Here is a 55,757-nt window from a genome sequence, read left to right as displayed (position 1 = left end):
AACGCGAGCCCGAGCAGCGCGGGCAGCAGGCGGCCGAGCCGCGGCCGGGCATCGACATGGGGGGCGTTCCAGGCCGAGCGCAGCGGTGTCGTGATGATGAGCATCATCGTCACGACGAGGCCGAGGTGTGACGGGCTGAAGAAGATGTCGATGCTCGTCTCGATGCCGAGGATGGTGTGCCACATCATGTCGGCGAGTCCGAAGGCGGCGAACGCGGGAATCGCCATCAGCCCGCCGAGGTATCCGGTGGGGACGGCCGCCAGCCCCTGCCGTCCGGCGCGCACGTTGCGCCACACCTGCCAGATGATCCAGCCGGAGACCACCGCGAAGCCGGAATAGAACACCGCGTGCCATGGGGTGAAGAACGTCTCCAGCTCCGCCAGGTTGCTGTGCGCCCAGGCGTCGATCATCAGCCCGGCCCCGAACCAGATGCCGAGCAGCGCCGTCACCAGGTCTGTCCTGGGGGACACCCATCCGCGGGGCTCTGCCGTGTCCGCGGTGAATCGCCGAGTGCCGGCGGCCTCAGATGCCACTTCGCGATTCCCTTCCGTCGATCAGTTCGATGCTGAGCGGGGCCGTTCAGGCGGTTTCGGCATTGAGGGCCTGCGCCACGGGCCGGCGGGCCGCCAGGCGTGCGGGCAGGGCGGTGAGTGCCGCCGTCACCAGGAGGGTCGCGAGTGCGGCGCCGAACAGCCAGGAGGAGGGGGCGTCCACCGCATTACCGGCGGCGAAGAGCGAGAGCAGGCCGATGCCCAGAGGGACGCCGATGACGGCGCCGGGCAGCGCGGGCAGGAGCTGCGCGACGGACAGTCCCGCGGAGATCTGCCCTGGGGTGGCGCCGAGCGTACGTGCGATGGCCATGTTCGCCCGGGCCTCCATGGCAGTGGTCCAGGTGAACGTGAGAGTGTTCAGGACGGCGAGAGCGACCAGCAGGATGGTGACGGCGAGCATCAGCCGGCGGTCGTGCTCGCCCCGTAGGTTGGGCAGGACGGAGGAGCCGTCCAGGCCGTAGCCCCTCTCCGGCTGGGCGTGGAGGGTCAGCAGGGCGACGATCGCGATCATCGTGGTGGCGGTGGAGCACGCTTGCAGCACGGACCGGCCCGGCCGGCGGGCGGTCAGCCGCAGCCCGAGCAGCAGCGGCGTGGGCAGCAGCGCGGACAGCGCGGTGAGCCAGGGCCGGTGACGGGGCTGGTGCACGGTGACGGTCAGCGCCGTGACCGTCGCCGTGCGCATGGCCCGCAGCGTGGGACGCAGCGTGGAAAGCACCGCCACCGCCACGGCGAGGATGGTCGCCGTGACAACGGTGGCGCCGGTCGGCCCGGCCGCGTCGCCGATCCGGCTGGCGGTGGGGCTGGCGATGGCGGGCGCGGTCAAGCGGGCGATCACCAGGCCGAGCGCGTCGCCGGCCAGCGCCAGCGCCAGGTATTCGGTGATCAGAACGGCGGCGATCAGGCCGGGGGTGGCGCCGACGGCCTTGAGCAGCCCGGCCCGGCGCGTCTGCTCGACGGCGCGTCCCGCGGCCAGCGCGGCCACGGCGGTGATGGCCAGGAAGCTGAGCAGCCAGCTGCCGACGACCAGGATCGGCTGGCTGTTCCTGAGGATGACCATGTCCTGCTGGGCGCTGAACTGCCAGGAGCGGAAGGTGGTCCCTGCAGTGGAGCCGCGGTGGGCGTCGCTGAAGGCCTCGGTGGCGGCGGGGTCGCGCAGCTTGAGGTCCACGGCCATGGTCACCGCCAGATCTTGGGACGAAGCCAGTGTCCGGGCATCTGATCGGGTCATCCAGGCCAGGCCGGTGTAGTCGCTGGGGTCGCCGCGCGGGCCGATCTGCGCCGCCCAGGGGTAGACGGAGGTGGCCGCGGTGACGGCGATCCCTACGACGGGGTAGGAGCGGCCGGCGATGGTGACGTGGTCGCCGACGCCGACTCTCAGCGCGGTGGCGAAGCCGCGTTCGAGGACCGTGCCGCCGGAGCGTACCCAGTGACCCGAGGTCACCAGCGGCCGGTTGACCGCGCTGGGCTTCCCGGCGAAGCCGTGCACCACCACCGGGGACGACATGGACCCGCGCGTGGTGAGGTCGGCGTAGACGATGCGATAGGGGCCATGGTGGGCGACTACTTGGGGCTCGTCCGCCAGCGAGGCCAGGGCCGAGGTCACGGCGGGGCCCGTGTCGCCGGACAGTGCCACTACGTCCGGGCCGGCGGTGGCCGCGCGGGTCTGTTCGTACAGCGCGTCGCTCACGCCGCGCAGGGACAGGCCGAGGGCCATTGTGGCGGTGGCCACGGTCACCGCGAGCAGGAGCATCGCGGCCTGGACCTGGTGCCGACGTACGTCGGCCAGGACGAGGCGGGCGACGAGCACGATGGAGCTCATGATGTTCAGCCCTCCAGCCCGATCAGCCCGCCGAGCCCACGCGGGGGAGCGCCGGTCAGCCGGGTGTCGTCGACGAACATCCCGTCGCGCATCGAGACCAGCCGGTCCGCGGTGGCCGCCACGCGCTCGTCATGCGTGACGATCACGAGGGTCTGCCCCGCGGAACGCAGGTCCTCGAAGATTCTCAGCACCTCGAGCGTGGCCGCGGTGTCGAGGTTGCCGGTCGGCTCGTCGGCCAGAACGACCAGCGGGTCGTTGACCAGCGCGCGAGCGACGGCGACCCGCTGACGCTGCCCGCCGGACAGTTGCGACGGCAGGTGCCTGGCGCGGTCGCCGAGCCCGACCCGGTCCAGCAGCAGGCTCGCGCGTCGTCTGGCCTGGCGGCGTGAGTGCCCGGCCAGCAACGCGGGCAGCTCCACGTTCTCGGCCGCCGACAACTCCTCCACCAGGTGGAAGGCCTGGAAGACGAACCCCACCGACCGGCGCCGTAGCCGCGCCAAGGCCCGCTCGCTGAGGCCATCGATGCGCCGCCCGGCCACCCACACCTCTCCATCGGTTGGCCGCTCCAGGCCACCCAGCAGGTGCAGCAGAGTGGACTTCCCGCATCCACTGGGCCCCATCACCGCCAGCGTCTGCCCCTGAGGCACCTCCAAGTCGACCTCGTCCACCGCGCGGACCCGGCTCTGCCCCTGACCATGCGTCTTCACCAGGCCGTAGGCCCGGACCGCGGCACCTGACACGTTCATCCACCCTCGACTTCGTCATCGACCTTGGACCAGGCCCGCTCACAGGCGTCCAGCCAGCGCAGGTCCGCCTGCAACCGGAGCACGACCCCTTCCAGCAGCAGCCCGGCGCCGGACTCCGCCGGCTCGGCCAGCGCCGCCTGCTGCGCCTCACGCAAGCGGCGCAGCAGCTCACGGCGCTGCGCCGCCACCAGCTCCACCGGGTCGGCCAGCCGGGCCGCCGCGGCGGCGGCGAGCTTGAGATGAAACTCCGCCAGGTCCGGCTTCGGCCAGCCCACCTCGTTCAGCCAGGCGGTCACCCGCTGCTGCCCGGCCGGCGTGAGCGCGTAGACCTTGCGTTCCGGCCGCTCAGGCAACCCCTCCGCCCGCTCGCAGACCACGAGCCTCGCTTTCTCCAGCCGGGCCAACGTCACGTAGACCTGACCGGGGTTCAGCGACTCGCCCAGCGGGCCGAGGCTCTGCCGCAGCCGAGCGCGTAGGCCGTATCCGTGCGTCGGCTCTTTGGCGAGCATCGCCAGCACTGCGTCCTGCACTCCATCCCCCTAACGGTTAGCCAATAGATAGCGGTTATCCATAGAGGGTGTCAAAACGCTACACCTGGCGATCTCCTGCTACGCCCGGTCACCGGTTGCGAGAAGGTGGCCCGCATCAGGCCCCGCGCACCCTGCGCTGAGCACCGGCGGCACGACAGCCGTCCGCCCATCACCCGCGACCCCGGACGAGCACGGCCGCCCGGGGCGACCGTCTCCGCTCCGCCCGCGCGCGGTCCAGGCCGGCTTCGGCAAGCACACGGCCTTGACCTGGAGTCGGCTCCAGCTCCTAGGTTGGTGACCCTGAAGATCCGCGTACGGAGATCACGAGGAGCACCCATGCGCTACCGCACCCTCGGCGGCACCGGCATCGAGGTGAGCGTCCACTGCCTGGGCGCCATGATGTTCGGCGCCGTCGGCAATGCCGACCACGACGACTGTGCGCGCATCATCCACACCGCCCTCGACCAGGGCGTCAACTTCGTCGACACCGCCGACATGTACTCCGCGGGCGAGTCGGAGGAGATCGTCGGCAGGGCGCTGAAGGGCCGCCGCGACGACGTCGTCCTCGCCACCAAGGTGCACTTCCCGATGGGGGAGGGCCGCAACCGGGGCGGCAACTCGCGGCGCTGGATCCTGCGGGCGGTGGAGGACAGTCTCAGACGGCTGGACACCGACTGGATCGACCTCTACCAGGTGCACCGGCCCGACCACACCACCGACGTCGAGGAGACGCTGTCGGCGCTGACGGACCTCGTCCGCGAGGGCAAGATCCGCGCGTTCGGCTGCTCCACCTTCCCCGCCGAGGAGATCGTCGAGGCGCACGTCGTGGCCGAGCGCCGTGGACTGCACCGTTTCCGCACCGAGCAGCCGCCGTACTCGCTGCTGGCCCGCGGCGTGGAGTCGTCGGTCCTGCCGGTCTGCGCCAGGTACGGGATGGGGGTGCTGACGTGGAGCCCGCTGGCCTCGGGATTCCTGACGGGCAGGTACCGCAGGGGCCTGCCGATTGACCTGACGTCCGGCCGGGCGGCGCTCACCCCGGCCCGGTTCGACCCGGCGCTGCCCGAGAACGTCACCAAACTGGATGTGGTGGAGCGGCTGGTGGAGGTCGCGGAGGACCTCGGGTGCACACTCCCCGAGCTGGCCGTGGCCTTCGCCGCCGCGCATCCCGCCGTCACCTCGGTGATCGTCGGGCCGCGGACGACGGAGCAACTGGAGGCGCTGCTGAAGGGGGCATCGCTGACGCTGGACGACGCGACACTGGACCGGATCGACGCGATCATCCCGCCGGGCACGAACCTCTACCAGCCCGACGGCGCATGGCGTCCGCCGTCCCTCACCGACCCGTCTCGCCGCCGTCGCCCCCTCGCCGACCGCGCGGCGGCGTAGCGCGCCGGGCGGCCGGCCCCCCACGTCAGGCGGCCCTGAGCACCTTGTCCAGGACAGCGGCGAACTCCGCGGAACGGGCGACGAAGCCGCCGTGGTCCCCCGGGAACACGGCGGGCGGTGTGCCGAGCCGCTCGGCCAGCGCGACCGCGCTGCGGTAGGCGTACTGCCGGTCCGTCGAGGCGTCCCCGACGCCGAGCACCACTTTGGCCGGACCCTGCCGCAGGGCTGCCACGTCGGGCAGGTAGCCGCTGACCGGGCGCAGCACGTGGGCGAGGAAGAAGTCGAGGTTGCCGCCGATCCGCCCCCAGCCCTCCATCATCTCGGGGCTGGGCGGGGCCTGCGGCGGCTCCTGCTCCTCGCCGCTGAGCCCGACGAACTCCTCGAACCGCTTCATGGCCGCCTCGACGCCCTGCTCGCGATAGGTCCGGTAGACCTCCTCGCCGCCCGCGAGGTACGCCTCGGCGTCGGGCAGGACGCGGCCGCACGGCGGCTCGTGCGCCACCAGGACGCGCACCTGGCCGGGGTGGCGGGCCGCCAGGTTGAGGCCGATCACGGCGCCGCCGCTGGAGCCGAACACGTACGCGGGCTCGTCGCCCAGCTCGGCGAGCAGGCGGTGCGCGTCGTCGCCGTGCACGTCGGCGTGCACGTCCTGCGCAGGCCCGTCGAGGACGCTGCGGGAGTTGCCCCGCGGGTCGTACGCCACGACCGTGTAGCGGTCGGTCAGGTGCGGCACGAGGTCGGCGAAGATCGCGGCGTCGGTGGGGCCGCCGGGGATCATCAGCAGCAAGGGGCCGCTGCCCCGCACCTGGTAGTAGAGCGTCGCGCCGGGGACCTTGAGTGTCTTGTTCGCTGCCATGCCACAGACTCTCTCACCGACAAAAATATTTGTCAAGGCTCTCAAGCCGCTCGGCCGAGGGCCGTCGCATGGGCGTGCTGGGCGCATGGGGGCGCCTGAGTGTCCGGAACGGTTGAGGCGCGTCCACGCTTCGACGCGCGGCGAGGTGTCCGGACCCTAGGTTGCGGTGCGGGGCGTCAACGGTCTCCGCCGCGCGGGGCAGCGGTGCGCCCCGCCCGGACCGTGAACGCATCGACTGGAGGCCTGCGATGTCCGACGAGATTCCGACCACCGACGAGCGCGAACCCGCGCTGGTCGTGACATCGATGATCGATCGGGTGCTGGAACTGGCGGCGACCTGGACGGCCTGGGACGGTCGCCCGCTACGCGCCGACGACCGGGTCCACACTCCCCACAAGGCGATCCGCCGGGTCGCCGACCACCTCATCGACCACCTCGCGGAGGTGGAGGCACGGCTGGCCGGGCATGCCACCATCCCCGATCACTGGCACGCGTCGGCGAGCACGACCCCCGCCGACCTGGCGCCCTTCACCGACCAGGACCTGGACGAGGCGCGGAGCCGGCTCACCCGGCTCGGCCGGATCTGGGCCGAACGCCTGGTCACGCTCACCCCGGACCAGCTCGACCGTTCGCCGGGCGAGGGCTGGACGTTCCGGCAGATCGCGTTCCACGTGGCCGGCTCGGTCTACTACGCCGACGCCGTCGGCGACCTGTCCGCGGCGGGATCCGAGCGCTGACCCGCCATCGGGACGGCCGTGGCCGGGGATGCCGAACCCGCGAACGCCTGCTCAGGCGGGCGTCGTCATCGCCGACACCTTCGCGGCCGTCATCGACGCGGTCGAGGGGTTCACCGCCTGGGTGACATCAGGGCAAGGAAGAGCCGCCGTCCGGCTGGCTCGTGCGCGTCTCGGGGGTCAGGTCCGGCCGGCGGGATCTGATGAGGAACCCGGCGGCGGCCGCGGTGAAGAACATCAGGACGCCGTACGTCGCCGCCGGAACGGCCATGCGGGCGTCGTTCAGCAGGGCGGGACTGAGCGCGACGGTGATCGCGAGGGTCGCGTTGTGGATGCCGATCTCCATGCAGGAGGCGACGGCCTGGCGGCGGCCCACTCCCGCCAGGCGGGGCGCCCCGTAGCCGACCGCCAGGCTGATCACGCTGAACAGGGCCGTGATCAGGCCCACCGAGGCGATGTAGTCGCCGAGGTGCTCCAACTCCTGCAGCAGCGCGCCGAGGATGACCACGACGAGGATGACCGCCGAGGCGATCTTCACGGGCCGGCCCATGCGTTCGGCGAACCGCGGGGCCAGCGCCCGCACCGCCATGCCGGCCGCCACCGGGACGAGCACGATGGCGACGACCTGCAGCGTCTTGTCGAACTGGAGCCCCAGCGTGCCCGCGTCCCCGAAGTGGCTGAGCGCCAGGTTGGTGACGAGGGGCAGCGTGAAGACGGCCAGCACCGAGTTGATGGCGGTGAGCGTCACGTTCAGCGCGACGTCGCCGCCGAACAGGTGGCTGTAGAGGTTCGCGGTCGTGCCGCCCGGTGAGGCGGCCAGCAGCATCATGCCGACGGCGAGCGCGGGCGGCAGGCCGAAGGCGAGCACCAGTGCGAGACAGACGACCGGCAGGAGGATGATCTGGCAGGTCAGTGCCACGACGGTGGCTTTGGGATAGGCGAGCACGCGGCGGAAGTCGGCGATCGTCAGGCTCAGGCCGAGGCCCAGCATGATGACCGCCAGGGCGATGGGCAGGAAGACGCTGGCAAGGGCCATGGGGGGGCGAGTCCTCTCCGTGCCGGTCGAGGCGGTGTAGACCCCACGATCACGGATCGCCGGGCGGCTGCGGAAGAGGGAGGAGACGGCGAAGTCATCACGAACCCGAGGCGGCGCGTCCGCGGGTGACCGGCCCGCCGGACCCTGCCCGTCCGCGCGAGTGATCTACGATGTAAAGGCGTTGGGTCGTCAGTGCACCGAGAAGCCGCCGTCCACGAAGAGCATCTGGCCGGTCACGAAGTCGCAGGCGTCACCGGCCAGGAAGACCGCGGCGCCGGTGAAGTCCGCGGGCACGCCGTTGCGGCCGACCATGTGGCGGGCGGCGAGTTGCTCGGTGCGGCCGGGAATCGCCTGGGCGGGTGCGGTCAGAGGCGTCAGCACGAAGCCGGGGATGATCGTGTTGACCCGTACCCCGTGCCGCGACCAGGCCTCGGCCTGCGACCGGGTCAGCCCCGCGATGGCGGCCTTGGCGGCGCCGTAGACGCCGCTGTCGCCGAAGGCGCTGACCGTCTGCTGGGAGCCGACGTTGATGATGCGCCCCCAGCCGCGCTCGGCCATCCGCGGGCCGAAATGCTGCCCGAGCAGATACGGAGCGGTCAGGTTGACCGCGATGGTCTGCTCGTAGTCGTCGGGGGTCAGCTCGGCCATGGGTTTGCGGATGTTGTTGGCGGCGTCGTTGACCAGGATGTCGATGTGGCCGGCCTCGTCGCAGACGCGCCGGACGGCGTCGCGGTCGCCCAGGTCGGCGCTGATCGCCGAGGCGGTGACGTCGTGCCGCCGGAGCGCGGCCACGGCCTCGTCGAGCGCCGCCTGCCGGCGGGCCACGATGACCACCTCGGCGCCGGCCCGGCCGATCGCCTCGGCCATCGCGTAGCCGATGCCGGAGCTGCCGCCGGTCACCAGCGCGCGGCGGCCGTCGAGGGAGAAGAGTTCGTGTAGGTAGTGCGCCACGGCCGATCAAGCTAGCACCTGGCGCCGGGGTATTCCAGGGATGATGGGATGATTTCATCGGCCGAACCCGGCGATTCCCGCGTGCCGGCGGAGCGCGGCGGCTACGCCGGCTGGTCGCGGAGGGTGGGCAGGCCGGCGGCGAGGGCGGCGAGGGCGCGGCGGAGGGTGGGCAGGAACGGCGGGCACAGCGCGGCGAAGAGGTGAGGTTCCTGCTGGTACAGCTCGGTGATGGCGGGCGAGGGGTGGGCTGCCGCGTACAGGCAGCCGGCCAGCCAGGCGGCGAGCTGGGTGAGCTCGACGGCCTCGTCGTCGGTGAGGGCGGGATGCGCGCGGGCGATCGCCTGGCCGAGCCCTCTGACCAGTTCGAGGGCGGTCTCCTTGAAGGCGCGGGCCGCGGTGAGGGAGACGTTGTGCTCAAGGTGCTGGGAGAGCTGTCCGAGCAGGTCGCAGAAGAGGGGGCGGTCGGCCAGGGTCTCGGCCAGCACGGTGACGACGTCGTCGGACGGGGCCGGCCGGCTCAGCCGTTCGACGACGGCGTCGTGCCAGTCGCGGCCGGCCTCGGTGAGGAGTTCGAGATAGATCTCCTCACGGCTGCCGAAGTAGCGCACCACGTTCGACTTGGCCAGTCCGACGGCCGCGGCGACGCCGCCGAGGGTGACATTGCGGACGCCGGAGTCCAGGGCGAGCCGGCGGGCCGCGTCGAGGATCGCCTCGCGTCGTTGCTGTTTGTGCTCCGGCCGTCTGGCCCGCACGAACGTGGGTCGGGTCATAGCCGACCCAGCATACGCCGGGCTTGTAACGGAACAGCAGTCTCTTGTTAAGGGAACAGCGTTCTGTTACTGTCGGCCGGGCATGCCGCACCCCTACGGCGGGGCATGCTGGACGTCGACGGACGCGATCGGAGACACCAGATGGTCGAAGTGCGGATGCGGGTCAACGGCGCCACCGCGACGCTCGACATCGAGCCCCAGGTCAGCCTCCTGGACGCGCTGCGCGAACACCTCGGCCTGACCGGCGCGAAGAAGGGCTGCGCGCAGGGCGCGTGCGGCGCCTGCACGGTGCTCGCCGACGGCGAGCGGATCGTCTCGTGCCTCGCGCTGGCGGTGCAGTACGAGGAACGCGAGATCACCACGGTCGAGGGCCTCGCCGACGGCGAACGGCTGCACCCGCTGCAGGCCGCGTTCATCGCCCACGACGGCCTCCAGTGCGGTTACTGCACCCCAGGGCAGCTCTGCTCGGCGATCGGCATGCTGGCCGAGCACCGCGCCGGAGCGCCGAGCGCGGTGACGGAGCCGCCGGCCGCGCGGGACCGGGCGGCCGGGCTCCCCGAGGCCGAGCTGTCCGAGGCCGAGCTGTCCGAGGCCGAGATCCGCGAGCGGATGAGCGGCAACCTGTGCCGTTGCGGCGCCTACAACGGGATCGTGGCCGCCATCCGCGACGTGGCCGCCATGGGTGAGGAGACAGGCCGGTGAGGCCGTTCGCGTACGTGCGCGCCGGGGACGTCGCCGAGGCGGTGCGCGAGGCTGCGCGGCCCGGTGCGAAGTTCCTCGGCGGCGGGACCAACCTCGTCGACCTGATGCGCGAGGACATCGAGCGGCCGAGCACGCTCGTCGACATCACCCGCCTGCCCCTCGCCGAAGTGACCGAAGCGCCGGACGGCGGCCTGCGGATCGGCGCGCTGGTGCGCAACAGTCACCTGGCGGCGCACCGGCTGGTGCGCACCCGCTACCCGATGCTGTCGCAGGCGATACTCAACGGCGCCTCGGCGCAACTGCGCAACATGGCGACCGTGGGCGGCAACCTGCTCCAGCGCACCCGCTGCCTGTACTTCTACGACGGCGCCGCGGCCTGCAACAAACGGGAACCCGGCAGCGGCTGCGACGCGATCGGCGGGTTCAACCGCCACCACGCCGTGCTGGGCACGAGCGAGAGCTGCATCGCCACCCATCCGTCCGACATGGCGGTGGCGCTGGCCGCCCTGGACGCGGTCGTGGAGGTGACGGGCGCGGGCGGCACACGCCGGATCGCGCTGGCCGACTTCCACCGCCTGCCCGGCGACACGCCGCACCTGGAGACGACGCTGGAGGCGGGCGAACTGGTGACCGCCGTGGAACTGCCCGGACTGCCCGTCGCGGCCCGGTCCCGCTACCGCAAGGTGCGCGACCGGGCGTCCTACGCCTTCGCCCTGGTGTCGGTGGCCGCGGCCCTGGAGGTGCGGGACGGCGCGGTGAGCGCCGTGCGGCTGGCGCTGGGCGGCGTGGCGGCCAAGCCGTGGCGGGCGCACGAGGCCGAGCGGGCGCTGCTCGGCGGGCCGGCGACGGAGGAGGCGTACCGGCGGGCGGCCGACGCGGAGCTGGCGGCGGCGACCGGCCGGCCGGGCAACACGTTCAAGATCGAGCTGGCGCGGCGGACCGTCGTCGCGACGTTGCGGCAGCTCACGGCCGAGGCCGGCGCGAAATGACCGGCCGGCGCACTCACCCGAGCCCGGTACGTACGGCCTTCGAGAGGAGCACGGCATGACCACGGTGACCGAGGCGCCGGCCCCGCCCGGCGGCGCGACGCGGGCCCGCCCCGTGGGCACACCGGTCGACCGGGTGGACGGCCGGGAGAAGACGACGGGCGCCGCCCGCTACTCGGCCGAGTACCCGTACCCGGACCTGGCGCACGCCGCGCTCGTGCCCGCCACCGTCGCGCGGGGCCGGATCACGCGGATCGACACGGCCGAGGCGGCCGCGGTCACCGGGGTGCTGGCGGTGCTGACCCACCTGAACGCGCCGAAACTCAAGCCGGTACGGCGGGTCACCCCGCTCGACCTGAGCAGCGCCGTCTCCGGGACGCCGGTCGACTACCTCGACACCGACGAGGTCCACTGGGACGGCCAGCCGGTGGCGGTGGTCGTCGCCGAGACCCTGGAAGCGGCGCGGCACGCCGCCCGGCTCGTGCGCGTCGGCTACGAGGCGGCGCCGGCCACGGTGGACTTCGCCGCCGAACTGGACAACGCCGAACCTGACAAGGGCAACCCCCTGCAGCCGGGCCGGGCCGTCAAGGGCGACGCGCCGGCGGCGCTCGCCGCGGCGGCCGTCTCGGTGGACCTGCGGTTCCGCACGCCACCGTACAACCACAACGCGCTCGAACCGCACTCCACGACCGCGGTGTGGGACGGCGACCGGCTGACCGTGCACGAGGGCACCCAGAACATCGGCTGGCTGCGCAAACACCTGGCGAACCGGTTCGGGGTGCCGGCCGACGCAGTCCGCGTCGTCTCGACGTACGTCGGCGGCGCGTTCGGCGGCAAGTTCCGCGTCTGGGCGGGCACCCTGCTGGCGGCGCTGTCGGCCCGGGCGGTGGGCCGGCCGGTGCGGCTGATGCTGTCGCGGGAGGAGGTCTACCGGACCGTGGGCGGCCGCACGCCGTCGGTGCAGCGGGTGGCGCTCGGCGCCCGGCCGGACGGCACGCTGACCGCGATCGTGCACACGGCGGTCACCCGGACGGGACGCTCCGGCGGCGACAACGAGCCCGTGACGGGCGTGTCGCGGCATCAGTACGCCTGCGACAACATTCTGGCGGAGCAGAAGCGGGTGAAGCTGGACGTCCTGCCCAACACCACCATGCGCGCGCCGGGGGAGTCGATCGGCACGTTCGCGCTGGAGTCGGCCGTGGACGAGCTGGCCGTCCGGTTGGGCCTGGACCCGATCGAGCTGCGGCTGCGCAACGAGCCGGACGTGGGCCCGATGGACGGCAGGAAGCACTCCCACCGCAGGGTGCGGGAGGCGTACGCGGTCGGCGCCGAACGGTTCGGCTGGGCCGGGCGGGACCCGCGGCCGGGTTCGACGCGGGACGGCCGGTGGCTGGTCGGCATGGGCGTGGCCACGGCCTACCATCCGGCGCTCATGATGGGCGCGCAGGTGACGGTCCGTCTGTCGGCCGGCGGGTCGGTGCTCGTGCGGTGCGGGTTCCACGAGTTCGGCAACGGCGCCTCGACGGCGCAGACCCAGATCGCCGCGCAGGCGCTGGGGGTGCCGGTCGAGGCGGTGACCGTCGAGTACGGGTCCTCCGACCAGCCGGTGGGGCCGCTGGGCGGTGGGTCGATGCAGACGGCGAGCGTGGCCGCCGACCTGCTGGCCGCCTGCGAAAAGGTCAAGCGGGAGGTGCTCGGCCTGGCCGGGCGGTCACCGGACTCACCGTTGCGCGGGTGCGCGCCCGGCGACGTCGTGGCGCGCGACGGCGGGCTGTTCCGGGCGGACCGGCCCGGCGCGGGGGAGACGTACCCGGCGATCCTCGGCCGGGCGGGGCGTGACGAGGTGGCGGCGGCCGTCGGGACGGGATCGCGGCTGGCCGGGGTGGCAGGGCAGGTGCGGTCGTTCGGCCGGGCGCTGCGTGGCCTGCGGGGACCGGGCCGGGCGGCGACCGGGGCGCAGTTCTGCGAGGTGCGCGTCGACTCCGACACGGGCGAGGTGCGCGTCTCACGGTGGACCGGCGTGTTCGACATCGGCACGGTGGTCAACCCCAAGCTGGCCGGCAGCCAGCTACGCGGCGGGATCGTCATGGGCCTGGGCATGGCGCTGGGCGAGGAGACGCTGGTCGACCCGCGCAGCGGCCGGATCATGAACCCGAGCCTGTCGGAGTACCACATCCCGGTCCACGCGGACGTGCCGCGGATCGACGTGCACGTCCTGGACGACCCCGACCCGACGATGCCGCTCGGCGTGGTGGGGGCGGGGGAGGTGGGCATCACCGGCGTCGCCGCCGCGATCGCCAACGCGGTGCGGCACGCGACCGGGCGGCGGCTGACCGAGCTGCCGATCACCCTGGACCGGCTGCTGTGACGAGCCGCCGGCGCCGACCCGGCGCCTGACGAGCCGTCGCGGTCACGTGCGGGGGTCGTCCTTCCGAGGGCCGTCGTCCTCGTGCAGCGCCGACGCCTTGTGCACGGCCTTCTTGCCGGTGCCGGAACTGCGGACGACGTACTGGGGCTCCTCTTCGGACGCCGCGACCGTGCGGCCCGCCTCCCGCGTCCGGCTGGTGATCTTCTCCTCCACCTCGCCGTGGACGGTGTTCCCGTGGCTGCGCCAGGTGACCTCGTCCCCGACGGCCGGCTCTTTCCCGCGCTTGTCACCCATGCGGTCCGCGCTACCCTCACGCGCGCGTCCACTCCGCGCGGCCGGCAAACTCCTTCTTTACGGTCGGATCGGGTTGACCGGCGGCCCGTACGGAACTCTCCTGGGCAGCCGCCGACAGCGAAGGGGAAGCCGTGGCGCGTTGTCTGGTCACCGGGGCGACCGGTTACATCGGAGGCCGGCTGGTTCCCGAGCTGCTCGCGGCCGGCCACGAGGTCCGCTGCATGGCGCGGTCCCCGGGCAGGCTGCGCGACCTGCCGTGGGCGGACCGGGTCCAGGTGGCCGCGGCCGACGCCACCGACCCCGAAGCGTCCCGCGCGGCCCTCGACGGGGTCGAGGTGGCGTACTACCTGGTCCACACCATGGGCGCGGCCGGGCGGTTCGCCGAGCGTGACCGGCTGGCCGCGCGGACGTTCGCCGAGGCGGCGGCGCGGGCCGGGGTGCGGCGCATCGTCTACCTCGGCGGGCTCGTCCCCGACGAGCGGCTCTCCCCGCACCTGCGCTCCCGCGCCGAGGTCGGTGACATCTTCCTGCGCGGGGACGTCCCGGCGGTGGTGCTGCGCGCCGCGGTGATCATCGGGTCGGGTTCGGCGTCGTTCGAGATGCTGCGCCACCTGACCGAGCGGCTGCCCGTCATGACGACGCCGCGCTGGGTACGCAGCCGCACGCAGCCCATCGCCGTACGCGACGTGCTGCGTTACCTCACCGCCTGGGCCGGCGTGCCCGGAACCGTCAACCGGGCGTTCGACATCGGCGGCCCGGACGTGCTGACCTACGCCGGCATGATGCACGGCTACGCGTCCGTCGCCGGCCTGCCCCGCCGGGTGATCATTCCCGTGCCGCTGCTCAGCCCGAGGCTGTCGAGCCTGTGGGTCGGGCTGGTCACGCCGGTTCCGCCGGGCATCGCCCGGCCGCTGGTGGAGTCGCTGCGCAACGAAGCCGTCTGCCGCGAGCACGACATCGCCCGGTACGTCCCCGACCCGCCGGACGGGTTGATCGGCTTCAGCCGGGCCGTCGCCCTGGCCCTGGCGAAGATCAAGGGAGCCGACGTCGCCACCCGCTGGTCGTCGGCCTCGACCCCCGGCGCTCCGAGCGACCCGCTGCCGACCGACCCGGACTGGGCAGGCGGCAGCCTGTACGTCGACGAACGCAGCCGCGAGGTGGCAGCCGGCCCGCAGGCGCTGTGGCAGGTCATCGAGAGCATCGGCGGGCCCAACGGCTGGTATTCCCTGCCCGTCGCCTGGCAGGTCCGGGGGCTGCTGGACCGGCTCGTCGGCGGGGTGGGGCTGCGGCGCGGCCGGCGGGACGCCGGACGGCTGCGGGTGGGCGACTCCATCGACTTCTGGCGCGTGGAGGAGGTGCTGCCCGGCCGGCTGCTGCGGCTGCGGGCCGAGATGCGGCTGCCCGGCCTGGCGTGGCTCGAACTGGGCGTCACCCGTTCCGGTGACCGCACCGTCTACACCCAGCGGGCGATCTTCCACCCGCGCGGTCTGCTCGGCCACCTCTACTGGTGGGTGATGTCACCGTTCCACAACCTGATCTTCGGGCGGATGCCCGTCAACGTGGCCGCCGCCGCCCGCCGCGAGTCCCGTCCGCCCGCTTCGGCGTGAACTTTCCGCCCGCCGGGTGCATCCAACCCGGTAAGGAGCCGTCGGTCATCGTGAGGCCGGTGACTCCGCACGCGAAGAGCCCATCCGCCCCTCCCGGGCGGGTGGGCTCTCGCTCCATCGGCAGAGGTACGCAGCGCGGTCCGTTCCGAGGTGGAGCGCGACCTGCGACATCTGCCGGAACGGGGGAGTGTCATCCCGTTCCGCTACGGTGATCCGCCATCAGAGCCTCCCGAGGGGACCGGCGGCTTCAGCCGCCGGGGGAATCGGGAGCGGGAGGGCCGTCAAGGCCCGAGCGTGCCGTGACCTGTCAGGTCTGCGCATCACGGGTCTCCTTCCGGGTTTTGTCGGTGCCTGTCGGTACCGTGGTCGCGTCGTTACTGAGCGTGGGAGGTGGGTGTGCGCAGGTCGTTCAAGTTCCTGCTGCGTCCCACCAGCAGGCAGGCCGCCGCGCTCGCCGCTTGCCTGGAGGATCACCGGCAGCTGTACAACGCCGCGTTGGAGCATCGGCGGACCGCCTACGCCAGGGCCGGGGTGAGTGTCCGCTATGGCGATCAGTCGGCGGAGTTGAAGCACATCCGCGCCGACGATGGGGAGGGTCAGGGCCGGTGGTCGTTCTCGTCCCAGCAGGCCACGCTGCGACGGCTGGACAGGGCGTTCCGGGCGTTCTTCGACCGGGTCAAGGCCGGGCGTACGCCGGGGTTCCCGCGTTTCAAGGGGCGGGGCTGGTTCGACACGGTGCAGTGGCCGAAGGACGGCGACGGCTGCCGGTGGGACTCCCAACCCGAGCATCCGGCCGCCACGTTCGTGCGTCTTCAGGGCGTCGGCCACGTCCGGGTGCACCGGCACCGGGCCGTGAAGGGCCGGGTGAAGAACGATCGCCGTCAAGCGCGAGGGCTCCCGCTGGTACGTGGTGCTGTCGTGCGACGACGTGCCCGCGCAGCCGCTGCCCGCCACGGGTGCGGTCGCCGGGATCGACCTGGGTGTCGCCTCGCTGGTCACCACCAGCGACGGCGAGCATCTGGCCAACCCGCGTCACCTCGCCGCGACCGCCGATCGTCTCGCGACGGCGCAGCGCGACCTCGCCCGCAAGAAGCGGGGCTCCAAGCGTCGTCGCAAGGCGGTGGCCCGTGTCGCCGCGCTGCACGCCAAGGTGCGGCGGCAGCGCCTCGACCACGCGCACAAGGCCGCGCTCGCCCTGGTCGGCGACTACGACGTGATCGTGCACGAGGACCTGCGGATCACCCACATGACCCGCTCGGCGTCGGGCACGATCGAGGCCCCCGGCCGCAACGTCGCGCAGAAAGCCGGGCTCAACCGAAGCATCCTGGACGCGGGTTGGGGGGTGTTCCTGACGATCCTCGCGCACAAGGCTGAAAGCGCCGGTCGAGAGCTGATCGCAGTCGATCCCCGCAACACCTCCCGCACGTGCTCGCGCTGCGGGCACGTGGCGAAGGAGAACCGTCTCACCCAGCCCGCGTTCGCCTGTACGGCGTGCGGGCACACCGGGCACGCCGACGTGAACGCGGCGATCAACATTCTGAGGGCAGGGCTTGCCCTTCGCCAGGCCACCCAAGCGGCTTAGCGAGAAGCCGCTCCCTTCAGGGAGCGGAGGAGTCACGGATGATCACTTCCCCCCGGCCGAGGACGTCCTGGTCCTCTCCGAGCCCCTGCGCCGAGATCTGCACCCCCGGCGGGGCGGCGCGCTCCCCGCGGAACCGGGCGTCTCCGACCGGGCGCTGGGCGAGGTCGCGCCCGGCGACGCCGGCAACACCGTCGACACCGGCGCCGCGGACGTGGCAGCGAAGCTGACCGAGAAGCACCGCGGCCGCATCGAGGCCGCGCTGTCGGCGGGCAGGAGCGACAAGGCCCTGGTCGGGCACGCGCGGGCGTACCTCAGCGGCGCCGATGACCCCGCCGGGGCGGCGGCGATCGCATCGATCGTCGACCGCGTCGAGAACAGTCATGGGACCCAGCGGACCTTCACCGACGGGTGGATCGCCTCCCGTGGGCTCGCCTTCGCCGCCTGCGCGCTTGCCGAGCTGAGCGGCATCGCCTCCTCGGCGGAAGACCTGCGCCCGCTGAAGTCCCTTCGGCAGGTCGACTCCGTGAGTTTGCGCCGGGTCCGGGGCCTGCTGGCCTTCTGCGCCGAAGAGGAGTACCAGCGGGCGGTGGAACGGCTGGCCGCGCACCGCGGCACCCGCTCCCGGCAGCTCGTGGCCTCCTACCTGGTGCCCACCCGGCACGACTGGGTGGACGAGTGCTGCGTCAACCCGCCGTCCGCCGAGTGGGGCTCGAACGCCTTCTACCGCGAACGGCTGTGGGCGTCGGTGAGCACGCCGCGGCACCTCGAACTGCTCGGCTGGCGGCTGGAGGAGTCCGACTTCGACGCGTTCACGTACGGGATGCGCGCCACAATGGCCGACGGCTTGGGCCCGGCGGCCGCCCCGCTCCTGGTCGACGCCTGGGACCGGCTCAGGATCTACAAGCCGTGGCGGGAGCGGTTCGTGGAGCTGATCTCCCTGATCCCGAGCGACGAGGCGTTCAAGCTGCTGCTGGAGCGGTACGAGCGGGAGTTCGCGGGTGCGTACCTGCTCGCGGCGATGGAGCGCTTCCCCCTGCGACCGGCGCTCGCTGGCCGACCTGGGCTGGGCGCTGTTCCTGCACGGCGACGCCTGGGCGCTGGCCGCGCTGGGCTGGCTCGGCGACGGCCGGACGGCCCGCGACCTGGTCGCCCTGATCCCCGGCTGGGTGGCACGGGGCGCCAGGGCCCGCGCGGTCAAGGCGATCGACGCCATCGCCCGGACAGGCGCCGCGGAGGCGCTGGAGGTGCTGGACGAACTGGCGGAGACGGTCCCGGACCACACGGTCCGGGACGCTGCGGCGAGAGCACGTCCGTAGCCACGCAGGTGCTCCCGCGACGTGGTGGCACGCCCGTACCGCCCGCTGACGTCACCGCGCTCGAACAGGCCCGGCGGGAGTGGGCCGCTACGCCCACTTCTTCGGCATCCAGGCCGGCGGCTACCGCGCGGATGCCGAGCTCGGCTGACGGTGTTTCCCTGGACACCGGCGCACAAGATCATATAGAGAGGAGCAGCACTCCTTCCTCCCCCGATCGGAATGCCGCGTGTCCCCATCATCGAGATCGTCGCTGCCACGCCCCGAAGCCGCACCCGCCCCGGCTTCCGGGCCGCGGACGCACCGCGCTGTCCGCGCGGTGACGGCGGTCGCGGTCGCGACACTCCTCCTCGTCACGACCGCCACGGACCAGGGGCCGGAGAAGGTCACCTCCGCCGCATCGAAGGAATGCGCCCCCTGGAAGACGTCGGTGTACATGAACAAGCAGCCCGCGCCAGGGGAGCGGGAGACCGCGTTCATCTGCGCGAACAGGCACCGCATGGTCTTCAACGGCCACTACGCCCACATCCCCGACGTAAGCCTGCTCAAGATCGGCCGGAACCTGTGCCAGGTCTCGCTGCGTGACGACTCGCGGGAGATGCACACCGTCATGCAGACGCGGGGTTTCGTGGTCAACACGGAGGAGAACACCAAGGCGCTCGGATATCTGTGCCCGGCACTCAATCGGCGCCAGTGGGCGAAGGATGAGGCCCTGCGGCAGCAGGAACGCGACGGCATCACCACCGCCGAGCGCCGCTGCGCCGCTGCCCCGAAGCATCGGCCGCGGACCCGCCCCGTGCTGCGGGACAGCGAGATGTTGTGGGTGGCGGAGCTGGGCATGCTCGTCATCTGGGAGGAAGGATCGCAGGACGACGTCCACCCGTCATCTCTCGCCAAGGCATCCGCCACCAAGGTGGTCGGAGCCACACCCGGTGACCTCACCATTCTCACCGCCGACACCGACAAGCACGTTTGCGTCGCCGTCGAGGCGTACGCCAGACGCCCCCCAGTTGAGGTCGAAGGCTGGGAGAGGGTCGTCGAGGTCGGATATCGGAGCACCACCGGAGAGATGACGTTCACCGGCGAGGACGAGGATGGGAACGTGATCGAGGTCGACGAACTACCCAATCTGGCCATCCGCGGTGCCAGCCGCTACCGGGTGCGGGTCCACATGCGGGGGGCGAAAGCGGCTCTGGCCGACGACGGAGACGCTCGGCAGCAGTTCCTCGTCGTCGTCTATCCCGGGGACTCCAGGCGGACCAGGATCTACAGGTAGCTGCGCGCTCGCCGATGGGCGCGTGGCACGTCGGCAGTTTGCACGCCCTGGTCCTGTCCGAGATCGGCCGGCGCACCGCCGCGGGGGAGCGCCGTCACCTGCCGCCCGGCCTGCCGGAGGCGGTCAGTCCCGGCGCCGGGCGCGCAGCACCGTGTCGTGCAGGGTGACGGGACGGCCGTCGGGATCGGTGGCGGCGCGCGGCCTGCTGGCGCGGGTCTCGACGGTCCACCCGTCCGGTGGCAGGTCGCCCGCCAGCTCGTCGGCGGTGAAGAACAGGTCGGGCTCGAACGGGCGCGGGACGATCTGCTGGTCGTCGGGGTGGTGACCGATGATGAGCAGGCTCCCGCCCGGCGCCACCGAGGCGGCGAGGGCGGCGTACGCGCGCCGGCGCGGCTGCGAGGGGAAGTGCATGAACGCCGCGACGACCAGGTCGTAGCCCGGCCGGTCGGCACCGGCGTCCGGGATCTCGGGAGCGGGGCTCATCAGGTCGGCCCGGCGCCAGGTCACCCGGTCGGCGACCTGCGGCGTGGCGTGGGCCGCGGCGCGCCGCAGGGCCGTGGCCGAGACGTCGAGCGCGGTCACCCGCCAGCCTCGCCCGGCCAGCCAGAGCGCGTCCGCGCCCTCGCCGCAGCCGGCGTCGAGGGCCGTGCCCGGCGGGAGCCCGGCGGTCTCCTCGACCAGGGCGGCGTTGGGCCGGCCGCTCCACACCTGGTCGGCCGAGGTGTAGCGCTCGTCCCAGAACTCGGCGGTGAAGCGCGGGTCGGTCATTCCTGCTCCTCTGTCGTGCGGGCTTCAGCGTGTCGCAGCATCGCCCGCCGCGTCGCAGCAGGGCAACCTTCTTTGCGGGAACGGCAAACGCCTGATCACGCGGTGACCTTGTCCAGGAAGGTACGTAGGTTGGCCCGGGTGCGGGTGACCTTGTCCGCCAGGGTGAGGGTCTCGTCGACGACGCCTCCGCCGGCGGCCTCCCTCCTGCCCCGGGTGTAGAGGGAGCACGCCAGGTCGGCGCACAGGTACTGCCCGACCGAGTTGCCCTGGCGGCCGGCCTCGCCGGTCCGGCGGGCGGTCATCAGCGCGACGCCGCCGCCGGTGTGCGTGGTCAGGCACACCGAGCACATGCTGCGCGAGGTGAAGCCGCGCGCCGCGCCGGAGGTGACCCGGAGTGCGACCCCGAGCAGGGAGTCGTCGCGCTCGGCGATCAGGTAGGCGCGTCCGGGCGCGCCCGGATCTCGCCAGCCGAGGAAGTCGAGGTCTGCCCAGGGCAGGTCGGCGAGGTCCGCCGGGAGGCCGAGCCGTCGGGCCTCGCCCTTGGAGCAGTTGACGAACGATGCGCGGATGTCGCGTTCGGTGACGGGTCTCATGGGCGGCGAGGCTAGCCGTCCTTAAGAGTAGTATGCAAATACTTAAAGCCTGTAAGCAGAGGGGCGGCACATGGCACGGGCTGGACTGACCGCGGAACGGCTGACCCGGGCGGCGGCGGACCTGGCCGACCAGATCGGCTTCGACAACGTGACCGTCTCGGCGCTCGCGCGCACCTTCGGCGTCAAGCCGGCCGCCCTGTACTCCCACGTCAAGGATGCGCGGGACCTGCGGGTCCGGGTGGCGGTGCTGGCCCTCGCGGAGCTCGCCGACCGCGCGGCCGACGCCCTCGCCGGCCGCGCGGGCAAGGACGCGCTGGTCGCCTTCGCCAACGCCTACCGCGACTACGCCAGAGCGCATCCGGGCAGGTACGCCGCGGCCCAGATCGAGCTGGACGACGAGACGGCGGCCGCGAGCGCGGCCAGAAGGCACGCGGAGATGACGCGGGCGATCCTGCGCGGATACGAGCTGCCCGAGCCCGACCAGACGGACGCGGTGCGGATGCTGCACGGCTTGTTCCACGGGTACGTGAGCCTGGAGAAGGCGGGCGGCTTCCGCCGCACCCCACGAGACGTGGACGCCTCGTGGTCCCGGAGCCTGGACGCCCTGGACGCCGTACTCAGGAACTGGCCGCCCGCCTGACCGCCACAACCCTCGGATGTTGACCCGTGATCGTTTCGGTCGAAGAATCGACGGCAGTCCACCGAGAAAGCGGGCACGCATGACGTCAGTCGTCGGCATCTGCATCGGGCGTCCATGGGCGCGTACGGTCCTCACCGACCGCACCAGGGAGCTCATCCGGAGGCGGGCCGAGCTCGTCGAGTTCGACCCGGACCCCGGTCCGCGGCGGGACGTCCGCGTCCTCGTCACCGGATGGGGCGCCCCGGCACTGACCGGGGAGGTGCTCGACCGGCTGCCGTCGCTGGAACTGGTGCTGCACGCCGCCGGCAGCGTACGGGGCATCGTCACCGACGAGGTGTGGGCCCGGGGCGTGCGCGTCTCCACGGCCGTCGCCGCCAACGCCGTGTCCGTCGCCGACTTCACCTGCGCCCAGGTCCATCTGTCACTGAAGAACACCTGGCGGCTGGCCCTGGACGCCCGCGCGACGCGCGCCCCGGTGGCCCGGAGGGGCGTGCGCGGCGTGGACGGGGCCACGCTCGGCCTGGTCGGGCTCGGCCACATCGGGCGGCTGGTCGCGCGGCGGCTGGCCGCGAGCGACCTGCGCGTGCTCGCCTACGACCCGTTCGCCGGCGAACACCCCGGAGTCGAGCTCGGGGACCTCGACTCCGTCATCGCCCGCAGCGACGTCCTGTCGCTGCACGCGCCGCACAACGACACCACCCACCACATGATCTCCGCCGGCCGGCTGGCCCTGATGCCGCAGGGCGGCACGCTGATCAACACCGCGCGCGGCGGGCTCGTCGACCACGACGCGCTGGTGGAGTTCCTGACCGCCAGGGACGACGTCTTCGCCGTGCTCGACGTGACCGAGCCGGAGGAACTGCCGTCCGGGCATCCCCTCTTCACCCTGCCGAACGCGCTGATCACCCCGCACATCGCGGGCAGCCTCGGCACCGACGAGGCCAGGCTCGGCGAGCTCGCGGCCGGCGAGCTGTTCCGCTTCCTCGACGGCCTGCCTCTCCGGCACGAGGTGGGCGAGGACAGCCTCGCGCGCTCGGCCTGACCGCCCGGGACCGCCGGCCTCGACCCCTGACGGCCGGCTCGCCGCTGCGTCACCAGCACATCACGGCGCCGGTCCGCAACGCGTGCCGGCCGATGCCGAACGCCGACGTGACCGGGCCCGCCTCCACCCAGTTGAGCTCGGCCAGCGTCCGCACGAGCCCGTGCAGGCTGCTCGGACGCATGCCGTGCACGCCAAGGCTCCGCCGCTGCCCGCCGGGTGAGCGGGAACCGCCCTGGTGCGGTAGGAAAGTGACGTGACTCCTCCGCTCCTTGAAGGGAGCGGCTTCTCGCTAAGCCGCTTGGGCAGCCTGGCGAAGGGCAAGCCCTGCCCTCAGGATGTTGGTCGCCGCGTTCACGTCGGCGTGCGCGGTGTGCCCGCACGCCGTGCAGGCGAACGCGGCTTGGGTGAGGCGGTTGTCCTTCGCCACGTGCCCGCAGCGGGCGCAGGTGCGGGAGGTGTTGCGGGGATCGACTGCGATCAGCTCTCGACCGGCGCTTTCAGCCTTGTGCGCGAGGATCGTCAGGAACACCCCCCAACCCGCGTCCAGGATGCTTCGGTTGAGCCCGGACTTGGCGGCGACGTTACGGCCGGGGGCGTCGATCGTGCCGGACGCCGAACGGGTCATGTTCGCGATCCGAGCGACCGCACCCGTGGCGGGCAGCGGCTGCGCGGGCACCTCGTCGCACGACAGCACCACGTACCAGCGCGAGCCCTCGCGCTTGACGCTGATCGTCTTCACCCGGCCCTTGACCGGGCGGTGCCGGTGCACCCGGACGTGGCCGACGCCCTGCAGGCGCACGAACGTGGCGGCCGGATACTCGGGCCGGGAGTCCCACCGGCAGCCGTCGCCGTCCTTCGGCCACTGCACCGTGTCGAACCAGCCCCGCCCCTTGAAACGCGGGAACCCGGGCGTGCGCCCGGCCTTGACCCGGTCGAAGAACGCCCGGAACGCCTTGTCCAGGCGGCGCAGCGTGGCCTGCTGGGAGGAGAACGACCACCGACCCTGACCCTCACGATCGTCGGCGCGGACGTGCTTCAGGTCCGCCGACTGGTCGCCGTAGCGGACGCTCACCCCGGCTCTGGCGTAGGCGGTGCGCCGGTGCTCCAACGCGGCGTTGTACAGGATTCGGTGATCCTCCAGGCAAGCTGTCAGGGCGGCGGCCTGCCTGCTGGTGGGGCGCAGCAGGAACTTGAAGGACCTACGCACGAACACCCGCCCTGGGCGCCCGCTCGTCCCGCGTGTCGATGTAACGCCGCACCGTCCCGGCGGACACGGCGCCGACGGCGGCCACGAAACAGGACCGTGACCACAGCGTGGGCAACCGGGGAGCCCGCCCGCCAAGGACCGGGCGGCGGTACTTCGGACACCACACCACGTGGTACCCGAGGTCGTACGCCGCGCCAGGGGAGGGGCGCACCTGACGAGTCACCCGATCAATATGACAGCGTCGCACAACCAGTGCGTGGTGAACGGAGGTATCCGATGCGCGGACCTGACAGGTCAGGGCACACGCGGGCCTTGGCAGCAGTCCCGCTCCCGACTCCCCTGGCGGCTGAAGCCACCGGTCCCCTCGGGAGGTTCTGATGGAGCCCGGCTTACTCACCCGCATCCTCCAGACGGCCGCTTTCGTGGTGCGGCTGGCCCTGCTGGCCCTTCTGCTCGCCGGCATGGTGATCATCAGTGCCGGCCTGTCGCCCGCTTCGCGGACGTTGGAACAGTTCCGCGGCGCCGTGCTGGCCGGGGAGGTCGACCGGGTGGACTACCGGGTCGACGGCTCCGGCGACGTGGTGTCCCTGGCGTGGTCGCAGTCGCCGCTGAGCTGGTACCGGGTTCTGGCCCCGATCGCCGACGCCGCAGAACCTTACACCGCCGCACGCCTCATGGCCGACGTGCGCCGCGCGCCCGTGCCGCCCTCCTTGACCTCGGCGCCTTCGGGGGAGTCCGACAACAACGGCGTCTTCCCCGACTGGCCCTTCGGCGTCCCCGGCGGCTGGTGGATCGCCACGTCGTGGGTGCTCGTCTTCCTCGCCATGCTGTCGTCCACACCCCGCCTCGCCAACCGGTGGGCATGGTTCTGGATGTTCACGGTGGGGCAGCTCGGGGTGTTCCTCTACCTCGTGCTGGAACCGAGACCCCTGTGGCGCGGGCCGGGCGAAGGGCTCACCCGGCCCAGGAGAGTGGACGGGGTCAGCGGCTGCGGCTACGCGTTCCTGCTGGGTTTCGGGTGGATGCTCGCGACGTTCGGGATAGGTCGGCTCGTCGCGGCGGCCCTGGGCTGAGCCACCGTGGCCCGCCGCGGCTCCTCTCATATCAGGGCCCGGAGCCGTAAGACCGGCGGAAGGAAACCGTAAGCGCGCTCTGCGAAGGTGAAGTCATCGCAGGGCGGACACGCCGCCGCAACACCCCGGGAGGAACCTTCATGCGCACGTTCAAGCTCCAGGTCCAGATCAGCGTCGACGGCTACATGGCAGGGCCGGACGGCGAGATGGACTGGGTGGCGGGCTCGTGGACCGACGACCTCAGCACCTACGTCGACGAGCTCACCCGGACGGTCGACTGCATCGTGCTGGGCCGCAGGCTCGCCGAGGGGTTCATCCCGACCTGGGCGGCCGGGCCCGAAGGGGAGGACAAGGAGTCCATCGACTGGATGAACGACACGCCCAAGGTCGTGATCTCCGATTCCCTGGCCGAGTCGCCGTGGGAGAACGCCGTCGTCGCGGGCGGCGACCTCGCCGAGACCGTGCACCGGCTCAAGGCACAGCCGGGCGGCGACATCATCACCTACGGCGGGGCCATGCTCGCGGCGGAACTGATCGGCAAGGGGCTGCTCGACGAACTGCACCTGTTCGTCAACCCGGTCGCGATCGGCTCCGGCCTGCCCGTGTTCGCCGCCGGCGCCCGGCGGCGGCTCCGCCTGGTCAGCGCCCGCCCGTTCGAGTGCGGCATCACCGCCCTGCACTTCGAGCCGGAGCGTTCCTGAACCGCCGGCGACCGGGAAGCGGACCTGACGACCCCTTGCGCAGCGGCCCGCCGGCTCTACGGTGGCCTTGTGGGCGAAGCAGCGAAGGAGCCGCCGCGGCCCGGCCGGCGCGGCGGGGCCGGGATCGCGCTGGCCGTCTCGGTCGCGGGGCTGGCGGTGGTGGCCGTGCTGACGTTCCTGCTCTGGCCGCTGGCGGACCTGATCGCCGCGCATGACGTGGAACATCTCACCGGGCCCGAACGCGGCAAGGAGCTGCGGGTGGCCAGGGACGCGGCACGCGGGCGCGTCATCCAGGTCCTGGCCGGCGTCCTCGCCCTCGGCGGGTTCGTCTACACGGCGCGGACCTTCAACCTGGCCCGCCAGCAGAGCGAGCTCAACCGTCAGACGCTGGAACTGGCCATGCTCCAGGCGCGCGAGCAGACCGAGGCCACCCGGCGGTCGCTGGAACAGAGCGAGAACGCCCAGCTGACCGACCGCTTCATGCGGGCCGTGGACCAGCTCGGCAACGAGGCCGCCGACATCCGCCTGGGCGGCATCCACTCGCTGGAGCGCATCGCCCGCGACTCGCCGCGCGACCACCCCGCCGTCATGGAGGCGCTGGCGGCCTTCGTCCGGCGGACGTCGCAGTCCCGGCCGGGCGCCGCGACGCAGGTCCCGCAGGATCTCCAGGCAGCGATGACGGCGCTGGCCCGCCGGTTGGCCGACGCGGACCAGGGGCGGCTCAGGCTGCACGGCGCCCGGCTCGACCGCCTGGACCTCGTGGGCGCCGACCTGGCGGGAGCCGACCTCTCCGGCGCCGTGCTGGCCGGCGCCGATCTCACGGCGGCCGACCTGGGCGGCGCGACGCTGACCGGCGCGGACCTGCGCGGCGCCCGGCTCGACGGGGCCCGGCTGGGCGGCGCGCGGCTCGACGGCGTCCTGCTGAAGGCGGCGGGCCTGCGCGGCGCCGACCTCATCGGGGCGGAGCTGGGCGGCGCCGACCTGGGTGGGGCGAACCTGCAGCGCGCCCGGCTCACGGGCGTCCGTGCGGTGCGGGCCGGGTTCGCGCGGGCGGACCTCACCGAAGCCGACCTGACGCGGGCGGACCTCACCGAAGCCGACCTGAGCGGTGCGCTGTTACGGGACGGCGGGCTGGCCGGCGCGGTGCTCCGACGGGCGACCCTGTCGGGGGCCCGCGCGGAACGCCTGTCCGCCGCCGGAGCCGACCTGGCCGGCGCCGTCGCCAGCGACACCTGCCTGACACAGGCCGACCTGAGCGGATGCGACCTCACCGACGCCAACCTGTCGGGGGCCGAGCTCCGGCAGGCCCGGCTCGACGGCGTGGACCTGACCGCGGTCAAACTCGCCGGCCTCGACCTCACCGACGCGATGGCGGCCGACGGCGCGCGGGTGCCGTCGGGCTGGCAACGCGCTCCCGACGGCCGTCTCGCCCGCCGGCCGAGCTGACCCGCCCGCGCGGCTCGCGCGGGGCGTCCGGGGGCTCAGGTGACGTGGTCGGTCATCTCGGCGACGAGGTCGCGGTGCAGGGTACGGGCCTCGTCGTCCTCCGCCGCCGTCATGACCGAGCTGAGGATCGCGACGGCCGCCGTGCGCTGGCCGGTGCGCGCCAGCGCCCTGGCCAACTCCACCTTGACCGACCGGTCGGCCGGCAGCCGGGCGGCGGCGGCGTGCAGCAGGCCCTGAGCGGCCGCGACGTCGCCCCGGCTGAGCGACAGGCGACCGATCGCCGCCAGCATGACGCCCACGGACGCCTTGTCCCGCTGGGCCTCCAGCAGGACGAGGACCCGCTCGTAGGCCTCCTGGGCCAGGTCGAGCCGGCCATGGGCGAAGGCGAGATTGCCCAGGACGGTGTGCGCGTCGATCTGCAGCCGCAGGTCGTGGGTGGCGGTGGTGGCGGCGTGGCGGGCGTGTCGTTCGGCCCCGGCCTGGTCGCCGTCGGCGAGGGCCTCCAGCGCGGCCCGCAGCCGGTCGGCGGGTCCGAAGACCGGGACGCCGAGCGAACCGGCCTGCCGGGCGAGCTGCCCGAGGGGTGCGAGGAGACGGTGGCCGAGCGCGTAGGCGCGTGAACCGCCGGCGCTGGTCACCCGCAGGATGGACCGCCGGGCCAGCGCCCGCAGCACCGCGTTGGGCATGCCTTCGGTTTCGGCGGGCCCCTCCGCCAGTGTGCCGGCCGCCCCCGACGGGGCGACCAGGTGGGCGGCCAACCACCCGCACAGGCGGACGGGGTCTCGGTCGAAGCCGGCCGCCACCCGGCAGATCACGTCCCACAGCACGTCGCGGAGCGCCTCGTCGGCCGCGCCTGACGGGCCGCCGCCTCGTGGGCCCCCGGGCGGATCGCCGGGCACGCCTCCGGGCAGCCCACTGGACGGGTCTCGGAGCAGCTCGCCGGACAGGGCTCTGGACGGGTCTCGGGGCAGCTCGCCGGGCAGGCTTCCGGGCGGCTCGCCGGACAGGTCGCCGGGGAGCGGGTGGCCGGGCGGCGATCCATGGCCCTGTGGCCAGGCGCGCCACAGCCACAGGCACGTGGCCTGCAACTGCCACGGCTCCACCGCCTCCAGCCGTTCGCGCGCGCGCACCCCGCCGGTCTCGTCGACGATCCGGGCCGTGGCCAGGTCGTCGGCCAGTGCCTCGGCCGCCGTCGGTGGGACGGTGCGGCCCGCGTCGCGCATGGGGCGGCGCAGCGCCTCGGCCGCCGCCGCGGGGGCCAGCCCACCCAGCCTGAACAGGGCGATGTCGGGGAAGAGCCCCTCCACCTCGCCGAGGAGGGCGTCGAGCCGGTCGTCGCGGATGCAGAGCAGCAGGTGAACGTGCCGGACCGGGGCCAGCAGGCCGAGCAGCTCGCGCCGCGCGGCGTCGCGGTCGCCCGCGTAGGCGTCCTCGAGGTGGTCGACGGCGACCAGGGCCGGGCGACCCGGGCGTCCGGCCCGACGCAGGAACCGGTGGACCCCCGCCGGTGGCAGGGGCGTGTCCGGCATCCAGCTCCTCAGCAGGGCGCGGGCGAGCGGGTTGGGCGACGGGATCGCCGCCTCCGGGAAGATGGGACCGGCCGTGACCCCGCCCACCGGAAGGACATCAACGCCGAGTCTCCGCAAAAGGGGTAGAACGCCCGCATGAAGGAGTGAGGATTTCCCTATTCCGGAAGGCCCGTGCAGAACTGTCAATGCCCGGGTGCGCCAGAGTGCGGCGACGCGCGCGGACTCCTGGGCACGTCCCGTGAACAGCCCTTCTTCCGCCGACCGATAAGGACGGAAGCCAGGAAACGGGCAGGAGGTATTGGGGGCCATCACGTTATTCGCGGCCATGACCAGTACCTTGCGACGGTGGACACTGCAGCAACGATAGAGGAAACGCCGGTCCCGGCGTGCGACTTGCACAGGTCGTCGTGGCGTCACAGGGCCCGTGCCGGGCCCGGCGCGGACGCCCGCGCATCACTGCTGCTCGTCGGGCGGCCGGGACGACGGCGGGTCGCCGCCGAAGAGCGGCTCCGCCGGATCGGCGTCGGCGGCCAGAATGCGCCTGACCACCTGGTGGAGACGCCGCTGTCCGATCGATCCCATTCCGGACAGCGATAAATCGGTCAAATCGACAATTTCGGTCTCGACGTCGCGCGGAGAATGCGCCATCGTGGCCCGATCTCCTTCCGTTCACCCCGGTAATCATCATCACTTGCCCATCATGGTCTTGGCTACTGTCTTCCTTGCTCAAAAACCCCGGCGTTCATGTCTACGATGACTGTGTGCTGAGTTTTATGGAGCGGACATGACCGAGATGCGGCGCAGACCTCACGTCTGGGGGCGGGTTCCGCCCCGCAACAAGGATTTCACCGGCCGTGAGGGGCTTCTCGAACAGCTCCGCCGCGGGGGCGGCGGCGTCACGGCCGTGCTGCCCACGGCGCTCCACGGGCTCGGTGGAGTGGGCAAGACGCAAATCGCCGCAGAGTACGCACATAGGTACAAAGCTGACTATGACGTGGTCTGGTGGGTGCCGTCGGACCAGCCGATGCTGATCGCGTCGTCGATCGCCCGCCTCGCCCCGTATCTCAACCTGCCCAAGGCCAACGAGATCGGAGTGGCCGACGCCGCCGAGGCGGTGATCGAGGCGTTGCGCAAGGGCGAGCCGTACGAGCAGTGGCTGCTGATCTTCGACAACGCCCACGCACCCGAGTCGATCATGGAGTTCGTCCCCGACGGGCCGGGCGGCGTTCTCATCACCTCCCGCAACTTCGCCTGGAACGGCGTCGTGGAGACGCTGACCGTCGACGTGTTCTCCCGCGCCGAGAGCCGGCAGTTCCTCGACCGGCGGGTGCCCGGCATCGGCGGCAGCGAGGCCGACGCGCTCGCCGAGGCGCTCGGCGATCTGCCGCTCGCCCTCGACCAGGCGGGCGCGCTGCAGTCCGAGACCGGCATGCCGGTCACCGAATACCTGACGCTGCTCCGCAACCAGACCGGCAAGCTGCTGGCCGAGGGCCGGCCGATGGAGTACGACGTGCCGCTGACCGCGACGTGGGCGCTGTCGGTGGCCACGCTGCGCGAGGAACAGCCCGACGCCGTCGAGCTCCTGCACCTGCTGGCCTTCTTCGGTGCCGACCCGATCCCGCGCGACGTCCTCAGCACCAGCCGGGGCACGGTGGAGCCGCCCCTGGCGGACATCCTCGACGACCCGCTGCGGTTCAGCCGCGCCGTCGGCGCGCTCGGCCGCTACGCGCTCGTCCAGATCGACCGGGAGCGCCAGACCCTCGTCGTGCACCGCCTGGTGCAGGCCCTGCTGCGCGAGGACGTGAGCGACAGCGACCGCGACCGGTTCCGGCACAACGTGCGGCGGCTCCTGGCCGAGGCGGTGCCGAGCGAGCCCGACGACACCGCCACCTGGCCGGCGTTCGCGAAGCTCATGCCGCACCTGGGGCCCGCGGAGATCGCCCAGTCCGCAGACCCGGCGGTCCGGCCGCTGCTGCACGACGTGGTCCGCTACCTCTACCAGTCCGGCAACGCGCCGGCGGCCCTGGCCCTGGCCCGGGAGTGCGTCCAGGTGTGGGAGGCCGACCCCGCCCCCAACCCGCGCGACCTGTGCACGATGAAGCGGCACCTGAGCATCTCGCTGCGCTTCGTGGGCCGCTTCCAAGAGGCGTACGAAGTGGGTTCGCAGGCCCTCGCCGAGGCCGAGCGCGACCTGGGCGCCGACGACGAGGAGACGCTGCGGCTGACCAACAACCACTGCACGGACCTGCGGGCGATGGGCCTGTTCGCCGACTCGTTCGCGCTCAGCTCCGTGGCGGTGGAGCGGCACCGCGCCGCCTTCGGCGAGACGGACGAGCGCACCCTGCGGATGCGCACCAGCCTGGCCCTCGACCTCACGCTCACCAGCCGCTACGAAGAGGCCGAGCGCCTGCTCAAGCACGTCTACAGCGCCCTGCGCGACCTGTACGGGACGCCCAACCATCCGACGGCCCAGATCGTCATGAACAACCTGGTCCGGGTCATCCGGCTGCGCGGCGACTACGCCGAGGCGCGCGAGCTCGGCGAGGACGTCTACGCGGTCGGGGTGGCGACGCTCGGCGCCGACCACCCGACGACGCTCCGGGCCGCCGGCGACCTGGCCATCGCCATGCGCAAGGCCGAGGGCGGCTCGGCCGAGGCCGTCGCCTACGTCGAGGACCTCGTGCAGCGCTACCGGCGCCTCATGGGTGACCAGCACCCCGACAAGCTCGCCGCCGAGATGGCGCTGATCAACGCCTACCGCGAGGCGAGGCGGGTGGAGGCCGCCGTGCCCGTCGCGGAACTGGTCGCACTCGCCTACGCGAGGATCAACGGTTCGGACCACCCCTACACCCACGGCTGCCGGGGCAACCTGGCCCTGCTGATGAGGCTGCTGGGGGAGCACGAGAAGGCGCGGGAGCTGCACGGGTTCGCGGCGATGCGGCTCACCGACCTGCTGGGCGCCGGCCACCACTACACGCTCACGGCGAAGCTCGGCCTCATCGCGGACCTGTCGGCGCTCGGCAGGTGGGACGAGGCGGTGTCGGCGGGGGAGGAGACCCTGCAGCACCTGCGGCACCTGCTCGGCCCCGACCACCCCATGGTGCTGGGCTGCATGGCCAACCTGTCGCTGGACCTCACCCGGCTCGGCAAGGACGAGGCGGCGCTGCAACTGCGGGACAAGGCGCTGGCCCGGCTGCGGCGGCGGCTCGGCGCGGGACACCCGTCGGTCACGGCGATCACGGACGGCGAGCGGCTCGACTTCGACTTCGACCCGCCTCCCATCTGAGCACCGGACCCCCGGCCAAGCCGGGGGTCCGGTGGGGATGCTGTAGTCGCGCCGGCCAAGCCGGGGTCCGATGGGGGTGCTGTAGTCGCGCCGGCTAGGTTGCGGGTCCAGTGGCGGCGCCGTAGTCGCGCCGGTGCCGGTCGGCGGCCCTGCGGGCGAGCTCGACGGCCCGCGAGGGGACGGCTTCGTCGTTGAGGGCGAGCAGCGCGCGCGTCATGCCGTCGACGAACCGGCGGCCGGTCGAGGTGAGGGCGGAGCTCTCGTGGATCACCCGCGCGGTGTCCGCGGCCGCCTCTCGCCACCGGGCGAACTCGGCGTGGGCGCCGTCGCCGCCGTCCACGTGCCGCTGCCGCCGCCAGAACTCGGCGACGCCGAGGTGCGCGTAAGTGCCGTGCAGCAGCCCCGTGATGGGCCTCGGGTCGTGACGCCACGGCGCGTAGTAGCGGGTCCCGGGGTCCACCGCGATGAGATCGACCAGATAGAGCAGCGTGGTCAGCTTGGCGTGCTGCACCTCGTGCGCCAGCGTCGCGGCCAGCGCGGTGGCGTCGCGCGGCCGGGCGAGCGCCACGCAGCCGAACGTCGTGCGCGAGGTGCCGCTGGCCGCCCACGCCGCGCCGGACAGGGGGACCACCACCGAGATCATCGAGCTCACCTCGGCGGCCGTGGCCGGATGGTGGTCGCGCAGGATGCGCCACGCCTCCTGGAACAGCTCCCGCCACCGTGCGACCTCGGCCTCGGACAGCCGCGGCGCCGGCCTGCCGACGGCGGGGAACCGGTGCGGGTCGAGGTCGTCGAGCGTGATGCGCAGGTCACCGTGCGGGTGCTCGGCGACGATCGTGCGCAGCCCCTGCCAGCCCGCGCCTGCGAACTCCACCCGCGAGGCCGGGGTGATGTCCGCTCGTGAGGCCGGGGTGACGTCCGCTCGTGGGGCCGGGGTGACGAAGGAGGCCGCGGGCGGGACGACCCTGATCAGGCAGTCGCCGGGACCGGTCGAGGCCCGGCCGAGCGAGGGGAGCATGACGCCGCCGTCCTCAGCGGGCAGCGAGACCTCGAAACGCAGGCCCGCCCGGATCGCCGCGCCGGCGGCCAGCGCCCCCATCCGGGCCGCGGGCCCATGGTCCGGCGGCCCGCCGGCCCGCAGGTCGCGTAAGGCGGCCAGCGCCCACGCCCCCACCGCCGGGTAGCGCAGCAGCGGTTCGACCCGTTCGGGCGCGGCGTCGTGCATGCGGGCGAGCGCGTCGAAGGCGTCACGGATCGCGCCGGACCCCGCGGCGTCGGCCACGGCCCGCAGGAGCACCAGATGGCGGTCACGGGCCGTGGCGGCCAGGAAGCTGCCCGCCGCCGCACCACCCCGTCCGCCCGCCAGGGCCTCGAACATGTGGTGCGGAATCACCAGACGATTCACCCGGCACGCCCTCGCTTGACCGACCGCTTGACCGAACGCTTGACCGAACACGGCAGGGAGGATTATGCCCCGCTGTCCGGCGATCACTCGCGCGCGCCGACGGCAGGACCGAAGGTCCGTCGCGGGCAGAGGGACAAGGCGCCCGCTGGACGGATCGCCGGGCGCGCGGCGCTGACTGCGCCATTCGTCCAACCACGGGCCCCGTGTCAGAAACGGCCCAGAATCATGGGGATGTGAACCTTCTGAACGACCGCAGATTCGTGATGGTGAGCTCGACGGCGAGCGTGGTGGACCCGGAGGCGCCCACCGAGTTCCGGTACTGGGAGTCCGACGGGGTGGTGTGGGGCAGCTACACCGGCGACACCGTCACGGTCGGCCAGTTCGTCGGCACCAGGGACGGTGACACGATCTCGATCACCTACGTGCACGCGCTGAAGAGCGGGGGCCGCGCGGCCGGCCAGAGCAGCAGCCGGATCGAGACCGAGCCGGACGGACGGTTGCGCCTGGTGGAGGAGTTCCAGTTCGACGGCGACGACACCCGGCACGTGAGCGTGTGCACCGAGGTCGCCGGCGGCGGTCCTGGCCGCTGACGGCCGCCGAACCGCCCGGCGGGCCCGGCCGCCGGGCGCTTCAGTCGTCCTTGCGCAGGGCCGCGCGGCCCTCCGCCGCCCCGACGAAGCGCATCTTGCCGAGTGGCACGTCCCCGCGCTGCTCCTCCTGGACGGTACGGCGCGGGGCGCGGGTCCGCTCGCGGTCCCGGTCGCTCGGCAGCACGTAGGGGCGCCTGAGCACCTCGTCCAGGATGAACACGGTCTCCGTCGCCTTCACGGCGGGGATGTTGGCCAGCCGGTCGGTCACCATGGTGTGCACCTCGGCGACGTCCGCCATCCGCACCTGGATCATCGCGTCGTGCTGGCCGGTGGTGATCGCGCAGTACTCGACCTCCGGCATCCGGGCCAGCTCGGCCCGGAACTGCCGCCACATCTGCTGCCGCACGGTCACGAAGATGAGCGCGGTGATGCCGAGGCCGGTCCGGACGTGGTCGATCTCGGCGGTGAACCGCTTGATCGCCCCGTCGGCGCGCAGCGCCTCGAACCGCGTGTAGGCGTTGGCCCGGGAGATGCCCACACGCTCGGCGAGCGAGGAGACCGAGATCCTGCCGTTCTCCCGCAGGACCTCGAGGATCTTCAAATGGGTGGCGTCCAGGTCGAGACCGATGCCGATCCGTCCAGACGGACCACCACCACTGCCCCCGTGGCTGGAAATATCACTCATTGTTAACCCTTCCCTCGATATATACGTCTCAGTAACCACACGGTGCCTGGACGTTCTGCCCGACAATCCTCGACATCTTTCGGCTAATCGTCCATCTGGAGGACAACCATGGCGACCCGCTCCCAGACGGCGGCTGTGCTGCTCGCCGGTGCTCTCGCCCTCGCCGCTTGCGGAAGCGGCGGCACTCAGGCCCCGGCCGCCCAGAACGGCGCGAAGACGCTGGTCATCGACACGTCCTTCGACCTCAAGACGGCCGACCCCGGCCGGACGTACGAGCCGACCGGCCTGATCGTCGGCAAGGCCACCTACGAGACGCTGCTCACCTTCGACGGCGGCGACGTCACCAAGCCCGTGCCGGCGCTGGCGGAGTCGTACGAGCTGTCGGAGGACGGCAAGGTCGTCACCCTCAAGCTCAAGCAGGGCGCCACGTTCGCCGACGGCTCTGCGGTCACCGCCGATGACGTGGTGTTCTCCCTGACCCGGGTGCGCGACATGAAGGGTACCCCGTCGTTCCTCCTGGACGGCGTCGAGGTGGCCAAGACCGACGACTCGACGGTCACCCTGACCTCGAAGAAGGCCAACCCCGCGCTGCCGTACATCCTGCCGAACCCCGCGCTCGGCATCCTCAACAGCAAGGTCGCCAAGCAGAACGGCGCCACCACCGACCCGCAGGACAAGGCTGAGCAGTACCTGAACTCGGCCTCCGCCGGCTCCGGCCCGTACCTGATCGAGTCGTTCAACGTGAGCAGCCAGGTCGTGCTCAAGGCGAACCCGAAGTACTACGGCACCAAGCCGACCTATGACAAGGTCGTCATCCGCAACGTCGAGGCGGCCACGCAGAAGCTGAACGTCCAGCGCGGCGACAGCCAGGTGGCGCTCAACCTGTCCGGCGACCAGGTCACCGGCATGCCGGCGAACCTGCAGGTCAAGAAGACCGCGTCGGCCAACGTCATCTTCCTGTTCGCCAACCAGAACCAGGAGATCAGCAAGACCACCCCGAACGCGAAGTTCGTCGAGGCGGTGCGCAAGGGCGTCGACTACGCGGGCCTGCTGGAGCTGGCCGGCGAGGGCGCCACGCAGGCTCCGGGCGTCATCCCGTCGCAGATCCTCGGCGCGCTCGGCGCGGACCAGGCGGCCAAGCGCGACCTGGAGGGCGCCAAGGCCGCCCTGGCCGCGAGCGGCCTGTCGAACCCGACGGTCAAGCTGGAGTACCCGAGCGAGCTGACGGTGAACGGCCTGTCCTTCCAGCCGCTGGCCGAGCGCATCCAGGCCAACCTCAAGGAGGTCGGCATCACGGTGGACCTGAACCCCGCGCCGGTCACCACGGCACTGGACAACTACCGCAACGGCAAGGAGGAGATGGGTCTGTGGTACTGGGGCCCGGACTACCCGGACCCCAGCGACTACCTGGTGTTCCTGCCGGGCAAGACGGTCGGCGAGCGTGCCGGCTGGAAGGCCGGTTCGGACAAGACGGTCGAGGAGTCGGGCGAGAAGGCCGCGGTGGCCGTGGGTGACGACCTGCGCAAGCAGGCGTACGCCGACATGCAGACCGAGCTCAACGCCTCCGGCCCGTTCATCCCGCTCATCCAGCCCAGCCAGAACATCGTCACGGCCGCCTCGGTGACGGGCCTGGAGTACCACCCGGTGTGGACCGTGGACGTCGCCGACCTCGGCGCGAAGTAGGGCCCGCGCACGGTGTCGAACCCAGCGTCGAACCCAGCTTCGGACCCGGCGTCGAACCCGGGGCCGAACCCGGCCTCGGGCAAGACCCTCCGGCCGGAGCGCGGGCCGGAGCCGGCCCGCGCCCGGCGGCGGGGCGCGCACCCGCTCGCCCGGTTCCTCATCCGCCGGCTGCTCACCGCCGTGCTGCTCGCGTGCGGCATCACGCTGGTGACGTTCGTGCTGACGAACCTGGTGCCGGGCGACCCGGTGGCCGCCAACCTCGGCCAGCGGGCGCTCGGTGACCCGGCCATCGTCGCCCAGTGGCGGGCCGAGCACGGCCTGGACAAGCCGCTGTGGGAGCAGTACGCGCTGCACCTGCAGGGCCTGCTGCAGGGCGACTTCGGCACCAGCCAGCAGAGCCACCGCCCGGTCGGCCAGGACCTGGCCGAGTACGTGCCCGCCACCCTGGAACTGGCGGGGGCGGCCATCCTCGTGTCCCTCGTGCTCGGCGTCGGGTTCGGGGTGGTGGCCGCGCTGCGCCGCGACCGGCTGTCCGACCACCTGCTGCGGGTGCTCAGCCTCGTCGGCATCTCGGTGCCGACGTTCTGGCTGGCGCTGGTGGCGTTCTACGTCTTCTTCTACCGGTTGCAGATCACTCCGGGCAGCGGCCGGGTGGACCCGGCGCTCGGCGGCGCGCCGCCGGTGACCGGGCTGCAGACGATCGACGCGCTGCTGGCCGGCCGGTGGGACATCTTCGCCTCGGCCGCCGGCCACCTGGTCACGCCCGCGCTCGTGCTCGCCCTCTACACCATCGGCCTGCTGACCCGGTTCACCCGGTCGGCGGTGCTGGAGGTGCTCGGGCAGGACTACGTGCGGGCGGCCCGCGCCAAGGGGCTGCCGGGCCGGGTGATCCTGTTCCGCTACGTGCTCCGCTCGGCGCTGGTGCCGATCATCACCGTGGCCGGCCTCGCCTTCGGCAGCCTGCTGTCCGGCACCGTGCTGGTCGAAGCGATCTTCGCCTGGCCGGGCATCGGCCAGTACGCCTACAAGAGCGCCACCACCCTCGACCTGCCCGCCGTCATGGGCGTCGGCCTCGTCGTGGGCGTGGTGTACCTGGTCATCAACCTGATCGTGGACGTGCTGTACGGCGTCATCGATCCCCGAGTGAGGCTCCAGTGAAACGGGATCCCCTGAGCCGCAAGGGGCTGACGCGGCGGCTCCCCGAGGCCTGGCGGCGTCCGCTGGCCGTCGTCGGCGCCGCGGTCGCGCTCGCCTGGCTCGTCATCGCCCTGGCGGCGCCGGTGCTGGCCCCGTACGACCCGCTGGCCCAGGAGCTGCCGCGCCTGGCCGCGCCCGGCCCGGGTCACTGGTTCGGCACCGACCAGCTCGGCCGCGACATCCTGAGCCGGGTCATCCACGGCGCGCGGGTCACGATCCCGCTGACGATGCTGCTGGTGGCGCTGTCGGTGCTCGTCGGCGGCCTGCTGGGCGCCTGCGCCGGCTACTTCGGCCGGTGGGCCGACGAGACCATCATGCGGATCGCGGACCTGGTGTTCGCCTTCCCCACGGTCATCCTGGCCATGGTGGTGGCGGCGGCGCTCGGCGCCAGCCTGACCAACGCGGTGCTGGCCGTGCTCGTGGTGGCCTGGCCCGCCTACGCCCGCGTCACCCGGGGGCTCGTGCTGGGGGTGCGGGAGCGGGAGTTCGTGCTGAGCGGACGGCTGCTGGGCTTCTCGGCCTGGCGGTCGCTGCGCGTGGACGTGCTGCCGAACGTGACCGGCCCGGTGCTGGTGCTGGCGACACTGGACATCGGCACGGCACTGCTGCTGCTGTCGGGCCTGTCGTTCCTCGGCCTGGGCGCCAAGCCGCCGTCCCCCGAGTGGGGCGCGATGGTGGCCGGCGGAGTCGAGGTGTTCGACAGCTGGTGGGTGGCGACCTTCCCGGGCCTTGCCATCCTCACCGTGGTGCTGGCGTTCAACTTCCTCGGAGACACGCTGCGCGACGCCCTGGACCCCCGCACGGCCCGGGCGATCAAGGAGCGTGCGCTGTGACACTTGAGATCACCGGCCTGAAGGTGTCGCTCGGCGGCCGGGACATCCTGCGCGGCGTCGACCTGCACCTGGAGGAGGGGCGGGTGCACGGCCTGGCCGGCGAGAGCGGATCGGGCAAGACGATGACCGGCCTGGCCGTGCTCGGCCTGCTGCCGCACGGCGCGCGGGCCACCGGGCGGATCGCGCTCGACGGGCGCGACCTGCTGACGCTGCCGCCCAAGGAGCTCAACAAGGTGCGCGGCGGCCAGGTGGCCATGGTCTTCCAGGATCCGGCGACCAGCCTGCACCCGATGCTGTCGGTCGGCAAGCAGCTCACCGAGCACATGCGCCACCACCTCGGGCTGGGCAGGGCCGAGGCGCGGGCCAGGGCGGTCGAGCTGCTCGGCAAGGTCCGCATCCCGGGGGCGGAGGAGGCGTACGGGCGCTTCCCGCACCAGTTCTCCGGCGGGATGCGGCAGCGCATCGCCATCGCCATCGCGCTGGCGTGCTCGCCCAAGGTGCTCATCGCCGACGAGCCGACGACGGCGCTCGACGTGACCGTGCAGGCCGGCGTGCTGCGGCTGCTGCGCGGCCTGTGCGACGAGCTGGGCCTGGCCGTGCTGCTGGTCACCCACGACCTGGGCGTCATGTCGGCCATCGCGGACGAGGTGAGCGTGATGAAGGACGGCCTGGTCGTCGAGACCGGCCCGCGGGGCCGGGTGCTGCGCGAGCCCGCGCACGCCTACACCCGTTCGCTGCTGGACGCACTGCCCGGGGAGCCAGGGGGGAAGGCATGACGCTGCACATCGAGGACCTGGTCGTCGAGCACCGGTCCCCGGGCCGCCCGGTGGTCAGGGCCGTGGCGGGTGCGAGCCTGACCGTCAGTCCGGGCGAGGTCGTCGGCCTGGTCGGCGAGTCGGGGTGCGGCAAGTCGACGCTGGCCCGCGCGGTCTGCGGGCTGAACCCGGTCAGCGGCGGCTCCATCACCTTCGAGGGCCGGCCGGTCACCCCGCTCGGGCTGCGCCGCCGCACGCTGACCGCCGTCCAGATGGTCTTCCAGGACCCGTACGCGTCGCTGAACCCGCGCCGCCGTGTCGGCGACCAGATCGCCGACGGGCTGCGCACCGCGGGTGACCGCACGACGGCGCCCGCCGACCTGCTGGAACGGGTGGGCCTGCCGCGGGGGTTCGCGGCGCGGCACCCGCACGAGTTCTCCGGCGGGCAGCGGCAGCGGATCGCCATCGCGCGGGCGCTGGCGGCCCGGCCGCGGCTGCTGATCGGCGACGAGCCGATCTCGGCGCTGGACGCCTCGGCCCAGGCGCAGGTCGCCACCCTGATGCGGGACCTGGCGGTGGACTCGGGCGCGGGCCTGCTGTTCATCAGCCACGACCTGTCGGTGGTACGGCTGATCGCCGACCGGATCGCCGTCATGTACCTCGGCAAGATCGTCGAAGTGGGCGACACGGCCGAGGTGTGGGCCGATCCCCGCCACCCGTACACGCGGGCGCTGCTCCAGGCGATCCCCAGGCCCGACGGGATGGGGGTGCTGCCCGCCGAACTGCCCGGCGACGTGCCCGACCCGGCGAACCCGCCGGCCGGCTGCCGTTTCCACCCGCGCTGCCCCCTCGCCATGGACGTCTGCCGGGAGAAGGAGCCCGCCCCCGGTCCCGTCGCCTGCTGGCTGCACGAGCCGGCGTGACACCCGACAGCAGGTTGACGGCCGTCCGGGAGGCCATGGCCGCCGCCGAGATCGACGCGCTGGTGCTGCGCCCGTCGCCGGACTTCCGCTTCCTCGGCGGCACGGGCGACGACTTCCTCGTCGTCACGGCGGGCGCCCTGGCCGAGACGGCCGACCCGGCGCGGCTCGTCCCGGACCGGGCGCGGCGGGTGGGCGTGGACCCGGAGATGCGGGTCCGTGAGCTGTTCGGGCTGTCGATCGAGGCCGAGCTGGTGCCCGCCGCGGCGGTGCTGGCGCCGTTGCGGCTGCGCAAGGAGCCGCACGAGGTGGAGGCGGTCGCGCGGGCCGCCGCGGCGGCCGAGGAGGTGCTCGGGCGGGCGCGGGAGCTGGCCTGGTTCGGCGCGACCGAGCGGGCGATGGCGGCCAGGCTGCGGGCGCTGCTGCTGGAGTCGGGCTGCGAGGCGGTCCTGTCGCTGCGGGTGGCCGCGGGCGAGCACACCGCCCGGCCCGCGCACCGGCCGGGCGGGCGGGTGATCAACCCCGGTGACGCGCTGCTGGTGTCGGTCTGCGGCCGGTGGGACGGCTACTGCGCGGAGGTGGCGCGGGTGTTCGCCGTCGCCGAGCCGCCGGAGGACTACGAGGCCATGTACTCGGTGGTGCTGGCCGCGCACGCCGCCGCGCTGCGGTCGATGCGGGAGGGGGCCGCCGCCGCGGGCGTGGCGGCCGCGGTGCGCGACGTGATCGACGGCAGCGGGTACGGCCGGTTCGCCGCCCCCGGCGCCGGCAGGGGCGTGGGCCTCGGCCACGAGGAGGGGCCGTGGCTGCGGCCGGGGGAGGACGCGGCCCTGACCGAGGGGATGACGCTCTGCCTGGAGCCCGCCATCTACGTGCCCGACCTGTTCGGAGCGCGGGTGGCCGACGTGGTGGCCTGCGCCGGGGCGGGCCCGGCGGTGCTGACCGGCGGCCCGCCCGCCCTGCACGTGCTGGAACGCTGACGAGCACGACCCCGGCCGCCGGCTGAGGCCCTCGGCCATGCCCCGGTGGCCGCTCAGCACGGGTAGCCGCTCAGCACTGGTGGCCGCTCAGCACTGCCTCGTCGGCCTCCGACAGCCAGGAGCGCGGGGGCCGGCGCAGCCAGTGCCCCGCTCTCCCGGCCTCCGTCACGGCCTGCAGCAGCGCGTCCAGCCCTGGATGCCGCAGGCCCTCGGGGAAGACGAGGTTCTCCAGGGTGAGCGGCACGGGATCGACCAGGGGCCGCACCACGGCGCCGGGGATGCCGCCGACTTTCGCCGTGGCCAGTACGGGCTCCCGGTGCCGTTGGAGGTAGAGGCCCATCTCGTGGACTCCGACCGGAGGCGCGTGCGGCGTGGCCAGGGTGAGCTCGAACTCCGCTGCCAGGCGCTCGCCCAGATCGGTCCACTCGGTGGTGGCGGGGTTGCCCGTCAGGGCGTCCAGGGGGAAGCCGGCCAGCGCACGCAGCGGCACCTCCTCCAGCGCGGCCAGCGGGTGGTCCTCGGGCACCAGCACGGCGAGCGGATCCAGCCGAACGGGCACCTGGGCCAGTCCTTTGCGCACGTCGGCGGGCAGCCCGGCGAACCGGCCGAACGACACGTCGAGACGCCCCTCCCGCATAGCGGCGACCCCTGAGGCCAACCCGCCCTGGAAGCGGGCCAGCATCTCCACGCCCGGCGCCAGCTCCCTGGCTCTGACCAGCGGCTGCGGCGCCTCGTGCCCCTGCATGTTGACGTCCACGAGCAGCGGCCGGCGCGTGCCGGAGAGCTCCGCGACCAGCTCGTCGTGCAGCGCGAGCAGCCGCCTGGCTCCGGACAGCAGCCGCGCTCCGGCCGGGGTCAGCTCCACCCGCCGGGTGGATCTGGTGAACAGCGCCGCCCCGAGCTGTTCCTCCAGCCGCCGCACGTCGCGGCTGAGCGCCTGCTGGGCCACGTACAGGCGGGCGGCGGCGCGGCCGAAGTGGAGTTCCTCGGCGACGGTCACGAACACCCTGAGCAGCCGGGGATGCAGGTCCACGCGCCAACATTAACAACAGATCTGTGTGAATCACCACGTTTCCGGTGTTGGACCCGACGTCGCGGTCTCCATCAGGCTGGATCCGTGATCCTTATGAAAGAGCTGCTCAGCGGCTTGCCGCTGTCGCCCGCCCAGATCGGCGTCCTCCTGAGCCTGGCCCACCCGCCGGGGATGACCGCTCAGCACGTCACGACGGGTCGCCCACGACGTCGGCGATGAGGCTGACCGAGAACAACCCGGACAGGGAGTTCCGCGCCGGCACCGCGCCGACGTCCGCCCGGCCTGCGGACACGCGTCTGAGCTGCGCGGACGCGGGTAGAGCCTCGGCATGGACAACAGCCGGGGGACACCTGACGCCGTCATCGTCGTGGGAGCCGGGATGGCGGGACTGGCCTGCGCGGTGCGGCTGCACGAGGCGGGCCTGGCGGTCCGGGTGCTGGAGGCGGCCGACGGCGTCGGCGGCCGGGTGCGCACGGACGTCGTCGACGGGTTCCGGCTGGATCGCGGCTATCAGGTGTTCAACACCGCCTACCCCGAGGCCCGCCGCGTCCTCGACATCGACGCGCTCGATGTGCGGCCCTTCGCCTCAGGGATGATCGTCCAGGGGGCCACCGCCCGGGCCAGGGTGATGCTGCCGTGGCGGCATCGTCGGCACGCGCTGAGCGGGTTGCTGGCCGGCCTCGGCACGCTCCGCGACAACGCCGTGCTCGCCGCGATCACCACCCGCGACCTCGTGCTGCCCGGTTCCCGGCTGCGCGCGGGGCGTGACCGGCGTACCGACGAGGAACTGCGCGCCTGGGGCATGTCCGCCAAGATGATCGACTGCCTGATGCGGCCCTTCCTGGCCGGTGTGCTCCTCGAACGCGACCTGGAGACCTCCAGCCGGGTCTTCCACCTGCTCTGGAGGTCGTTCGCGCGTGGCACGATCGGCGTGCCCGCGCTCGGCATGGGGCGGATCCCGCGCCAGTTGGCCGACCGGCTGCCCCCGGGCGCCGTCACCCTCGGCGCCCGCGTGACCGAGGTCGCGGCCGACGGGGTGCGCCTGGCGGACGGCACCACGATCGACGGCCGGGCCGTGGTGGTGGCCACCGACCCCGGCTCGGCGGGCGGCCTGCTGAGCGAGATCGAGGTGCCGCCGATGCGTGCGGTGACCACCTTCTACCATGCCGCCCCCCGCTCGCCCCTGCACGAGCCCGTCCAGGTCATCGACGCCACCGGGGCCGTCACCGACACCCTGGTCCTCACGGACGCGGCCCCGGAGTACTCCGCCGACGGGCGAGCGCTGGTCTCGACGTCGGTCCTGGGCCTGGCCACCGACGAGCGCCCGGTCCGCCGGCGGCTGGGTGAGATCTACGGCACCACTTCCGGCTGGGAGCACCTGGCCACCTATCCGATCCCGGCGGCGCTGCCCGCGATGCCGCCGCCGCACCCGCTGCGCAAGCCGGTGCGCCTGCGCTCCGGGTTGTACGTGTGCGGCGACCACCGCGACACCGCCTCGCTGCAGGGCGCCCTCGTGTCCGGACGACGGGCGGCCCAGGCCGTGCTCACGGACCTCGCGTCCCACCACGCGGGGCACCGCGCGACCCCCGGCAGAGCGACTCGCCGCTAGCCGCGCCCGCCGGGTGCGGGGCCGATGGCCGATCCGGTGAGCGTCTCGCCGACGTCGTGGCGGGGCGGCCGAGGGGCGCCCGGTACTCTCATAGCGAAAGCTGATCAGGTGAAGGAGCGAGGAGTGGAGCGCCCCAGCGCGATCGGGCAGGCGCTGCTGGCCGTCAGCGACCAGTGGACCCTGCTGATCCTGCAGCGTGCGTTCCTCCTGCGCGTCCGCCGTTTCGCCGACTGGCGTGACGAGCTCGGCATGTCGGAGTCGGTGCTGGCGAACCGGCTGAAGGAGATGGTCGCGGGCGACCTGCTGAAGCCGGTGCCGTACCGGGAGGAGGGCCGCACCCGGACCGAGTACCAGCTCACCGAACGGGCCGTGGAGCTGTGGCCGGTGCTGGTGGAGATCTGGTCGTGGGAGCGCAGGTGGGTGCCGAGGCGGCTCGGGCTGCCCGAGCTGACCCACACCTCCTGCGGCAAGCGCACGGACGTGGAGCTGGGGTGCGCGAGCTGCGGCCGCGCCCCGGTGACCGCGCGCGACACCGAGACGGTCCGTGGCGCGGCCACGTTCGCGCAGGTGACCGTGCCGCGCCTGCACCGCAGGACGGTCAGGGGCGCGGGCGACCCGCTGTCGTACTTCCCGGAGACCTTCGAGGTGCTGGGCGACCGGTGGAGCACGGTGATCCTTGCCGCGGCGTTCCTGGGGCTGCGGCGCTTCGCCGACTTCCAGGGGGAGCTGGGGGTGGCGCCGTCCGTGCTGTCGAGCCGGCTGCGGCGCTTCACCGATCTCGGCGTGCTGGAGGTGGAGGAGCCCGGCGCGCGGCCGAGGTACCGCCTGACGGACAAGGGCCTCGACTTCTTCGGCATCTTCGCCTTCCTCGTGGACTGGGCGCAGCGGTGGTACGCGGGCCCGCCCGACACGGACCTGCGTGTCACCCACAGGGCGTGCGGCCTGCCGTTCCGCCCCGGTCTGCGCTGCCGCTCCTGCGGCGAGGAGATCAGCCGGACGCGGGTGCGTTTCGCCCTGCCGGAGCGCGACGCGACTGGGTGACGCGGAAGCGCCCGGTGACGAAGGAGTCGTCGGTCAGCGAGGCGTTGCCGGCCGGGTTGAGCCCGGTGACGTGGTAGTCGCTGTAGGCCGCTGAGAAGTTGAGCGGCATGGGGCCGGTGAGGTTGCTGGTCAGGGCGGCTCCGGCGAGGGAGAAGGCGTGCTCGGCGCGGTCCAGGTACGCCTCGTCGGTGGAGTAGGCGAACGCGGTGATCGCGCCGTGCTCGCGCGCGTCCCGGGTGGCGACGCCGAGCGCCTGGTCGGCGTCGTCGCAGCCGATGACGAAGGCGACGGGGCCGAAGCGCTCCCCGGCGACCAGGTCGTGGTCGGCGACGTCGACGCGGGCGATGAGGGGTCCGCTGGTGCGCGCCTCGGGGTGGTCGGGGTGCGCGTAGGCGGTGGGTTCGAGCACGATCTCGCCGCGTGCTGCGGCCTCCTGCCGGACCCGCTCCAGGAGCGCCAGGGTGGCGGGCGACTGGATCGCGCCCAGCACGGCCGCCGCCCGCCGGGGGGCCGCGGTGATGGCGCGTACGGCCTCCGCGAGCCCTTCGGCGAAGTCGCCGGCGAGGGCGCGTGGCACGTAGAAGTTCTGGGGGCTGGTGCACATCTGGGCGGAGAACAGGCACAGGGAGCCGGCGAGCGCGCGCAGCACCGGCTGGAGCTCGTCGTAGGAGTGGATGAGGACGGAGTTGACGCCGGAGGTCTCGGTGTAGGCGACGGCGGGGAAGGCGTTGGCCTCCACCCAGGAGCCGAACGTCGCCGACCCGGTGAAGTCCACGATCCGTACGGCGGGGTGCCGGACCAGCGCCTTGGTGACCGGCTCGGCGGCCGTGTCGACGGCCAGCCCGATCAGCCCCGGGTCGAAGCCGGCCTCGGCCAGCGCCTCGCGGCAGGCCCGGACGGCCAGCGCCATGGACAGCACCGAGCTGGGATGCGGTTTGACGATCACCGGGTTCCCGGTGACGAGGCTGGCGAAGAGCGCCGGGTAGACGTTCCAGGCGGGGAAGCTGGCGCAGGCGACGACCACCGCGACGCCCTTGGGCACGAGCCGGTACCGCTTGACCAACTCAACCGTCGATGTCCCGAAATTTCGTGACCAGGTTGCCGACTCCGGCACCCGGGACATCGCCGCGTACGCCTGGGCGATCGCCTCGACGCCCCGGTCGAGCGCGTTGGTGCCGCTGCCCGTGAGGCTCATCCCCAGGCTCTGCCCGGTCGTGTGCATGGTGGCGTGGGCCAGCTCGGTCGCGTGGATGCGGTCGCACATCTCCAGGCAGACCCCGGCCCGGACCCGAGGGTCGGCGTCGCGCCAGCGCGGCCAGGCCCGCGTCGCCGCCTCGACCAGCTCCTCCACGCCGGCCCGCCGGTAGGAGACGCCGAGCGGTTCGCCGGTGTACGGGGAGACCTCGTCGTCCTGCGCGTGCCAGGCCCCGGGGCCGTCGTCGTCGAACGGCCGGCCGAGCAGCGACGTGAACGCGGCGTGGTTGGCCGTGGCGGGCTTGTCGTAGGCGGTCCAGCTCTGTCTGGTGCGGCAGGCCTCGATCGCGCGCTCCAGCGTGGCGCGGTGCTTGTCGAACAGGGTCATGGCTCCACTCCGTAGAGGATCATCTGGGTGCAGCGGAACAGCGCGATGGCGCGTCCGGTGGCGGCGTCGCTCACCTCGGCGTCCCAGACCTGGGTGCGCCGCCCGCCGTGGGCGAGCGTGGCGAGGGCGCGGACGGCGCCCTCCCGGACGGTGCCGGTGTAGGAGGTGCTGAGCTGGATCGTGGTGAAGCCCCGCGCGCCCTCCGGCAGGGTGAGGCGGCAGCCGATGCCGCAGGCGGTGTCGGCCAGCGCCACGACGGTGGCAGCGTGCAGGTAGCCGTTGGGCGCCAGCAGCTCGGGCCGTACGTCCAGCTCGGCGGTCACACCGCCGCGGTCGGCGGCGACGACGCGGAAGCCCAGCAGGCCGGGCAGCCGCCCGTCGACCAGGGCGGTGAGGTTCTCCGGCGTGGGGTCTCCGGGGGTGGCCCGTCCGGTCACCCGGGACTTCGGGTGGGTGGCGCGTTCGTGCGGGTCCGACGCGGCAGGGGGCGCGTTCACTCAGGCCTCCAGGACCACGGCGATGCCCTGGCCGACGCCGATGCACGCCGCGGCCACGCCGACTCCGCCGCCGCGCCTGGCCAGCTCCCTGGCGCAGTCGGCCACGGCCCTGGCGGCGGAGGCGCCGAGCGGGTGGCCGAGGGCGAGGGCGCCGCCGTTGGGGTTCACCCGCGTCTCGGGGATCTCCAGTCGGTCCAGGCAGGCCAGCACCATCGCGGCGAAGGCCTCGTTCAGCTCCAGCACCGCCACGTCGGCGAGCGTGCGCCCCGCCTTGCGCAGCGCCGCGTGGATCGCGGGCAAGGGGGCCAGCGCGAAGCGGTCCGGCTCCAGCGCCGCCACCGCGCCGGACGCCACCCGCGCGATCGGGTCCAGTCCCAGCTCGGCGGCGGCCCGGCGGGTGCCCATCAGTACGGCGACCGCTCCGTCGCTGATCGGCGAGGAGTTGCCCGCCGTGAGGGTGCCGTCCGGCGTGAAGGCGGGTGGCAGCGCGGCCAGGTCGCCGCCGGGGCGCACCGACTCGTCGGCCGCGACGCCCACGAGCGGCGCGATCGCCGCGGCGTGGAACCCGGCGGCCCGGCTCGCCAGCTCGTGCGACCTGGCGGCCCACTCGTCCTGCCTGACGCGGCCGATGCCGAGCTCGGCGGCCAGGCGGTCCATGGTGCCGCCCAGCGACTCGGTCCACTGCGGCGGGAAGGCCGGATGGGGCATGCGCCAGCCGACGGTCGTCGGCACCAGCCGCAGCGTGCGCGGCAGTGCCGACTCGATCGGCGGCAGCACGTACGGCGCGCGGCTCATGCCCTCCACGCCGCCCGCCACGACCAGCTCGGCGTCGGCGAGCAGCAGCGCGCGGGCGGCGTGCGCGACGGCCTCCGCTCCCGAGCCGCACAGCCGGTTGACCGTCACGCCGGGCACGGTGACCGGGAGGCCGGCGAGCAGGGCGGCCATCCTGGCCACGTCGCGGTTGTCCTCACCCGCGCCGTTGGTGTTGCCGTAGACGACGTCCTCGACGACCGCGGCGGGGTGGCGTGCGGCCAGCTCGCGCAGCGGGTGGGCGGCCAGGTCGTCGACCCGCACGCCGGACAGGCCGCCCCGGTTCCTGCCGAAGGGGGTCCTGACCGTGTCGAGCAACAGGGCCTCGCGCATGCCACTCCTCTCCGAAGCTGACTTCGTTTATAGTACTGATTGCTCGGCCGTCCACAACCCCTCCAGGAGGCGCACGTGACCATCGGCCTGCTCGTCCGGCGCGCGGCCGCCCGCTTCGGCCCCCTGCCCGCCGTCCAGGGCCCCGACGGCACGCGCAGCTTCGCCGAGCTGGCCGCGCGGGCGGCCGGGCTGGCGGGCGGGCTGCTCTCGCTCGGCCTGACCCGGGGTGACCGGGTGCTCGAACTGTTGCCGAACGGCTGCGCGCTGGTCGAGTCGGACCTCGCGCTGGCGATGGCCGGGCTGGTCAGGGTGCCGCTCAACCCCCGACTCGGCCCGGCCGAGTGGGAACGCATCGCCGACGACTGCGGCGCGCGTGCGCTGCTCTACGACGACCGCTTCACCGGCGAGACCGACTCGCTGCGCTCGGGCCTGCTCGCCCGCCGCTTCGCCGACCTTGAGCCCGGCGCCCCGCTGGTCGCCGACGCCGTCCCGGACGACCTGGCCGGTCTCGCCTACTCCTCCGGCACGACCGGCCGCCCCAAGGGCGCCAGGCGCACGCACCGCAACCGGATCGCCTCGGCGCTGGCGATGACCCACGAGGTGCTGGGCGGCCCTCCCGGGCCCGACGCGGTCTACCTGCACGCCGGGCCCGCCATCCACACCAGCGGCCTGTTCGTGCTGCCGTTCCTCATGGCGGGCGCCCGCCAGGTCCTGCTCGACCACGCGAGCGCCGGCGAGATCCTGGAGGCCGTCGAGGAGCACCGTGTCACCCACACCGCGCTGGTGCCCACCATGGTCAACCGGCTGGCGGAGGCGGCGGACGGCACCCGGCTGCGCATGCTCGCCTACGCGGGCGCGCCCATGCCGTCCGAGCAGATCCGCCGCGCGGCCGAGCGGCTCACTCCCCACCTCGTGCAGTACTACGGCCTGGTCGAGGCGATGCCGCCGCTCACCGTGCTCGACGCGGCCGACCACACGCGCGGCCTGCGCGAGGAGCCGGAGCTGCTCACCTCGGCCGGGCGGATCTGCCGGACCGTCGAGCTGAGCATCGTGGACGAGGACGGGCGGCCGCTGCCCGAGGGCGAGACCGGTGAGGTCGTGGTGCGCGGCGACCCGGTGACGACCGGCTACTTCGGCGCCGAGGGCCGCGCCGATCTCGGCAAGAGCTTCGTGGCCGGCCGGCTGCGCACCGGCGACGTCGGCCACCTCGGCCCCGGTGACCGGCTCTGGCTGACCGACCGCAAGAACGACATGATCATCACTGGCGGCTACAACGTCTACCCGCGCGAGGTCGAGGACGCCGTCACGGCCGTTCCCGGCGTCGCCGAGGCCGCCGTGGTGGGGATCGCCGACCCGCAGTGGGGCCAGCGGCTCACCGTCGCCTACACCTGCCTGCCGGGGCGCCCGGTGCCGCCCGAGGAGGTCGTCCGGCACTGCCGCGCCGTCCTGCCCGCCCACAAGCGGCCCAAGAGCGCGCACCTGGTGAGCTCGCTCCCGCTCAACGCCACCGGGAAGATCAGCCGGCGCGAGGTGCTCAGGCGCCTGGAGTCCGGCGACACCTGGTGACGCCTGGTGACGCCGCCGCCGTCAGCCGTCGTCCGACGTGACGGCGAAGAGCGCGACCGTGGTGCAGCTCCCGCCGACGTTGAGCGTCAGCGCGGTGCGGGCGTCGGGCACCTGGCACCCGCCCGCCGTGCCGGAGACCTGGCGGGCGGCGTCGTGCAGCATGCGCACGCCGGTGGCGCCCACGGGATGGCCGAGGCCGATCAGGCCGCCCGACGGGTTCACCGGCAGGCTCCCGTCGAAGTCGATCACGCCGGCCTCGATCGCCCGCCACGACTCGCCGGGCGGGGTCAGGCCGAGGTGGTCGAGCGCGACGTACTCGGTGATGGTGAAGCAGTCGTGCGTCTCGATCACGTCCACGGCGGCGGGACCGCCGAGACCGGCGCGCCGGTAGGTGTCGAGCGCCGCCTGCCGCAGGTGCGGGAAGAGGTACGGCTCCCGCACGGCCAGCTTGTCCTTCAGCAGCATCGGCGCCGTGCGGTGCCCCCAGCCCGAGATGACGGGACCGCGCCCGCCGTACCGGTCGGAGGCCAGCACCACGGCGGCGGCGCCGTCGGTGATGCGCCCGCAGTCGTACTTGCGCAGCCGCCCCTCGACGACCGGGTTGAGCGCGTCGTCCTCGCCGAAGCAGCCTTCGGGGAAGGTCCACGAGCGGGTCTGGGCGAGGGGGTTGCGCAGCGCGTTGCCGTGGTTGATGTCGGCGATGCGCGCCAGGTGCTCGTGGGAGAGGCCGTAGCGCGCGTCCACCTCCTCGGCGATCTCGGCGAACAGCGCCGGCCACGGGTAGTCGGCCGAGGTCGCCTCGCGCCCCGCCCAGGCGGCGCAGCCGAGGTTCCGGGCGGCCTCCTTGGCGCCGACGTTGCGCATCACCTCCACGCCCACGACCAGCGCCACGTCGTACCGGCCCGCCTCCAGGTCGGCCATGGCGGCCAGCACCGCCATGGACCCGGAGGCGCAGGCGGCCTCGTGCCGCGACGTGGGCAGCATCGCCCACGCGGGGTCGACGGCGGCGACCATGCCGCCCAGGTGCGCCTGGCCGGCGAACAGCTCGCCGGCCAGGTTGCCGACGTGGGCGACCTGCACGTCGCGCGCGGGCACGCCGGCCGCCGCCAGCGCGCCGAGGCACGCCTCGTGGATCAGGTCGAACAGACCCACGCCCGAGCGGGCGAAGTCGGTCTGGTAGCCGCCCAGGATGCGGATCACAGCTTCAGCTCCCGCTTCAGGATCTTGCCGACGGGGTTGCGGGGCAGCGCGTCCACGAGTTCCAGTCGCTCGGGGAGCTTGTAGGAGGCGATGCCCTTGTCACGGAGGAAGGCGACCACCGACTCCAGGGTGAGCTCGCCCCTGGGGACGGCGACCGCGCAGACCCTTTCCCCGAGGACCTCGTCGGGATAGCCGACGACGGCCACCTCGGCGATCGAGGGGTGGCCGGCGAGCAGGGCCTCCAGCTCGGCGGGGGAGATGTTCATGCCGCCGCGGATGACGATGTCCTTGGCGCGGTCCACGTACCGCAGGTACTGGCCCTCGTCGCCGGCGATCTCGAACAGGTCGCCCGTCCGCAGGCAGCCCTCCTCGTCGAACGGGTCGGCGCTCGCGGTGCCGGGCAGGTAGCCCGCGAAGACGGTGGGGCCGCTGAGCCGCAGCTCTCCCGGTGTCCCCGGCTCGGTGATCTCCACGCCGTCCGGCGAGACGAGCTTGACCCGCACTCCGGGCATCGTGGGGCGGGGGAAGTAGCGGGCCCGGATCTCGGGGTCGGGCATGCGTTCGGGGTCGGAGAGCAGGGTGACGCCCTCGTTGGAGCCGAAGAAGTTGATGATGGCGATGCCGTGCCGCTCCTGCCAGCCTCTGACCATGGGCGGCGGCAGCGGCGCCGAGCCCGAGCCGATCCTGGTGAGCGACTCCGGGACCGTGACGCCCTGGTGCAGCAGGAGGGAGAGCAGGGCCGGCGGGGCCAGGGTGTAGGTGACCTGCTCGTCGGCGAGCTGCGCCAGGTAGGTGGGCAGGTGGAAGGGGTGGTGCTGGACCAGCACGGCGCCGGTGCGCAGCCACGGCAGCAGGACGCCGCCGATGGCGGCCATGTTGACCATCGGGAAGGGGTTGAGGATCACGTCGCCGGCGGTCAGGCCGGGCGCGGCGGTGCAGATGGCGGCGACGGCGAGCCAGTCGTAGTGGCACCTGGGCACCCCCTTGGGGGTGGCCTCGGTGCCGGAGGTCCAGCAGATCGTGACCCGTTCGGCCGGGTCCGCGACCCGGCGCGGCGCCTCGTCGGCGGTGACGCCTTCCAGGTCGGCGGGCCATGAAAGCGTCGGCGTGCCTTCGGGCGCCCGTGACTCGGGCCCCGTGATGAGCAGCGTGGCGCCCGACAGCGGGAGGAGCTGGGCCAGCTCGTACGCGCGGTACTGCACGGGGAAGGGCGTGACGGTCGCGCCGAGCCGCACGATCGCGAGGAAGCTCACCACGAGCTCGACGCTGTTGGGCAGCTGCATGGCGACCACGTCGCCCGGTCCGACGCCGCGCGCGTGGAGCACGCCGGCGATCCTGTCGATCTCCGCGTCGAGCCGCGACCAGGTCAGCCGCTTCGGCGGTCCGATCGTCTTGTCGGGCGGGTCGACGACGGCCGTGGCGTCTGGACGCGCCGCCACCTGGTCTCTGAGCAGTTGGTCGATGGTATCGGCCGTCCACCAGCCTTCGGCGGTGTAGCGGGCGATCCGATCGGCGGAATGCGTCATCGCGACTCCCATCGGTCGATGGCCGAACACTACGAAAGCCGAAGCCAGCCCGTCAACGTTGACACCTGACTTCTTCTATCGTAGTTTCCGGCTATGGCCGAAAGTGTCGTGATAATGGACGAGTCGGGCGAGCAGAACCCGTACCTGCTGGGTGTCTACGCCCCGGTCCAGGACGAGCTCACCGCCGACGAGCTCACCGTGATCGGGCAGATCCCCGCCGACCTGAACGGCGTCTACCTGCGCAACGGACCCAACGCCCGCCACCCGATGAAGGGCCGCTACCACTGGTTCGACGGCGACGGCATGGTCCACGCCGTGCACTTCGAGAACGGCAGGGCCCGCTACCGCAACCGCTGGGTACGCACCCGCGCCTTCGAGGCCGAGTCGGCCGCCGGGAGGTCCCTGTGGACCGGCGTCATGGAGAACCCCAAGGGCAACCCGTTCGGCAACGCGCGCGGCCTGCCGTACAAGGACACGGCCAACACCGACGTGATCTTCCACCGCGGGAAGGTCCTCGCCTCCTGGTACCTGTGCGGCACCCCGTACAGCCTGGACCCGCTCTCCCTGGAGACGCTCGGCGCCGACACCTTCCTCGACACGCTCGACGGCGACTTCATGGCCCACCCCAAGGTGGACGAGCGCACCGGCGAGCTGTTCTGGTTCGACTACGGGCCGCGCCCGCCGTACCTGCGCTACGGCGTGGTCGGCCGGTCCGGCGAGGTCGAGCACCGCGTCGAGCTGGACCTGCCGGGCGCCCGGCTGCCCCACGACATGGCGATCACCGAGAACCACGCGATCCTCATGGACCTGCCGCTCTACCAGGACCTCGACGCCGCCCGGCAGGGCCGCTACAAGCTCACCTTCAACAGGGAGCTGCCCTCACGCTTCGGCGTGATCCCCCGGCGGGGCCACCAGGTGCGCTGGTTCGAGGCCAAGCCCTGCTACATCTACCACGTGGTCAACGCCTGGGAGGAGGGCGAGGAGATCGTCCTGGACGTCTGCCGCGTCACCCGCCCGGCGCCCCACGGCGGCGGCTCACCGCTCACCCGCATGATCTCCTACCTCAAGCTCGACGCGCGCATGTACCGCTACCGCTTCGACCTGCGCACCGGGCGCACCTCGGAGGAGTACGTGGACGGCGACCACAACACCGAGTTCCCCTCCATCGACGCCCGCGCCACCGGCTACCGCACCCGCTACGCCTACAACGTCTCCGTCGCCGACGCCGAGACCAACCTCTTCGACGGCCTGGTCCGCTACGACAACGTCACCGGCGCCAAGGAGACCTGGTCCTACGGCCCCGGCGTCTACGGCAGCGAGGCCCCCTTCGCGCCCCGCGACGGCTCGACCGGCGAGGACGACGGCTACCTCGTCACCTTCGTCACCGACTCGGCCGCCGACCGCTCGGAGGTCCAGATCCTCGACGCGTCACGGATCTCCGACGGGCCCGTCGCCCGCGTGCTGCTGCCGCAACGCGTGCCGCTCGGCTTCCACGCCACCTGGGTACGCTCGGAGCAGCTGCGATGAGCGAGGCCTACGTCTACGAGTGCGTCAGGACCCCGCGCGGCAAGGCCCGCCCCGGCGGCGGCCTGGCCGACGTCACGCCGCTCGCCATGCTGGAGGGCCTGCTCGCCGCCCTCGCGGAACGCACCGGGCTGCGGGGGGCGGACGACTTCCTGGTCGGCTGCGCCACCCAGCACGGCGACCAGGGCGGCAACCTGGCCCGCACCGCCGCGCTGACCACCGGCTTCGACTCGCCCGGCATGACGCTCAACCGCTTCTGCACCTCCGGCATCGACGCCGTGCGCACCGCCGCCGCGCTCGTCGCGTCCGGCGCGAGCCGCACCGTGGTCGCCGGCGGCGTCGAGTCGGTCTCCCGCGCCCCGATGTTCTCCGACCGCGGGCCGCTGTGGTCGCTGCCCGTCGGCTCGCTGCACATGGGCGTCGCCGCCGACGCCGTCGCCACCCTGGAGGGCTTCACCCGCGAGGAGCTCGACGCGTACGGCCTGCGCACCCAGACCCTGGCGGCGGACGCCTGGGCCGCCGGCCGCCACGCCCGCTCGCTCGTCGTCGTGAGCGACCTCGCCCACGACGAGCACGTACGGCCGGGCACCACGCCCGGCGCGCTCGCGGCGATGGAACCCTCCTTCGCCGGGACGCCCGAGCAGGACGAGATCGTCCTGAGGCACCTGCCCGAGCTGGACTCCGTCAGCCACCTGCACACCCGCGGCACCTCGCCCAGCCTCTGCGACGCGGCCGGGCTGGTGCTCGTCGGCCGCGACCTCGACCTGCCGCCGCTGGCCCGCGTCGCCGGGTCGGCCACCGCCGTCGGCGACCCGGTCACCATGCTCACCGCCGGGCAGCTCGCCGTCGAGCGGGTGCTGGCCGAGGCAGGGCTGTCACCGGACGACGTCGAGGTCTTCGAGTTCGCCGAGGCCTTCGCGGCGCTCTGCCTGAAGTTCCAGCGGGACCTCGGGGTCGGCGACGACCGCTTCAACGTCAACGGCGGCACCATCGCCATGGGCCACGCCTTCGGCGCCACCGGCGCCATCCTGGTCGCCGCCTGCGTCGACGAGCTGCACCGCCGTGGCGCCCGCTACGGCGTCGCGGCGGTCAGCGGCGCGGCGGGTTCCGGCTCGGCCGTCCTGCTGGAGCGCGTATGAACCTCTCCGTGTCCCTCGGGCTGTGGCAGGACCGCCCGGCCGAGGAGGCCCTGCTGACCGCCCGCGCCGCCGACGAGCTGGGCTACCCCGCGCTCTGGGTCGGCGAGATGGCCACCTACGACGCCTTCGCCCTGGCCACCGCCATCGGCCTGGCCACGGACCGGATCGGGCTCACCGTGGGCCCGCTCGCGGTCGCCGTCCGCGATCCCATGATGATCGCGATGGGCGTCGCCTCCGTCGCCTCGCTCACCGGCCGCCGGGTCGACGTCGCCGTGGGCACGTCCAGCCCGATGGTCGTGGAGAGCTGGCACGGCCGCTCCCGCACCGGATCCGCCGCCGCGCTGCGCGAGACCGTCCAGGCGCTCCGGCCGCTCCTCGACGGCGACAAGTCCGACTTCACCGGCGCCCGCGTGCGCAGCACCGGCTACCGGCTCCGGCTGCCCGCCCCCCGCTCCCGGCTCGCGGTGGCCGCCTTCGGCCCCTCCGCCGTCCGCACCGCCGCCCTGGCCGACCGCATGGTGCTCAACCTCGTCACGCCCGCCTCCGCCGGGCGGCTGGTCGCCCAGCTGCGCGCCGCCTGCCCGGACGTGCCCGTCACCGCCTGGGTCACGGCGGCCGCCGACCCCGACCGCGAGGCCGTGGACCGCGTACGCCGCGCCGTCGTCGGCTACCTGCCCGCCCCCGGCTACGGCGAGATGTTCGTCGAGGCCGGATTCGGCGACGTCGTCGCGTTCGCCCGCACCCGGCCGCACCCGCGCGACCTGCTGGCGGCCGTCCCCGACGAGCTGGTGGCGTCCGTCGCCCTGCTCGGCGATCCGCAGGCCCAGCTCGCCGCCTACGCGGCGGCCGGGGTGGACGAGGTGGCGATCGTCCCGGTCAGCACGGACCGCGACCCCGGCGGCGCCGGCACCCTCAAGGCCTTCGCCCATCGCTGACCCTCCGGCGGGGGGGCGCCCCCGCGGGGGGGGGGGGGCCCCCCCCGGGGGGGGGGGCCCCGGGGGGGGGGGGGGGGTTGGGGGGGGGGGGGGGGGTGGGGGGGCCCCACACACCGGGGCGGCGG

General features: G+C 73.2%; 53 protein-coding genes and 1 pseudogene (1 of these 54 running past the window's edge). 29 read left to right on the top strand and 25 right to left on the bottom strand.

The window, feature by feature from the left end; translation table 11 throughout:
• The 4 genes from ACGF0J_RS12945 to ACGF0J_RS12930 form a co-directional block, all read right to left on the bottom strand.
• Positions 1–470: the beginning of a hypothetical protein gene (locus tag ACGF0J_RS12945; protein WP_393145094.1), read on the bottom strand. The gene continues 592 nt to the left of window position 1, outside the view; only the first 470 of its 1,062 coding nucleotides appear in the window; the start codon lies at positions 468–470; the stop codon falls past the left edge of the window.
• Between the two features lie 109 nt (positions 471–579).
• The gene (locus ACGF0J_RS12940) at positions 580–2,370 is read right to left on the bottom strand and encodes an FtsX-like permease family protein (RefSeq protein WP_393145093.1); all 1,791 of its coding nucleotides are present in this window, start codon (positions 2,368–2,370) and stop codon (positions 580–582) included.
• A 5-nt stretch (positions 2,371–2,375) separates the two neighbouring features.
• Positions 2,376–3,116 carry an ABC transporter ATP-binding protein gene (locus tag ACGF0J_RS12935; RefSeq protein ID WP_393145091.1) on the bottom strand — a complete coding sequence of 247 codons (741 nt, stop codon included), beginning with the start codon at positions 3,114–3,116 and terminating at the stop codon, positions 2,376–2,378.
• Positions 3,113–3,646 (bottom strand): PadR family transcriptional regulator, encoded by a 534-nt coding sequence (locus tag ACGF0J_RS12930; protein ID WP_393145089.1) that lies wholly within the window; start codon positions 3,644–3,646, stop codon positions 3,113–3,115. Before ACGF0J_RS12930 ends, ACGF0J_RS12935 begins: the two co-directional genes overlap by 4 nt.
• Positions 3,647–3,982: 336 nt before the next feature.
• Between ACGF0J_RS12930 and ACGF0J_RS12925 the strand changes: the two genes are divergently transcribed.
• Entirely contained in the window at positions 3,983–5,032 is a 1,050-nt protein-coding gene (locus tag ACGF0J_RS12925) for an aldo/keto reductase (RefSeq protein WP_393145087.1), read from the top strand.
• A 25-nt stretch (positions 5,033–5,057) separates the two neighbouring features.
• On the opposite strand, the gene ACGF0J_RS12920 is transcribed toward ACGF0J_RS12925, so the two are convergent.
• A complete protein-coding gene (locus ACGF0J_RS12920) occupies positions 5,058–5,888 on the bottom strand; it encodes an alpha/beta fold hydrolase (RefSeq protein WP_393145085.1) in 831 nt (276 codons plus the stop codon).
• 248 nt (positions 5,889–6,136) lie between these two features.
• Here ACGF0J_RS12920 and ACGF0J_RS12915 point away from each other — a divergent pair, with 248 nt between their 5' ends.
• Positions 6,137–6,625 (top strand): hypothetical protein, encoded by a 489-nt coding sequence (locus tag ACGF0J_RS12915; RefSeq protein ID WP_393145083.1) that lies wholly within the window; start codon positions 6,137–6,139, stop codon positions 6,623–6,625.
• Between the two features lie 127 nt (positions 6,626–6,752).
• Here ACGF0J_RS12915 and ACGF0J_RS12910 read toward each other — a convergent pair whose 3' ends face one another.
• The 3 genes from ACGF0J_RS12910 to ACGF0J_RS12900 all read right to left on the bottom strand — a co-directional run bounded on the left by ACGF0J_RS12910 (position 6,753) and on the right by ACGF0J_RS12900 (position 9,379).
• Positions 6,753–7,658, bottom strand: coding sequence for a bile acid:sodium symporter family protein (locus ACGF0J_RS12910; protein ID WP_393145081.1), 906 nt, complete (start codon positions 7,656–7,658; stop codon positions 6,753–6,755).
• Positions 7,659–7,847: 189 nt separating this feature from the next.
• Positions 7,848–8,609 (bottom strand): SDR family NAD(P)-dependent oxidoreductase, encoded by a 762-nt coding sequence (locus tag ACGF0J_RS12905; RefSeq protein ID WP_393145079.1) that lies wholly within the window; start codon positions 8,607–8,609, stop codon positions 7,848–7,850.
• Between the two features lie 101 nt (positions 8,610–8,710).
• A complete protein-coding gene (locus ACGF0J_RS12900; RefSeq protein ID WP_393145077.1) occupies positions 8,711–9,379 on the bottom strand; it encodes a TetR family transcriptional regulator in 669 nt (222 codons plus the stop codon).
• A gap of 141 nt (positions 9,380–9,520) precedes the next feature.
• Here ACGF0J_RS12900 and ACGF0J_RS12895 point away from each other — a divergent pair, with 141 nt between their 5' ends.
• The 3 genes from ACGF0J_RS12895 to ACGF0J_RS12885 are packed head-to-tail and all read left to right on the top strand — an operon-like array spanning position 9,521 to position 13,435.
• Positions 9,521–10,081 (top strand): (2Fe-2S)-binding protein, encoded by a 561-nt coding sequence (locus ACGF0J_RS12895; protein ID WP_393145075.1) that lies wholly within the window; start codon positions 9,521–9,523, stop codon positions 10,079–10,081.
• Positions 10,078–11,070: an FAD binding domain-containing protein gene (locus ACGF0J_RS12890; protein ID WP_393145073.1), complete on the top strand. Its 993-nt coding sequence runs from the start codon at positions 10,078–10,080 to the stop codon at positions 11,068–11,070. The genes ACGF0J_RS12895 and ACGF0J_RS12890 overlap by 4 nt, the downstream gene beginning before the upstream one ends.
• A gap of 55 nt (positions 11,071–11,125) precedes the next feature.
• Complete coding sequence (locus ACGF0J_RS12885) at positions 11,126–13,435, top strand: xanthine dehydrogenase family protein molybdopterin-binding subunit (RefSeq protein WP_393145071.1); 2,310 nt, start codon at positions 11,126–11,128, stop codon at positions 13,433–13,435.
• Positions 13,436–13,477: 42 nt separating this feature from the next.
• On the opposite strand, the gene ACGF0J_RS12880 is transcribed toward ACGF0J_RS12885, so the two are convergent.
• Positions 13,478–13,729: a DUF2945 domain-containing protein gene (locus ACGF0J_RS12880; RefSeq protein WP_393145069.1), complete on the bottom strand. Its 252-nt coding sequence runs from the start codon at positions 13,727–13,729 to the stop codon at positions 13,478–13,480.
• 131 nt (positions 13,730–13,860) lie between these two features.
• On the opposite strand from ACGF0J_RS12880, the gene ACGF0J_RS12875 reads away from it, so the two are divergent.
• The 3 genes and pseudogenes from ACGF0J_RS12875 to ACGF0J_RS12865 all read left to right on the top strand — a co-directional run bounded on the left by ACGF0J_RS12875 (position 13,861) and on the right by ACGF0J_RS12865 (position 16,918).
• Positions 13,861–15,336, top strand: coding sequence for an SDR family oxidoreductase (locus tag ACGF0J_RS12875; protein ID WP_393145067.1), 1,476 nt, complete (start codon positions 13,861–13,863; stop codon positions 15,334–15,336).
• A gap of 390 nt (positions 15,337–15,726) precedes the next feature.
• Positions 15,727–15,804 (top strand): annotated as a pseudogene (locus tag ACGF0J_RS12870) (hypothetical protein); the annotation flags it as partial.
• A gap of 439 nt (positions 15,805–16,243) precedes the next feature.
• The gene (locus ACGF0J_RS12865; RefSeq protein WP_393145065.1) at positions 16,244–16,918 is read left to right on the top strand and encodes an RNA-guided endonuclease InsQ/TnpB family protein; all 675 of its coding nucleotides are present in this window, start codon (positions 16,244–16,246) and stop codon (positions 16,916–16,918) included.
• Positions 16,919–16,934: 16 nt separating this feature from the next.
• Here ACGF0J_RS12865 and ACGF0J_RS12860 read toward each other — a convergent pair whose 3' ends face one another.
• The gene (locus ACGF0J_RS12860; protein ID WP_393145063.1) at positions 16,935–17,525 is read right to left on the bottom strand and encodes a hypothetical protein; all 591 of its coding nucleotides are present in this window, start codon (positions 17,523–17,525) and stop codon (positions 16,935–16,937) included.
• Positions 17,526–17,916: 391 nt separating this feature from the next.
• On the opposite strand from ACGF0J_RS12860, the gene ACGF0J_RS12855 reads away from it, so the two are divergent.
• Both ACGF0J_RS12855 and ACGF0J_RS12850 read left to right on the top strand, forming a co-directional pair.
• Positions 17,917–18,234 (top strand): hypothetical protein, encoded by a 318-nt coding sequence (locus ACGF0J_RS12855; protein WP_393145061.1) that lies wholly within the window; start codon positions 17,917–17,919, stop codon positions 18,232–18,234.
• Positions 18,235–18,550: 316 nt separating this feature from the next.
• Positions 18,551–19,507, top strand: a complete 957-nt coding sequence (locus ACGF0J_RS12850) for a hypothetical protein (protein WP_393145059.1) — start codon at positions 18,551–18,553, stop codon at positions 19,505–19,507.
• A 123-nt stretch (positions 19,508–19,630) separates the two neighbouring features.
• Here ACGF0J_RS12850 and ACGF0J_RS12845 read toward each other — a convergent pair whose 3' ends face one another.
• On the bottom strand, positions 19,631–20,275 hold the full coding sequence (locus ACGF0J_RS12845) for a class I SAM-dependent methyltransferase (RefSeq protein ID WP_393145057.1): 645 nt from the start codon (positions 20,273–20,275) through the stop codon (positions 19,631–19,633).
• A 95-nt stretch (positions 20,276–20,370) separates the two neighbouring features.
• A complete protein-coding gene (locus ACGF0J_RS12840; RefSeq protein WP_393145055.1) occupies positions 20,371–20,868 on the bottom strand; it encodes an FBP domain-containing protein in 498 nt (165 codons plus the stop codon).
• Between the two features lie 70 nt (positions 20,869–20,938).
• Here ACGF0J_RS12840 and ACGF0J_RS12835 point away from each other — a divergent pair, with 70 nt between their 5' ends.
• Complete coding sequence (locus tag ACGF0J_RS12835) at positions 20,939–21,508, top strand: TetR/AcrR family transcriptional regulator (RefSeq protein WP_393145053.1); 570 nt, start codon at positions 20,939–20,941, stop codon at positions 21,506–21,508.
• A 79-nt stretch (positions 21,509–21,587) separates the two neighbouring features.
• Entirely contained in the window at positions 21,588–22,550 is a 963-nt protein-coding gene (locus ACGF0J_RS12830; RefSeq protein WP_393145051.1) for a hydroxyacid dehydrogenase, read from the top strand.
• A 49-nt stretch (positions 22,551–22,599) separates the two neighbouring features.
• On the opposite strand, the gene ACGF0J_RS12825 is transcribed toward ACGF0J_RS12830, so the two are convergent.
• From ACGF0J_RS12825 to ACGF0J_RS12815, 3 genes are all read right to left on the bottom strand, one after another.
• Positions 22,600–22,731 carry a hypothetical protein gene (locus ACGF0J_RS12825; RefSeq protein WP_393145049.1) on the bottom strand — a complete coding sequence of 44 codons (132 nt, stop codon included), beginning with the start codon at positions 22,729–22,731 and terminating at the stop codon, positions 22,600–22,602.
• A gap of 108 nt (positions 22,732–22,839) precedes the next feature.
• The gene (locus ACGF0J_RS12820; RefSeq protein WP_393145047.1) at positions 22,840–23,757 is read right to left on the bottom strand and encodes an RNA-guided endonuclease InsQ/TnpB family protein; all 918 of its coding nucleotides are present in this window, start codon (positions 23,755–23,757) and stop codon (positions 22,840–22,842) included.
• The gene (locus ACGF0J_RS12815; RefSeq protein WP_393145045.1) at positions 23,750–23,980 is read right to left on the bottom strand and encodes a hypothetical protein; all 231 of its coding nucleotides are present in this window, start codon (positions 23,978–23,980) and stop codon (positions 23,750–23,752) included. The genes ACGF0J_RS12820 and ACGF0J_RS12815 overlap by 8 nt, the downstream gene beginning before the upstream one ends.
• Before the next feature lie 154 nt (positions 23,981–24,134).
• Between ACGF0J_RS12815 and ACGF0J_RS12810 the strand changes: the two genes are divergently transcribed.
• The 3 genes from ACGF0J_RS12810 to ACGF0J_RS12800 all read left to right on the top strand — a co-directional run bounded on the left by ACGF0J_RS12810 (position 24,135) and on the right by ACGF0J_RS12800 (position 26,977).
• On the top strand, positions 24,135–24,830 hold the full coding sequence (locus tag ACGF0J_RS12810; RefSeq protein ID WP_393145043.1) for a hypothetical protein: 696 nt from the start codon (positions 24,135–24,137) through the stop codon (positions 24,828–24,830).
• A 140-nt stretch (positions 24,831–24,970) separates the two neighbouring features.
• Complete coding sequence (locus ACGF0J_RS12805; protein ID WP_393145041.1) at positions 24,971–25,531, top strand: dihydrofolate reductase family protein; 561 nt, start codon at positions 24,971–24,973, stop codon at positions 25,529–25,531.
• A gap of 69 nt (positions 25,532–25,600) precedes the next feature.
• On the top strand, positions 25,601–26,977 hold the full coding sequence (locus ACGF0J_RS12800; RefSeq protein WP_393145039.1) for a pentapeptide repeat-containing protein: 1,377 nt from the start codon (positions 25,601–25,603) through the stop codon (positions 26,975–26,977).
• Positions 26,978–27,012: 35 nt separating this feature from the next.
• On the opposite strand, the gene ACGF0J_RS12795 is transcribed toward ACGF0J_RS12800, so the two are convergent.
• Both ACGF0J_RS12795 and ACGF0J_RS12790 read right to left on the bottom strand, forming a co-directional pair.
• A complete protein-coding gene (locus ACGF0J_RS12795; RefSeq protein WP_393145843.1) occupies positions 27,013–28,815 on the bottom strand; it encodes a tetratricopeptide repeat protein in 1,803 nt (600 codons plus the stop codon).
• A gap of 144 nt (positions 28,816–28,959) precedes the next feature.
• On the bottom strand, positions 28,960–29,154 hold the full coding sequence (locus ACGF0J_RS12790; RefSeq protein WP_393145037.1) for a hypothetical protein: 195 nt from the start codon (positions 29,152–29,154) through the stop codon (positions 28,960–28,962).
• 136 nt (positions 29,155–29,290) lie between these two features.
• On the opposite strand from ACGF0J_RS12790, the gene fxsT reads away from it, so the two are divergent.
• Positions 29,291–31,792 (top strand): FxSxx-COOH system tetratricopeptide repeat protein, encoded by a 2,502-nt coding sequence (gene fxsT, locus ACGF0J_RS12785; protein ID WP_393145035.1) that lies wholly within the window; start codon positions 29,291–29,293, stop codon positions 31,790–31,792.
• A 94-nt stretch (positions 31,793–31,886) separates the two neighbouring features.
• Here the strand turns inward: fxsT and ACGF0J_RS12780 are convergent, their stop codons facing one another.
• Positions 31,887–33,197, bottom strand: coding sequence for an HEXXH motif domain-containing protein (locus ACGF0J_RS12780; RefSeq protein ID WP_393145033.1), 1,311 nt, complete (start codon positions 33,195–33,197; stop codon positions 31,887–31,889).
• 233 nt (positions 33,198–33,430) lie between these two features.
• Between ACGF0J_RS12780 and ACGF0J_RS12775 the strand changes: the two genes are divergently transcribed.
• A complete protein-coding gene (locus tag ACGF0J_RS12775; protein ID WP_393145031.1) occupies positions 33,431–33,787 on the top strand; it encodes a hypothetical protein in 357 nt (118 codons plus the stop codon).
• A 40-nt stretch (positions 33,788–33,827) separates the two neighbouring features.
• Here the strand turns inward: ACGF0J_RS12775 and ACGF0J_RS12770 are convergent, their stop codons facing one another.
• Positions 33,828–34,472: an Lrp/AsnC family transcriptional regulator gene (locus ACGF0J_RS12770; RefSeq protein ID WP_393145029.1), complete on the bottom strand. Its 645-nt coding sequence runs from the start codon at positions 34,470–34,472 to the stop codon at positions 33,828–33,830.
• 108 nt (positions 34,473–34,580) lie between these two features.
• On the opposite strand from ACGF0J_RS12770, the gene ACGF0J_RS12765 reads away from it, so the two are divergent.
• The 6 genes from ACGF0J_RS12765 to ACGF0J_RS12740 are packed head-to-tail and all read left to right on the top strand — an operon-like array spanning position 34,581 to position 40,837.
• A complete protein-coding gene (locus ACGF0J_RS12765) occupies positions 34,581–36,155 on the top strand; it encodes an ABC transporter substrate-binding protein (RefSeq protein WP_393145027.1) in 1,575 nt (524 codons plus the stop codon).
• Positions 36,156–36,167: 12 nt separating this feature from the next.
• Positions 36,168–37,313: an ABC transporter permease gene (locus ACGF0J_RS12760; protein WP_393145025.1), complete on the top strand. Its 1,146-nt coding sequence runs from the start codon at positions 36,168–36,170 to the stop codon at positions 37,311–37,313.
• Positions 37,310–38,185: an ABC transporter permease gene (locus tag ACGF0J_RS12755; RefSeq protein ID WP_393145023.1), complete on the top strand. Its 876-nt coding sequence runs from the start codon at positions 37,310–37,312 to the stop codon at positions 38,183–38,185. Before ACGF0J_RS12760 ends, ACGF0J_RS12755 begins: the two co-directional genes overlap by 4 nt.
• Positions 38,182–38,961 carry an ABC transporter ATP-binding protein gene (locus tag ACGF0J_RS12750; RefSeq protein WP_393145021.1) on the top strand — a complete coding sequence of 260 codons (780 nt, stop codon included), beginning with the start codon at positions 38,182–38,184 and terminating at the stop codon, positions 38,959–38,961. The genes ACGF0J_RS12755 and ACGF0J_RS12750 overlap by 4 nt, the downstream gene beginning before the upstream one ends.
• Positions 38,958–39,863 (top strand): oligopeptide/dipeptide ABC transporter ATP-binding protein, encoded by a 906-nt coding sequence (locus ACGF0J_RS12745; protein WP_393145019.1) that lies wholly within the window; start codon positions 38,958–38,960, stop codon positions 39,861–39,863. Before ACGF0J_RS12750 ends, ACGF0J_RS12745 begins: the two co-directional genes overlap by 4 nt.
• Positions 39,860–40,837, top strand: coding sequence for a M24 family metallopeptidase (locus ACGF0J_RS12740; RefSeq protein WP_393145017.1), 978 nt, complete (start codon positions 39,860–39,862; stop codon positions 40,835–40,837). Before ACGF0J_RS12745 ends, ACGF0J_RS12740 begins: the two co-directional genes overlap by 4 nt.
• A gap of 70 nt (positions 40,838–40,907) precedes the next feature.
• Here the strand turns inward: ACGF0J_RS12740 and ACGF0J_RS12735 are convergent, their stop codons facing one another.
• The gene (locus ACGF0J_RS12735) at positions 40,908–41,870 is read right to left on the bottom strand and encodes a LysR family transcriptional regulator (protein ID WP_393145015.1); all 963 of its coding nucleotides are present in this window, start codon (positions 41,868–41,870) and stop codon (positions 40,908–40,910) included.
• A 328-nt stretch (positions 41,871–42,198) separates the two neighbouring features.
• On the opposite strand from ACGF0J_RS12735, the gene ACGF0J_RS12730 reads away from it, so the two are divergent.
• Complete coding sequence (locus ACGF0J_RS12730) at positions 42,199–43,479, top strand: NAD(P)/FAD-dependent oxidoreductase (RefSeq protein WP_393145013.1); 1,281 nt, start codon at positions 42,199–42,201, stop codon at positions 43,477–43,479.
• Between the two features lie 123 nt (positions 43,480–43,602).
• A complete protein-coding gene (locus tag ACGF0J_RS12725) occupies positions 43,603–44,520 on the top strand; it encodes a winged helix-turn-helix transcriptional regulator (protein WP_393145011.1) in 918 nt (305 codons plus the stop codon).
• On the opposite strand, the gene ACGF0J_RS12720 is transcribed toward ACGF0J_RS12725, so the two are convergent.
• Genes ACGF0J_RS12720 through ACGF0J_RS12710 form a run of 3 tightly spaced genes read right to left on the bottom strand, consistent with a single transcriptional unit; the run spans position 44,468 to position 47,742 of the window.
• On the bottom strand, positions 44,468–46,102 hold the full coding sequence (locus ACGF0J_RS12720) for an aldehyde dehydrogenase family protein (RefSeq protein ID WP_393145009.1): 1,635 nt from the start codon (positions 46,100–46,102) through the stop codon (positions 44,468–44,470). The two genes, ACGF0J_RS12725 and ACGF0J_RS12720, sit on opposite strands and share 53 nt — an antisense overlap.
• Positions 46,099–46,599 (bottom strand): PaaI family thioesterase, encoded by a 501-nt coding sequence (locus ACGF0J_RS12715; protein ID WP_393145007.1) that lies wholly within the window; start codon positions 46,597–46,599, stop codon positions 46,099–46,101. The genes ACGF0J_RS12720 and ACGF0J_RS12715 overlap by 4 nt, the downstream gene beginning before the upstream one ends.
• Positions 46,600–47,742, bottom strand: coding sequence for a thiolase family protein (locus tag ACGF0J_RS12710; RefSeq protein ID WP_393145005.1), 1,143 nt, complete (start codon positions 47,740–47,742; stop codon positions 46,600–46,602).
• Positions 47,743–47,817: 75 nt separating this feature from the next.
• On the opposite strand from ACGF0J_RS12710, the gene ACGF0J_RS12705 reads away from it, so the two are divergent.
• Positions 47,818–49,308, top strand: coding sequence for a class I adenylate-forming enzyme family protein (locus ACGF0J_RS12705; RefSeq protein ID WP_393145003.1), 1,491 nt, complete (start codon positions 47,818–47,820; stop codon positions 49,306–49,308).
• Between the two features lie 21 nt (positions 49,309–49,329).
• Here the strand turns inward: ACGF0J_RS12705 and ACGF0J_RS12700 are convergent, their stop codons facing one another.
• A complete protein-coding gene (locus tag ACGF0J_RS12700; RefSeq protein WP_393145001.1) occupies positions 49,330–50,508 on the bottom strand; it encodes an acetyl-CoA acetyltransferase in 1,179 nt (392 codons plus the stop codon).
• Entirely contained in the window at positions 50,505–52,034 is a 1,530-nt protein-coding gene (locus tag ACGF0J_RS12695; protein ID WP_393144999.1) for a class I adenylate-forming enzyme family protein, read from the bottom strand. The genes ACGF0J_RS12700 and ACGF0J_RS12695 overlap by 4 nt, the downstream gene beginning before the upstream one ends.
• Before the next feature lie 93 nt (positions 52,035–52,127).
• On the opposite strand from ACGF0J_RS12695, the gene ACGF0J_RS12690 reads away from it, so the two are divergent.
• From ACGF0J_RS12690 to ACGF0J_RS12680, 3 genes are read left to right on the top strand one after another with little or no spacing between them, the layout of a single operon-like run.
• Complete coding sequence (locus ACGF0J_RS12690) at positions 52,128–53,561, top strand: carotenoid oxygenase family protein (protein WP_393144997.1); 1,434 nt, start codon at positions 52,128–52,130, stop codon at positions 53,559–53,561.
• Positions 53,558–54,697 carry an acetyl-CoA C-acyltransferase gene (locus ACGF0J_RS12685; RefSeq protein WP_393144995.1) on the top strand — a complete coding sequence of 380 codons (1,140 nt, stop codon included), beginning with the start codon at positions 53,558–53,560 and terminating at the stop codon, positions 54,695–54,697. Before ACGF0J_RS12690 ends, ACGF0J_RS12685 begins: the two co-directional genes overlap by 4 nt.
• Complete coding sequence (locus ACGF0J_RS12680; RefSeq protein ID WP_393144993.1) at positions 54,694–55,632, top strand: LLM class F420-dependent oxidoreductase; 939 nt, start codon at positions 54,694–54,696, stop codon at positions 55,630–55,632. Before ACGF0J_RS12685 ends, ACGF0J_RS12680 begins: the two co-directional genes overlap by 4 nt.
• Positions 55,633–55,757: the final 125 nt, after the last annotated feature.

The sequence above is a fragment of the Nonomuraea sp. NPDC047897 genome (assembly GCF_043204415.1).
Taxonomy (GTDB): Bacteria; Actinomycetota; Actinomycetes; order Streptosporangiales; family Streptosporangiaceae; genus Nonomuraea.
This window is presented reverse-complemented; position numbering and strand designations above follow the sequence as displayed.

What these genes read in the sequence shown, in the direction of transcription:
- ACGF0J_RS12940 (WP_393145093.1), bottom strand. Translation starts at nt 2,370, where the DNA reads ATGAGCTCCATCGTGCTCGTCGCCCGCCTCGTCCTGGCCGACGTACGT.
- ACGF0J_RS12935 (WP_393145091.1), bottom strand. Translation starts at nt 3,116, where the DNA reads ATGAACGTGTCAGGTGCCGCGGTCCGGGCCTACGGCCTGGTGAAGACG.
- ACGF0J_RS12925 (WP_393145087.1), top strand. Translation starts at nt 3,983, where the DNA reads ATGCGCTACCGCACCCTCGGCGGCACCGGCATCGAGGTGAGCGTCCAC.
- ACGF0J_RS12920 (WP_393145085.1), bottom strand. Translation starts at nt 5,888, where the DNA reads ATGGCAGCGAACAAGACACTCAAGGTCCCCGGCGCGACGCTCTACTAC.
- ACGF0J_RS12915 (WP_393145083.1), top strand. Translation starts at nt 6,137, where the DNA reads ATGTCCGACGAGATTCCGACCACCGACGAGCGCGAACCCGCGCTGGTC.
- ACGF0J_RS12910 (WP_393145081.1), bottom strand. Translation starts at nt 7,658, where the DNA reads ATGGCCCTTGCCAGCGTCTTCCTGCCCATCGCCCTGGCGGTCATCATG.
- ACGF0J_RS12900 (WP_393145077.1), bottom strand. Translation starts at nt 9,379, where the DNA reads ATGACCCGACCCACGTTCGTGCGGGCCAGACGGCCGGAGCACAAACAG.
- ACGF0J_RS12895 (WP_393145075.1), top strand. Translation starts at nt 9,521, where the DNA reads ATGGTCGAAGTGCGGATGCGGGTCAACGGCGCCACCGCGACGCTCGAC.
- ACGF0J_RS12885 (WP_393145071.1), top strand. Translation starts at nt 11,126, where the DNA reads ATGACCACGGTGACCGAGGCGCCGGCCCCGCCCGGCGGCGCGACGCGG.
- ACGF0J_RS12880 (WP_393145069.1), bottom strand. Translation starts at nt 13,729, where the DNA reads ATGGGTGACAAGCGCGGGAAAGAGCCGGCCGTCGGGGACGAGGTCACC.
- ACGF0J_RS12845 (WP_393145057.1), bottom strand. Translation starts at nt 20,275, where the DNA reads ATGACCGACCCGCGCTTCACCGCCGAGTTCTGGGACGAGCGCTACACC.
- ACGF0J_RS12840 (WP_393145055.1), bottom strand. Translation starts at nt 20,868, where the DNA reads ATGAGACCCGTCACCGAACGCGACATCCGCGCATCGTTCGTCAACTGC.
- ACGF0J_RS12835 (WP_393145053.1), top strand. Translation starts at nt 20,939, where the DNA reads ATGGCACGGGCTGGACTGACCGCGGAACGGCTGACCCGGGCGGCGGCG.
- ACGF0J_RS12830 (WP_393145051.1), top strand. Translation starts at nt 21,588, where the DNA reads ATGACGTCAGTCGTCGGCATCTGCATCGGGCGTCCATGGGCGCGTACG.
- ACGF0J_RS12825 (WP_393145049.1), bottom strand. Translation starts at nt 22,731, where the DNA reads ATGCGTCCGAGCAGCCTGCACGGGCTCGTGCGGACGCTGGCCGAGCTC.
- ACGF0J_RS12810 (WP_393145043.1), top strand. Translation starts at nt 24,135, where the DNA reads ATGGAGCCCGGCTTACTCACCCGCATCCTCCAGACGGCCGCTTTCGTG.
- ACGF0J_RS12805 (WP_393145041.1), top strand. Translation starts at nt 24,971, where the DNA reads ATGCGCACGTTCAAGCTCCAGGTCCAGATCAGCGTCGACGGCTACATG.
- ACGF0J_RS12795 (WP_393145843.1), bottom strand. Translation starts at nt 28,815, where the DNA reads ATGGCCCCCAATACCTCCTGCCCGTTTCCTGGCTTCCGTCCTTATCGG.
- ACGF0J_RS12790 (WP_393145037.1), bottom strand. Translation starts at nt 29,154, where the DNA reads ATGGCGCATTCTCCGCGCGACGTCGAGACCGAAATTGTCGATTTGACC.
- fxsT (WP_393145035.1), top strand. Translation starts at nt 29,291, where the DNA reads ATGACCGAGATGCGGCGCAGACCTCACGTCTGGGGGCGGGTTCCGCCC.
- ACGF0J_RS12770 (WP_393145029.1), bottom strand. Translation starts at nt 34,472, where the DNA reads ATGAGTGATATTTCCAGCCACGGGGGCAGTGGTGGTGGTCCGTCTGGA.
- ACGF0J_RS12765 (WP_393145027.1), top strand. Translation starts at nt 34,581, where the DNA reads ATGGCGACCCGCTCCCAGACGGCGGCTGTGCTGCTCGCCGGTGCTCTC.
- ACGF0J_RS12745 (WP_393145019.1), top strand. Translation starts at nt 38,958, where the DNA reads ATGACGCTGCACATCGAGGACCTGGTCGTCGAGCACCGGTCCCCGGGC.
- ACGF0J_RS12730 (WP_393145013.1), top strand. Translation starts at nt 42,199, where the DNA reads ATGGACAACAGCCGGGGGACACCTGACGCCGTCATCGTCGTGGGAGCC.
- ACGF0J_RS12720 (WP_393145009.1), bottom strand. Translation starts at nt 46,102, where the DNA reads ATGACCCTGTTCGACAAGCACCGCGCCACGCTGGAGCGCGCGATCGAG.
- ACGF0J_RS12710 (WP_393145005.1), bottom strand. Translation starts at nt 47,742, where the DNA reads ATGCGCGAGGCCCTGTTGCTCGACACGGTCAGGACCCCCTTCGGCAGG.
- ACGF0J_RS12695 (WP_393144999.1), bottom strand. Translation starts at nt 52,034, where the DNA reads ATGACGCATTCCGCCGATCGGATCGCCCGCTACACCGCCGAAGGCTGG.
- ACGF0J_RS12690 (WP_393144997.1), top strand. Translation starts at nt 52,128, where the DNA reads ATGGCCGAAAGTGTCGTGATAATGGACGAGTCGGGCGAGCAGAACCCG.
- ACGF0J_RS12685 (WP_393144995.1), top strand. Translation starts at nt 53,558, where the DNA reads ATGAGCGAGGCCTACGTCTACGAGTGCGTCAGGACCCCGCGCGGCAAG.
- ACGF0J_RS12680 (WP_393144993.1), top strand. Translation starts at nt 54,694, where the DNA reads ATGAACCTCTCCGTGTCCCTCGGGCTGTGGCAGGACCGCCCGGCCGAG.